44 protein-coding genes are annotated in these 51848 nt (G+C 73.2%); 29 read left to right on the top strand and 15 right to left on the bottom strand.

Annotated features, from left to right (window positions below):
- Positions 1-207: 207 nt before the first annotated feature.
- Positions 208-768 carry a dihydrofolate reductase family protein gene (locus tag ACIA5A_RS24430; RefSeq protein WP_396766602.1) on the top strand — a complete coding sequence of 187 codons (561 nt, stop codon included), beginning with the start codon at positions 208-210 and terminating at the stop codon, positions 766-768.
- A gap of 19 nt (positions 769-787) precedes the next feature.
- On the opposite strand, the gene ACIA5A_RS24425 is transcribed toward ACIA5A_RS24430, so the two are convergent.
- Positions 788-2626 carry a thiamine pyrophosphate-requiring protein gene (locus ACIA5A_RS24425; RefSeq protein WP_396766599.1) on the bottom strand — a complete coding sequence of 613 codons (1839 nt, stop codon included), beginning with the start codon at positions 2624-2626 and terminating at the stop codon, positions 788-790.
- Positions 2627-2735: 109 nt separating this feature from the next.
- On the opposite strand from ACIA5A_RS24425, the gene ACIA5A_RS24420 reads away from it, so the two are divergent.
- The 3 genes from ACIA5A_RS24420 to ACIA5A_RS24410 are packed head-to-tail and all read left to right on the top strand — an operon-like array spanning position 2736 to position 6816.
- Positions 2736-3548 carry a TrmH family RNA methyltransferase gene (locus ACIA5A_RS24420; protein ID WP_396766597.1) on the top strand — a complete coding sequence of 271 codons (813 nt, stop codon included), beginning with the start codon at positions 2736-2738 and terminating at the stop codon, positions 3546-3548.
- Positions 3549-3575: 27 nt separating this feature from the next.
- Positions 3576-5027, top strand: a complete 1452-nt coding sequence (gene argG / locus ACIA5A_RS24415) for an argininosuccinate synthase (protein ID WP_396766595.1) — start codon at positions 3576-3578, stop codon at positions 5025-5027.
- A gap of 52 nt (positions 5028-5079) precedes the next feature.
- Complete coding sequence (locus tag ACIA5A_RS24410; RefSeq protein ID WP_396766593.1) at positions 5080-6816, top strand: PucR family transcriptional regulator; 1737 nt, start codon at positions 5080-5082, stop codon at positions 6814-6816.
- Between the two features lie 258 nt (positions 6817-7074).
- Here the strand turns inward: ACIA5A_RS24410 and ACIA5A_RS24405 are convergent, their stop codons facing one another.
- Positions 7075-8424: a hypothetical protein gene (locus ACIA5A_RS24405; RefSeq protein ID WP_396766590.1), complete on the bottom strand. Its 1350-nt coding sequence runs from the start codon at positions 8422-8424 to the stop codon at positions 7075-7077.
- 77 nt (positions 8425-8501) lie between these two features.
- On the opposite strand from ACIA5A_RS24405, the gene murD reads away from it, so the two are divergent.
- Positions 8502-9848: a UDP-N-acetylmuramoyl-L-alanine--D-glutamate ligase gene (gene murD / locus ACIA5A_RS24400; protein ID WP_396766587.1), complete on the top strand. Its 1347-nt coding sequence runs from the start codon at positions 8502-8504 to the stop codon at positions 9846-9848.
- Between the two features lie 3 nt (positions 9849-9851).
- Here the strand turns inward: murD and ACIA5A_RS24395 are convergent, their stop codons facing one another.
- From ACIA5A_RS24395 to ACIA5A_RS24385, 3 genes are all read right to left on the bottom strand, one after another.
- On the bottom strand, positions 9852-10346 hold the full coding sequence (locus tag ACIA5A_RS24395; RefSeq protein ID WP_396766584.1) for a DUF6114 domain-containing protein: 495 nt from the start codon (positions 10344-10346) through the stop codon (positions 9852-9854).
- A 1-nt stretch (position 10347) separates the two neighbouring features.
- The gene (locus ACIA5A_RS24390) at positions 10348-10977 is read right to left on the bottom strand and encodes a DUF6230 family protein (RefSeq protein ID WP_396766582.1); all 630 of its coding nucleotides are present in this window, start codon (positions 10975-10977) and stop codon (positions 10348-10350) included.
- 145 nt (positions 10978-11122) lie between these two features.
- Positions 11123-11863 (bottom strand): TetR/AcrR family transcriptional regulator, encoded by a 741-nt coding sequence (locus tag ACIA5A_RS24385; RefSeq protein WP_396766615.1) that lies wholly within the window; start codon positions 11861-11863, stop codon positions 11123-11125.
- Between the two features lie 165 nt (positions 11864-12028).
- Between ACIA5A_RS24385 and ACIA5A_RS24380 the strand changes: the two genes are divergently transcribed.
- From ACIA5A_RS24380 to ACIA5A_RS24370, 3 genes are all read left to right on the top strand, one after another.
- The gene (locus ACIA5A_RS24380) at positions 12029-12715 is read left to right on the top strand and encodes a Tat pathway signal sequence domain protein (RefSeq protein WP_396766580.1); all 687 of its coding nucleotides are present in this window, start codon (positions 12029-12031) and stop codon (positions 12713-12715) included.
- A gap of 182 nt (positions 12716-12897) precedes the next feature.
- Positions 12898-14199 (top strand): aspartate aminotransferase family protein, encoded by a 1302-nt coding sequence (locus ACIA5A_RS24375; protein WP_396766578.1) that lies wholly within the window; start codon positions 12898-12900, stop codon positions 14197-14199.
- On the top strand, positions 14196-15686 hold the full coding sequence (locus ACIA5A_RS24370; protein ID WP_396766575.1) for a CoA-acylating methylmalonate-semialdehyde dehydrogenase: 1491 nt from the start codon (positions 14196-14198) through the stop codon (positions 15684-15686). Before ACIA5A_RS24375 ends, ACIA5A_RS24370 begins: the two co-directional genes overlap by 4 nt.
- Here the strand turns inward: ACIA5A_RS24370 and ACIA5A_RS24365 are convergent.
- Positions 15658-17064: an acyltransferase gene (locus ACIA5A_RS24365; RefSeq protein WP_396766572.1), complete on the bottom strand. Its 1407-nt coding sequence runs from the start codon at positions 17062-17064 to the stop codon at positions 15658-15660. The two genes, ACIA5A_RS24370 and ACIA5A_RS24365, sit on opposite strands and share 29 nt — an antisense overlap.
- Before the next feature lie 145 nt (positions 17065-17209).
- On the opposite strand from ACIA5A_RS24365, the gene ngcE (ACIA5A_RS24360) reads away from it, so the two are divergent.
- The 4 genes from ngcE (ACIA5A_RS24360) to ACIA5A_RS24345 are packed head-to-tail and all read left to right on the top strand — an operon-like array spanning position 17210 to position 21068.
- Positions 17210-18625, top strand: coding sequence for an N-acetylglucosamine/diacetylchitobiose ABC transporter substrate-binding protein (ngcE, locus tag ACIA5A_RS24360; protein WP_396766569.1), 1416 nt, complete (start codon positions 17210-17212; stop codon positions 18623-18625).
- Between the two features lie 7 nt (positions 18626-18632).
- The gene (locus tag ACIA5A_RS24355) at positions 18633-19544 is read left to right on the top strand and encodes a carbohydrate ABC transporter permease (RefSeq protein WP_396766566.1); all 912 of its coding nucleotides are present in this window, start codon (positions 18633-18635) and stop codon (positions 19542-19544) included.
- On the top strand, positions 19541-20446 hold the full coding sequence (locus tag ACIA5A_RS24350) for a carbohydrate ABC transporter permease (RefSeq protein WP_396766563.1): 906 nt from the start codon (positions 19541-19543) through the stop codon (positions 20444-20446). Before ACIA5A_RS24355 ends, ACIA5A_RS24350 begins: the two co-directional genes overlap by 4 nt.
- A gap of 52 nt (positions 20447-20498) precedes the next feature.
- Complete coding sequence (locus tag ACIA5A_RS24345; protein ID WP_396766560.1) at positions 20499-21068, top strand: hypothetical protein; 570 nt, start codon at positions 20499-20501, stop codon at positions 21066-21068.
- A gap of 580 nt (positions 21069-21648) precedes the next feature.
- Here ACIA5A_RS24345 and ACIA5A_RS24340 read toward each other — a convergent pair.
- Positions 21649-22638 carry an N-acetylglucosamine kinase gene (locus tag ACIA5A_RS24340; protein ID WP_396766558.1) on the bottom strand — a complete coding sequence of 330 codons (990 nt, stop codon included), beginning with the start codon at positions 22636-22638 and terminating at the stop codon, positions 21649-21651.
- A 158-nt stretch (positions 22639-22796) separates the two neighbouring features.
- On the opposite strand from ACIA5A_RS24340, the gene ACIA5A_RS24335 reads away from it, so the two are divergent.
- From ACIA5A_RS24335 to ACIA5A_RS24295, 9 genes are all read left to right on the top strand, one after another.
- Positions 22797-23744, top strand: coding sequence for a MurR/RpiR family transcriptional regulator (locus ACIA5A_RS24335; RefSeq protein ID WP_396766555.1), 948 nt, complete (start codon positions 22797-22799; stop codon positions 23742-23744).
- Complete coding sequence (locus tag ACIA5A_RS24330; RefSeq protein WP_181569292.1) at positions 23741-24490, top strand: SIS domain-containing protein; 750 nt, start codon at positions 23741-23743, stop codon at positions 24488-24490. Before ACIA5A_RS24335 ends, ACIA5A_RS24330 begins: the two co-directional genes overlap by 4 nt.
- 24 nt (positions 24491-24514) lie before the next feature.
- Entirely contained in the window at positions 24515-25927 is a 1413-nt protein-coding gene (gene ngcE / locus ACIA5A_RS24325) for an N-acetylglucosamine/diacetylchitobiose ABC transporter substrate-binding protein (RefSeq protein WP_396766552.1), read from the top strand.
- A gap of 22 nt (positions 25928-25949) precedes the next feature.
- Complete coding sequence (locus ACIA5A_RS24320; RefSeq protein ID WP_396766549.1) at positions 25950-26891, top strand: carbohydrate ABC transporter permease; 942 nt, start codon at positions 25950-25952, stop codon at positions 26889-26891.
- Between the two features lie 13 nt (positions 26892-26904).
- Positions 26905-27861 carry a carbohydrate ABC transporter permease gene (locus ACIA5A_RS24315; protein ID WP_396766547.1) on the top strand — a complete coding sequence of 319 codons (957 nt, stop codon included), beginning with the start codon at positions 26905-26907 and terminating at the stop codon, positions 27859-27861.
- 109 nt (positions 27862-27970) lie between these two features.
- On the top strand, positions 27971-29674 hold the full coding sequence (locus ACIA5A_RS24310; RefSeq protein WP_396766545.1) for a bifunctional 3'-5' exonuclease/DNA polymerase: 1704 nt from the start codon (positions 27971-27973) through the stop codon (positions 29672-29674).
- Positions 29675-29817: 143 nt separating this feature from the next.
- A complete protein-coding gene (locus ACIA5A_RS24305) occupies positions 29818-30411 on the top strand; it encodes an NTP transferase domain-containing protein (RefSeq protein WP_396766543.1) in 594 nt (197 codons plus the stop codon).
- 40 nt (positions 30412-30451) lie between these two features.
- Complete coding sequence (locus ACIA5A_RS24300) at positions 30452-30784, top strand: TfoX/Sxy family protein (RefSeq protein WP_396766540.1); 333 nt, start codon at positions 30452-30454, stop codon at positions 30782-30784.
- Between the two features lie 134 nt (positions 30785-30918).
- The gene (locus tag ACIA5A_RS24295; RefSeq protein WP_396766613.1) at positions 30919-31641 is read left to right on the top strand and encodes a VOC family protein; all 723 of its coding nucleotides are present in this window, start codon (positions 30919-30921) and stop codon (positions 31639-31641) included.
- Between the two features lie 15 nt (positions 31642-31656).
- Here ACIA5A_RS24295 and ACIA5A_RS24290 read toward each other — a convergent pair whose 3' ends face one another.
- The 4 genes from ACIA5A_RS24290 to ACIA5A_RS24275 form a co-directional block, all read right to left on the bottom strand.
- On the bottom strand, positions 31657-32466 hold the full coding sequence (locus tag ACIA5A_RS24290) for a metal-dependent hydrolase (RefSeq protein ID WP_396766538.1): 810 nt from the start codon (positions 32464-32466) through the stop codon (positions 31657-31659).
- A 141-nt stretch (positions 32467-32607) separates the two neighbouring features.
- Entirely contained in the window at positions 32608-35289 is a 2682-nt protein-coding gene (locus ACIA5A_RS24285; protein WP_396766535.1) for a protein kinase, read from the bottom strand.
- A 74-nt stretch (positions 35290-35363) separates the two neighbouring features.
- On the bottom strand, positions 35364-36686 hold the full coding sequence (locus tag ACIA5A_RS24280; RefSeq protein WP_396766532.1) for a glycosyltransferase family 4 protein: 1323 nt from the start codon (positions 36684-36686) through the stop codon (positions 35364-35366).
- Positions 36687-36816: 130 nt separating this feature from the next.
- A complete protein-coding gene (locus tag ACIA5A_RS24275; RefSeq protein ID WP_396766529.1) occupies positions 36817-38760 on the bottom strand; it encodes an amylo-alpha-1,6-glucosidase in 1944 nt (647 codons plus the stop codon).
- A gap of 42 nt (positions 38761-38802) precedes the next feature.
- Between ACIA5A_RS24275 and ACIA5A_RS24270 the strand changes: the two genes are divergently transcribed.
- On the top strand, positions 38803-41505 hold the full coding sequence (locus ACIA5A_RS24270; RefSeq protein ID WP_396766526.1) for an MGH1-like glycoside hydrolase domain-containing protein: 2703 nt from the start codon (positions 38803-38805) through the stop codon (positions 41503-41505).
- A gap of 15 nt (positions 41506-41520) precedes the next feature.
- Here the strand turns inward: ACIA5A_RS24270 and ACIA5A_RS24265 are convergent, their stop codons facing one another.
- Positions 41521-42837: a hypothetical protein gene (locus ACIA5A_RS24265; RefSeq protein ID WP_396766523.1), complete on the bottom strand. Its 1317-nt coding sequence runs from the start codon at positions 42835-42837 to the stop codon at positions 41521-41523.
- Positions 42838-43030: 193 nt separating this feature from the next.
- On the opposite strand from ACIA5A_RS24265, the gene ACIA5A_RS24260 reads away from it, so the two are divergent.
- The 3 genes from ACIA5A_RS24260 (at position 43031) to ACIA5A_RS24250 (ending at position 45604) form a co-directional block, all read left to right on the top strand.
- Positions 43031-43729 (top strand): HAD family hydrolase, encoded by a 699-nt coding sequence (locus ACIA5A_RS24260; protein WP_396766520.1) that lies wholly within the window; start codon positions 43031-43033, stop codon positions 43727-43729.
- 22 nt (positions 43730-43751) lie between these two features.
- The gene (locus ACIA5A_RS24255; protein WP_396766517.1) at positions 43752-44537 is read left to right on the top strand and encodes a DUF4184 family protein; all 786 of its coding nucleotides are present in this window, start codon (positions 43752-43754) and stop codon (positions 44535-44537) included.
- Positions 44538-44908: 371 nt separating this feature from the next.
- On the top strand, positions 44909-45604 hold the full coding sequence (locus ACIA5A_RS24250; RefSeq protein WP_396766514.1) for a hypothetical protein: 696 nt from the start codon (positions 44909-44911) through the stop codon (positions 45602-45604).
- A 22-nt stretch (positions 45605-45626) separates the two neighbouring features.
- Here ACIA5A_RS24250 and ACIA5A_RS24245 read toward each other — a convergent pair whose 3' ends face one another.
- From ACIA5A_RS24245 to ACIA5A_RS24235, 3 genes are all read right to left on the bottom strand, one after another.
- Positions 45627-45902 carry a hypothetical protein gene (locus ACIA5A_RS24245; RefSeq protein ID WP_396766511.1) on the bottom strand — a complete coding sequence of 92 codons (276 nt, stop codon included), beginning with the start codon at positions 45900-45902 and terminating at the stop codon, positions 45627-45629.
- A gap of 47 nt (positions 45903-45949) precedes the next feature.
- On the bottom strand, positions 45950-46381 hold the full coding sequence (locus ACIA5A_RS24240) for a hypothetical protein (protein ID WP_396766509.1): 432 nt from the start codon (positions 46379-46381) through the stop codon (positions 45950-45952).
- 217 nt (positions 46382-46598) lie between these two features.
- Complete coding sequence (locus tag ACIA5A_RS24235; protein ID WP_396766506.1) at positions 46599-47177, bottom strand: DsbA family protein; 579 nt, start codon at positions 47175-47177, stop codon at positions 46599-46601.
- Between the two features lie 207 nt (positions 47178-47384).
- On the opposite strand from ACIA5A_RS24235, the gene ACIA5A_RS24230 reads away from it, so the two are divergent.
- The 4 genes from ACIA5A_RS24230 to ACIA5A_RS24215 are packed head-to-tail and all read left to right on the top strand — an operon-like array spanning position 47385 to position 51716.
- The gene (locus tag ACIA5A_RS24230; protein WP_396766504.1) at positions 47385-48668 is read left to right on the top strand and encodes an ABC transporter substrate-binding protein; all 1284 of its coding nucleotides are present in this window, start codon (positions 47385-47387) and stop codon (positions 48666-48668) included.
- Complete coding sequence (locus tag ACIA5A_RS24225) at positions 48665-49660, top strand: carbohydrate ABC transporter permease (protein ID WP_396766501.1); 996 nt, start codon at positions 48665-48667, stop codon at positions 49658-49660. The genes ACIA5A_RS24230 and ACIA5A_RS24225 overlap by 4 nt, the downstream gene beginning before the upstream one ends.
- Position 49661: 1 nt before the next feature.
- Positions 49662-50498: a carbohydrate ABC transporter permease gene (locus ACIA5A_RS24220; protein ID WP_396766498.1), complete on the top strand. Its 837-nt coding sequence runs from the start codon at positions 49662-49664 to the stop codon at positions 50496-50498.
- 9 nt (positions 50499-50507) lie between these two features.
- Positions 50508-51716: an ABC transporter ATP-binding protein gene (locus ACIA5A_RS24215; protein ID WP_396766495.1), complete on the top strand. Its 1209-nt coding sequence runs from the start codon at positions 50508-50510 to the stop codon at positions 51714-51716.
- Positions 51717-51848: the final 132 nt, after the last annotated feature.

The raw sequence follows: 51848 nt of genomic DNA, 5'->3' as shown, positions 1-51848 counted from the left end.
GACATCCACGAAGCCTTCCTCAGCCTCGCCTGCTCCCTCATCTGCTGGCGCCAACTCCAACGCAACCAGAGTTAGGAGTTTTAAGAAGGGGCCCCTCCAAACACCCCACGGAAAACCCGGCGCGCGGTGTCGGATCCGGCGCGGCGGCTCCGACCCACCGGTGAGCGCGCCCGACAATGGGCGCGCCGGTGAGCGGAGGAACGCGCCATGAGCAAGGTCATCTACTGGGTGCACCAGTCGGTCGACGGCTTCATCGAGGGGCCGAACGGTGAGTTCGACTGGCCGGCCATGGGCGACGAGCTGTCCGCGTACTCCATCGGGTTGACCGAGCGGGCCGGCGCGTTCGTCTACGGGCGGCGGGTGTGGGAGATGATGTCCTCCTACTGGCCGCAGGTCGAGTCGATCTCCGACCATCCGCACGACCTGGCGTTCGCGCCGATCTGGCGGCGTACCCCGAAGGTCGTGGTCTCCCGCACGCTCGCCGAGGCCGACCACGGCGCCCGGGTGGTCGGTGGCGGCGACCTGGCGGCGGAGTGGGCCGCCCTGCGGGCGGAGACCGACGGGGACCTGCTGGTCACCGGCGGGACCGGCGCGGCGACCGCGCTGGCCGCGCTCGGGCTGGTCGACGAGTACCAGGTGGTGGTGCACCCGGTCCTGCTCGGCGGCGGCAGGCAGGTGCTGCCCGAGCTGGCCCGGAAGGACCTGCGGCTGGTCGAGACGCGTGCGTTCGACGGCCGCGCGGTGCTGCTGCGCTACCGGCAGGCGTGACGGACGGGCCCCCGACCGGTCAGCGGCCCCGGCGTCGGGGCCGGTACGCGGCCAGCGCGGCGGGCACGCCACGCCGGATGATGCCGGCCCGGTCGCTGTCCCCGCGCAGCATCGCGGCGGCGGTCTTGCGGGCCTGCTCGGCGGTGAAGTGCGGCGGCAGCATCAGCTCGGCCGGGTCGACCACCGCGTTGACCACTGTCGGCCGGTCCGCGTCGAGCACCCGTCGCCACAGGTCGGGCACCTGCCCGGGGGCGTCGACCAGCTCGCCGCGCAGCCCCAGCACCTCCGCCCACCTGTGGTAGGCCACGTCCGGCAGGTCCTGGCTGTCCGGGAACATCGGCGTGCCCTCGCCGGAGCGCTGCTCCCAGCTCACGAACGCCAGCTCCCGGTTGTTGAGCACCAGCACCACGAACCGGGGGTCGGCCCACTCCCGCCAGTACTTCGCCACCGTGATCAGCTCGTTGACGCCGTTCATCTGCATCGCCCCGTCGCCGAGCAGCGCGATCACCGGGCGGTCCGGGTGGGCGAACTTCGCCGCCAGCGCGTACGGCATGCCGCCGCCCATGGACAGCAGCGTGCCGGACAGGCTGGCCAGCATGCCGGGGCGGACCCGCAGGTGCCGGGCGTACCAGGCGGTGGCGGTGCCGCAGTCGACCGCGAGCATGGCGTCGTCGGGCAGCGCGTCGTCGAGCGCGGCGAACAGCGACTGCGGGTTCACCGGGTCGGCCGGCTGCCCGGCCAGCTCGCGCTGCGCGGCCCGCCACTTGCCGGTGGCGTCGGCGACGGTGGCCCGCCAGGCGGTCGGCGCCGGGCCGGGGCCCAGCTCGTCGAGGAGCGCCCGCAGCGTCGCGCCGGCGTCGCCGGTCAGGTTCACCTCGGTCGGGTAGCGCAGCCCCATCCGGCTGCCGTCCAGGTCGATCTGCACCGCCCGGGCCTGCCCCTCCGGCGGATAGAACTCGGAGTAGGGCATCTGGCTGCCGACGATGAGCAGGCGGTCGCACTCGCGCATGAGCTGCCAGCTCGGGCGGGTGCCGAGCAGGCCGATCGCGCCGGTGACCCAGGGCTGCCGGTGGTCGACGGCGGCGAAGCCGAGCAGCGCGGTGGCCACCCCGGCGCCGAGCCGGTCGGCGATCCGGCGTACCTCGTCCTCGGCGCCGAGCGCGCCCTGCCCGACAAGCATGGCCACCCGCTCGCCGCCGCGCAGCACCTCCGCGGCCCGCCGGACGTCGGCCGCCGGCGGCGCGGCCGGCGGGCTGCTCGGCGCCGCGCTGGTGTGGTAGTAGCCGTGGGCGTGCGGCGGGTGCGGCACCGCCGGTTCGTCCTGCACGTCGGCGGGGAGGACCAGAGCGGTCACGGTACGCCGGGCCAGCGCGGTGCGGCAGGCCCGGTCCACCAGGTGCCGGGTCTGCGACGGGTCGTCGAGCTGGACCAGGAACGCCGACGCCACGTCCTTGTAGAGCGCCAGGAGGTCCACCTCCTGGTAGTAGCCGCCGCCCTCGGCCGGCAGCGCGGTGTGCCCGAGCAGGGCCACCACCGGCTGGTGGTCGAGCTTGGCGTCGTAGAGGCCGTTGAGCGCGTGGATCGCGCCCGGGCCGCTGGTCACCACCACGCAGCCGAGGGGGCCGCCGCCGTACTTGACGTGCGCGCCGGCGGCGAAGCCGGCGGTCTCCTCGTGGCGGACCTGGATGAACCGGGCGCGGCCCTCGGCCCGTTGCAGCGCCGAGGTCATGCCGTTGATCCCGTCCCCGGGATAGCCGTAGTAGCGGTGCACGCCCCACTCGGCGAGCCGGGCCACGATCTGGTCGGCGACGGTGGCGTCGCGGGGCAGCGCGCCGTCGTCGGAGTGGTCCGCACCCATCGTGGTGGTCCCTTCGTCGGTGTCCGCCTTCCCGCTCCGTTCCCCGCCCCGGGCGACGGAAACCCGGCCCGCGCCGGGGCCGCCCGGGGCGCCAGGGGAGAATCGGCCGGTGCCCGTCCTGGAGATCACCGACCCCGACGACGACCGGATCGCCGACTACCGCGCGCTCACCGACGTGGAGCTGCGGACCCGGTGGGAGCCGCCGCACGGCCTGTTCATCGCCGAGGGGGAGCTGGTGCTGCGGCGGGCGCTACGGGCCGGCTACCCGGCCCGGTCCTACCTGGTGGAGGCGAAGCGGGCGGACCAGCTCGCCGACCTCGACACCGGCGACGCCCCGGTCTACGCGGCCAGCGCCGAGGTGCTCCAGCGGGCCACCGGGTTTCACGTGCACCGGGGCGTGCTGGCCTCGTTCCACCGCCGGGCGCTGCCGTCGGCCGCCGAGGTGCTTGCCGACGCCCGCCGGGTGGTGATCCTGGAGGACGTCAACAACCACACCAACCTGGGCGCGATCTTCCGGGCCGTGGCGGCGCTCGGGGTGGACGCCGTGCTGCTGTCGCCGACCTGCGCCGACCCGCTCTACCGGCGCAGCGTCCGGGTCAGCATGGGCGAGGTGTTCGCGGTGCCGTACGCGAAGCTGGAGAGCTGGCCGGCGGGCCTGGCGGAGGTGCGGGCGGCGGGTTTCACGGTGCTCGCGTTGACGCCGGCGGAGGACGCGGTGCCGATCCAGCGGCTCACCGGCGAGCAGCGGGCGCGGGCGGCGCTGCTGCTGGGCGCGGAGGGCGCCGGACTGACCCGGGCGGCGATGGCGGCCAGCGACGTGCGGGTGGTGATCCCGATGCGCCGGGGCGTGGACTCGCTGAACGTGGCCGCGGCGACGGCGGTGGCCTGCTGGGAACTGGGGCGCGACGATCCGCTTGCATGACCATGCGCCTTGATGCATAATCTTCCTGTGTCCAAGGTTCTCACCTCCCTGCCCATCGGCGAACGCGTCGGCATCGCCTTCTCCGGCGGCCTCGACACCTCGGTCGCGGTCGCCTGGATGCGCGACAAGGGTGCCGTGCCCTGCGCCTACACCGCCGACATCGGCCAGTACGACGAGCCCGACATCGCCTCCGTGCCGGGCCGCGCGCTCAGCTACGGCGCCGAGGTGGCCCGGCTGGTCGACTGCCGCGCCGCCCTGGTCGAGGAAGGGCTCGCGGCGCTCACCTGCGGCGCCTTCCACATCCGCTCCGGCGGGCGGGCCTACTTCAACACCACGCCGCTGGGCCGGGCCGTCACCGGCACCCTGCTGGTCCGGGCGATGATCTCCGACGACGTCCAGATCTGGGGCGACGGCTCGACCTTCAAGGGCAACGACATCGAGCGGTTCTACCGCTACGGCCTGCTGGCCAACCCCCAGCTGCGCATCTACAAGCCGTGGCTGGACACCGCCTTCGTCACCGAGCTGGGCGGGCGCACGGAGATGTCCCAGTGGCTGCTCGACCGGGACCTGCCCTACCGGGACAGCACCGAGAAGGCCTACTCCACCGACGCCAACATCTGGGGCGCCACGCACGAGGCGAAGACGCTCGAACACCTGGACACCGGCATCGAGACGGTCGACCCGATCATGGGCGTCCGGTTCTGGGACCCGACGGTGGAGATCCCCACCGAGGACGTCACCATCGGCTTCGACCAGGGCCGGCCGGTCACCATCAACGGCAAGGAGTTCGGCAGCGCGGTCGACCTGGTGCTGGAGGCCAACGCCATCGGCGGGCGGCACGGCCTCGGCATGTCCGACCAGATCGAGAACCGGATCATCGAGGCCAAGAGCCGGGGCATCTACGAGGCGCCCGGCATGGCGCTGCTGCACGCCGCGTACGAGCGGCTGGTCAACGCCATCCACAACGAGGACACCCTGGCGAACTACCACACCGAGGGCCGCCGCCTCGGCCGGCTGATGTACGAGGGCCGCTGGCTCGACCCGCAGGCCCTGATGCTGCGCGAGTCGTTGCAGCGCTGGGTGGGCACCGCGGTCACCGGCGAGGTGACGCTGCGGCTGCGCCGCGGCGAGGACTACTCGATCCTGGACACCACCGGCCCGGCGTTCAGCTACCACCCGGACAAGCTGTCCATGGAGCGCACCGAGGACTCGGCGTTCGGCCCGTCCGACCGGATCGGCCAGCTCACCATGCGCAACCTCGACATCGCCGACTCGCGGGCCAAGCTGGAGCAGTACGCCTCGCTCGGCATGGTCGGCGGCACCGCACCGCAGCGCATGGTCGGCGCCGCCCAGGCGGCCTCGACCGGGCTGATCGGCGCGATGCCGCAGGGCGGCGCGGAGGCCATCGCCTCCCGCGGGGTGCCCTCGGCCGAGGACGAGTGGCTCGACCGGGCCGCGATGGAGTTCGGCGTCGACTGAGCCGGGCGTCCGCGCGGACGGGCCTTCGGCAGCGGCCGTGACGCAGGGTAGCGTGTCGCCCGTGTTCCCTACGGTGCGTGAGGTGCTCGCCCTGGTGCCGGTCCGCCACGGCGCGCCCCGCCTGGTCGCCGGCGACGCCGGGCTGGACCGCCCGGTGCGCTGGGTGCACGTCGCCGAGGTGCCCGACATCGCCACCCTGCTCGGCGGCGGGGAACTGGTGCTCACCACGGGCATCGGGCTGCCCGCCGACGACGCCGGGCTGCGCGCGTTCATCGGCGACCTCGCCGACGTCGGCGTCTCCGGGCTGGTCGTCGAACTGGGTCGCCGCTACGTCGGCGGCGTGCCCCGGGTGATGGCCGCCGCCGCCGAACGGCGCGGGCTGCCGCTCGTCGAGCTGCGCCGGGCCACCCCGTTCGTCCGCGTCACCGAGGCGGTGCACGCGCTGATCGTGGACGCCCAGCTCACCGAGCTGCGTGCCACCGAGGAGATCCACCAGCGGTTCACCGAGCTGTCCGTCGAGGGCGCCGAGCCGGCCGAGGTGCTGCGACAGGCCGCCGAACTGGCCGGCTGCCCGGTGGTGCTGGAGAACCTGTCCCGGCAGGTGCTCGCGTACGACCCGGCGGGGGAGAGCGCGGAACTGCTGCTGGACGGCTGGGAACAGCACTCCCGGCGGATCCGCCCGGCCGGGCGCACCGCGTACGACCCGGACAGCGGCTGGCTCGTCACCACCGTCGGCGCGCGCGGGCAGGACTGGGGACGGCTGCTGCTGCGCTGGCCGGCCACCGAGGCCGCCCCGCCCACCCGGTTCACCATCTTGATCGAGCGGGCCGCCTCCACGCTCGCCCTGGGCCGGCTGATCCGCCGCGACGCCGAGGGCCTGGAACGGCAGATCCACCGCACCCTGCTGACCGCGTTGATCGACCACTCCCGCCCGGTGGACGAGGTGGCGCTGCGCGCCAAGGCGCTCGGCGTCACCCTGGACCGCCGGCACCTGGTCGGCGTGGTGGTCCGGCACCGCGGCGACGACCCCGCCGCGCCCGGGGCCGACACCGGCCCCGAAGCCGGCCCGGCCCGGCTGCGCGACCTCGCCGAGGCGGTCGGCCAGGCGGTCCGCGAGGCCAAGCTCACGGCGTTGACCAGCGCCGTCGACGACCACGCGGTGGGCGCGCTGCTGGCGCTGCCCGACCCGGCCGACGAGGAGAGGGCACTCGCCGCGTTCGCCGCGGCGTTGCATCGGGTACGCCTCGACGCCACCCCCGTCCGCCCCGCTCGCCCGGTCGACGGTGCCGGCCGTGGTGGACCGGCCGGCGGCGGGCGCTCGGGTGACGGTCCGGTCCGGCCGGCGGTCGTGGTGGCTGCCGGGTCCGGGGTGGGCAGCCTGCGGGAGGCGCGCCGGTCACTCGTCGAGGCGCGGCAGATCGCCGAGGCGGCCCGGCGGGACCCGCGCGACCTGCCCTGCTTCCGGCTGCCGCACGTCGGCCTGGCCGGTCTGCTGCACCTGCTGCGCGACGAGCCCCGGTTGCAGACGTTCGTCGAGCGGGAACTGGGCGCCCTGCTGGCCTACGACGCGCAGCACCCCCGGGAGCAGCTGCTCGGCACCCTACGGGCGTACCTGGAGCAGGGGCGGAACAAGTCGGCGGCGGCGGTGGCCGCACACCTGTCCCGGCCGGCGTTCTACGAGCGGCTGGCCCGGATCGGCCGCATCCTCGACGCCGACCTCGACTCCGTCGACCAGTGCCTCTCCCTGCACGTGGCGCTGCTGGCCCTGGACGCCGTCCGCACCCCCTGACGCCTGCGCGTCTCCGGCACCGCCCGTGCCGCTCCGGCACCGCCCCGGCTTCCCGCCGTCCCGCCTCGGGATGCGGGGAGCTGCCGCGAGCGTCTCGCGGGCGCTAGTCACGGAGCGTGACTTCGGCGGGGAGATGGTGCGCTTTTCTGCGGTATACCTCACAGGCATAAATATGACTGTGAGGTATACCGCGCTCAACAGCTTCCTCGTGTTCCCGGCGACACGCCGAGGCGACGACACCGGGGCGCGGAAGCGCGGTCAGGTCAGAGCAGTGAGCGCCTTGGCGTAGGGGGCGGGGACGAAGTTCGGACCGCCGGGGGTGAAGACGTCGGAGGTCGACGCCGCCTGCCACGCGGTGTCGGGTAGCGCCGCCACCAGGGCCTTGACCACCGGGGCGTCCCGCCACTGGTCCTGCTGCGCGAGCAGGCTCAGCGCGACCACCGACTCCTCCACCTCGCCGACGCACTCGAACGGCTTGTGCCCGTCGACGCCGAGCAGTTCCCGGTAGCCGGCGGTCTGCGACTCGTCGGCAAGCAGGTCGCCGCCGAAGATGCCGGTGAGCCGCTCGCGGGACATGAACGGGGCCATGGCCAGGAAGACGAACCGGCACTTCGGGCAGTTGCGGCACCAGCGCTCGCTCGCGTCGCGGAGCTTGAACGCGGCGTTGCAACTGGTCACCACCGCGTCGTAGCGGTCGATCTCGGCGAACAGTCGGGCGATGTGCAGCTCGGACAGGGAGCGCAGGAGCGAGAAGTACGGCTCGGTGAGCCCGGCGTGCTCGGCCAGCGCCGCGCGCAGCAGCCCTTCCGCCTCGACGCCCTTGGACCACTGGTGGTTGATCTCGTGGCCCTGCCAGACCAGGTTCGGGTCGGAGGCGGAGCGCTCGTTGGACATCACCACCGGGCCGAGCCCGTGCAGCACGGCGGTGGCGACCGCGATCAGCGAGTTGATCGCGGTGACCGGGATGTGCCCGTTGCGCGCGCCGGCCGCGTTCAGCTCGAACAGCACCGGGTCGAGCCGACGCCGGGCGGCCAGCGGCACCAGGTCGGACGCCTCGTTGACCGAGACGATCACGTGGTTCGGGTTGACCGAGAACGGCACCGGGTCGAGACCGGCCCGGCGCAGCGCCTCCAGCGTGACGATGGAGTCCTTGCCGCCGCCGACGGCTGACAGGGGGCGCCGGTCGGAGTTGTCCAGCGGGGTGGCCGGGTCCACCGAGCCGGCCGGCACCTCCGGCCGCAGGGCCAGCACGTGCGGCAACTGGTTGCGGTACGCGTACTCGGCGAGGCCCTTGGTGTAGACGGCGGTGACCAGCTCGACGGCGGCGGCGCCCAGCGGCGCCGGCAGCACCAGCCGGGGCGGCGCGGCGGCCTTGTAGTAGCTGACGCCGGCCACCACGTGCAGCAGCTCCAGCACCCGGCCGAGGGTGGCCGCGGTGGCGTCGGAGACCGGCTCGGCCGGCAGCGGGAGCGTGATCACCTCGGTGAACCGCTGCTCGCCGTCGGGACCGGTGAGGGCGTAGTCGAACAGGACCTCGCCCGTGGCGAAGTCGATCGAGTAGGACGGGAAGGTGAAGGCGTCCATCCGCCGCAGCTGCTCGTTGGGCACACGCCATACTAGGCCCTGGTTCGTCCACCCGTGTCCGGCTGGGCCGGACCCCTGCCCACCGAGCCCGAGGAGAGCCTGTGCGCCTGTCTGATCTGCGCGGACGTCATGTCGCCGTCTGGGGTGCCGGCCGTGAGGGCCGGGCCGCGGTGACCGCGATCGCCGCGCACGGCCCGGCCGACCTGGTCGCCGTCGACGACAGCGCGAACTTCCTCAGCCTGCCCTGGGAGGGCCCGCTCGCGGCGGCGGCGCCGCTGGTCACCGGCGAGGAGGGCTTCGACCGGCTGGCCGCCGCCGACGTGGTGGTCCGCTCGCCGGGCGTGCCCAACACCCACCCGTGGATGGTGGAGCTGCGCCGTCGTGGGGTGCCGGTCACCCAGGGCAGCGCGCTGTGGATGGCCGACCACGCGGACCGGACCGTCGGGGTGACCGGCAGCAAGGGCAAGAGCACCACCTCCAGCCTGATCAGCCACCTGCTCACCGCGATGGACCTGCCGAACGTGTTCGGCGGCAACATCGGCGTGCCGCTGCTCGACCTGCCCGAGGCGGAGCGGTACGTGCTGGAGCTGTCCAGCTACCAGTGCGCCGACCTGACCGACTCGCCGCGGGTGGCGGTGGTGACCGCGCTCTTCCCGGAGCACCTGGACGCGCACGGCGGCGAGCGGGAGTACTACCGGGACAAGCTGAACCTGATCGCGCACGGGCCGCACACGGTGGTGGTCAACGGCGCCGACCCGCGGTTGGCCGTCGAGCTGGGCGACCGGGCGGCGGTGCGGGCCGGCTCGCCGGACACCACCCACGTGGCCACCGGCCCGGACGGCGCGCCGTGGTTCCACCTGGGCGACGCGCCGCTGTTCCCGCGTGCCGTGCTGCCGCTGGTCGGCCGGCACAACGAGGGCAACCTGTGTGTCGCGTTGGCCGTGCTGGACGCGTTGGGCGTGGACGTGGTGGCGCGGCGGGACAGCCTGGCCGTGGCGGTGGCCGAGTTCCAGGGCCTGGCCCACCGGCTGACCGAGATCGCCGACCCGTCCGGGCTCACCTTCGTCGACGACACGCTGGCGACCAGCCCGTACGCGGCGATGCACGCGATCGACGCGTACGAGGGGCGGCCGTTGACGGTGATCGTCGGCGGCACCGACCGGGGGCTCGACTACGCGCCGCTGCGCGAGCACCTGGCCGAGCGGGAGATCACCGTGATCGGCATCCCGGACAGCGGCGCGCGGATCGTCGAGGCGCTCGCCGGGCTGGCGGCGGTGCGCACCGAGTTGGCCGACGACCTGGTCGCCGCCGTCGGGCTGGCCCGCAAGCTCACCCCGGCCGGCGGGGTGGTGCTGCTGTCCCCGGCCGCGCCGAGCTACGGCCGGTTCCGCAACTTCGAGCACCGCTCCGAGGTGTTCGCGCAGGCGGTGGCGGACACGGCTCGCTGAGGTTCAGTCCCGGCCGGCAGGCGACGTGTCGTGGGTCGGCGGCGCGTCGAGCGCCGCCGGTTCCGGCGCCGCGGTGTCGTCGGCCGGCTCGCCGGTGGCCGGGGCGTCGGGTGCGGCCCGGTGCTTGTGCGGGGTCCAGGCGAACGCGAGCGCGCCGCCGACCAGGGCGAGCAGCATGCCGACCAGGAACCCGCCCAGGTTCGAGGTGAGCCAGGAGACCAGCCCGAGCAGCAGCGACAGCAGCGCGTAGAAGACCCGCTGCTGCGGGGTCGCGACAAGCAGCACCCCGCAGAGCACGAGGATCGCCGGGACCAGATATGCCGCCAGGCCCTGTGGCCCGACGTGCAGCAGCACGCCGAGCGGCGCGCGCAGCGTCACCAGCATCTCGGCGCCGCCGAGCGCGACGAGCACCCCGGCGGTGAGGGGGCGGGCCCGCCGCCAGCGGCGCCAGCGCCCGGCGGGGCGGGCGGCCGGCGCCGCGTGTTGTCCGGCGGTCACGTCAGCACCCGTCGGAGCTGAAGCCCATGCGCAGGTTGGGCAGCGTGAAGATCGCGGCGGTGGTGGCGTAGTTGTTCTGCCGCAGATTGGTGATGGTCACCGTGTCGGCCTGCTGGGCGAAGACGCCCGCGTTGCCCTTGACGCCGGGGACCTGGTCGACGGTGCTGGCGTCCTGCCCGACGTTGATCTTCTTGAACGAGGCGTTGCCGGCGATCTCGTCGCCGTCGACGACGAGCGTGCGGGCGCTGACCGGCTTGCCGGCGCCGCCGGCGGTGATCCGCAGGTTGGTCCCGCCCAGGTTGATGCTCTGGCAGAGGTTGGTCAGCTCGGCCTTGTCGATGGCCGAGACGATGACGAGCACCTGGCCGCCGGTGTCGCCCTGGTTGGGGCTGTCCGGGATCATCTGGTCGAGCGTGGCGAACTGCTCGAATCCGGTGCCCTCGAGTTTGTCGGCGGTGACGGTGAACGGCATTCCGGAGATGGCGAACTGCGCGCCGAGCACGCCCTGGGCGGTCAGCACGACCATGCCGGCCGCGCCGGCCGCGACGGCGCCGAGCGTGACGGCGAACCGGCGCCAGCGCACGCCGCTGCTCGGTTGGCCGGGCTCGATCGGTGCGGTCTGCTCCGACATGGCGACTCTCCCTTTCGAGATCAATTCATCCACGACGATGTGCAGGCCGAAGTTACCGCTGAGTAAAGGAGGGGTCAACAGATCGTTAGTCGGTATCTGCCAATTGTGGCCAAAGTGAAAAACCGCTGCGGTTTTCCACCCCTTCTCAGGGCGCGCAGGGCGCGACCGCGGCCGGCCCGTCGTCCGGCCGGGCCGCCCGGGTCGCCCGGCGGGCGTCCTCCGGGCCGAGGAAGGGCGCGGTGGCCGCGTACGTGAGCACCGGCAGCAGGAGCGGCAGTTCCTCGGCCCGCCCCCGCGCCACCCGGGCGCGGATGGTGGCGTAGATGCCGCCGACCACGGTGGACACCAGCACGTCGCGGTCCACCCCGTCGACCGCCGGTCCCGGGCCGGCGTCGGCGAAGAACCGGCGGAAGCTGTGCAGCAGCGCGTCGCGCTCCCGTCGGGCGTCCGGGCCGGCGGCGTCCACCTCGACAAGCGCCATCCGGGCGAAGGCGGGCACGCTGGCCAGCACGTCGAGCAGGGTGCGCAGCGCCGCCCGGGCGGCGTCCGGCCAGGCCGGACCGGCGTCGGCGTAGGCGGCCGCCATCAACTGCGAGACCACCGCGACGCCGTGCCGGTAGGTGGCGAGGAACGCGTCCTGCTTGCCGCTGAACAGGGCGTAGAACGCCGGCCGGGTGACCCCGGCGGCGTGGCAGATGTCGCTGACCCGGGCGTTGTCGTACCCCCGGTTGGCGACCTCCCGCACCAGGCCGTCGAAGAGCCGGTCGCGCTGGGTGGCCGCCACCTCCTCGGCCGGCACCCGCCGCGGGCCGCGCTTGATCGCGCGGTCGGGATCGCGGCCGTGCCGCGCACCCGGCAGGGGCGCGGGCGGGGGTGGGCCCTGCATGGTCAAGATATCGGCCTTCCTTGATGCGTTGACTTTACGACCCTCTGAGGTTTATAACTTTCGACACGCTCAGTTGACAGCCGGTAACCGAATGTGATCTCTCCGAGCGGTTCGACGGCTGTCATTATCGCCGCCCGTCTCCACCCACCGCCGGAAGGAACCACCATGCCCAGGTACGGACGTATCGGCGCGGGCCTCGCCGCCCTGGCGCTGCTGACCGGTCTGGTCGGCGCCGCCCCCGCCACCGCCGCCCCCGCCACCGCACTGGCCAGCGCCGTGCTGACCTACCCGGCCCCGGCCGGCACCGCGGTCTCGGTGGGCGACGTCATCCAGGCCAGCCTGAAGACCGGCACCAACGCCACGTTCTACAACTCGGCCAGCGGCACCACAGGCATCAAGTGCGCCGCGTCAAGCTTCAGCGCCAAGGTGCTGACCAACCCGACCGCCCCCGGCACCGCCACCGAGAGCCTCACCGCGCAGACGTTCACCAGTTGCACCACGAACGTCCTCGGCACCACAGGCGTGCAGAGCGTGACCGTCAACAACCTGCCGTACTCCACCAAGGTCACCAGCGCCGGCGTGGTCACCATCTCCGGCACCGCGACCGCGCCGATCCAGAGCACCGTCGTGCTGAACTCGCTGCTCGGCCCGATCACCTGCGTCTACCGGACCGGCACCAACACGCTCACCGGCACGGCGGCCAACGCCACCAACTCGATCGCGTTCACCAACCAGACCCTGACCAAGTTCTCCGGCCCGTCGCTCTGCTTCGGCACCGCCTACTTCACCGCGACGTACTCGCCGGTGAAGGACACCAGCAAGACCGGCAGCCCGGGCGTCTACGTCAACTGATCCACCCCGGCTCGCGGGCCGGTGCGCGGCGGTTCGCCGGGCACCGGCCCCGCCGTGCGCCGACCCGCACCGGGGTACGTGGTGTCAGGTGCGCGGGGCCGTCGCGCGACACAGTGACAGTTGTCCCTGCCCGCGCGCGGTGGGAGCGTGCGGGGACCAATTGCCGCCGAAAGGGTGCGCCGATGACCACCGACGACCTGCTGGCCCGGCACCGGGCCGTGCTCCCGTCCTGGATGCCGCTCTACTACGCCGAACCCCTCGAACTGGTCGCCGGCTCCGGCCGCCGGGTCACCGACGCGGCGGGACGTAGCTACCTGGACTTCTTCGGCGGCGTGCTGACCAACATGATCGGTTACGACATCCCGGAGATCAGTGAGGCGGTGCGGCGGCAACTGTCCACCGGCCTGGTGCACAGCTCCACGCTCTACCTGATCCGCCAGCAGGTCGAGCTGGCCGAGAAGGTCGCCCGGGTCTCCGGCATCCCCGACGCGCGCGTCTTCTTCACCAATTCCGGCACCGAGGCGAACGAGGCCGCGCTGCTCGTCGCCACCAACCACCGGCGGTCGCACCAGATCCTCGCCGTGCGCAACAGCTACCACGGCCGGTCGTACGCGACGATGGGCGTCACCGGCAACCGCGGCTGGTCGGCCAGCGCGCTCAACCCGCTCCAGGTGGCCTGGCTGCACTCCGGCGAGCGGCTGCGCGGGCTGCTGTCCCGGCTCGACGCCGACGACCGGGTCGACGCCGCGGCCGAGGACCTGCGCGAGGTGCTGGCCACCCAGACCGCCGGCGACGTGGCCTGCCTGATCGCCGAGCCGATCCAGGGCGTCGGCGGCTTCACCCACGGCCCGGACGGGCTCTTCGCCGCCTGGAAGAAGGTGCTCGACGAGCACGGAATCCTGCTGATCAGTGACGAGGTGCAGACCGGCTGGGGGCGCACCGGCGAGCACTTCTGGGGTTACCAGGCGCACGGCGTCACCCCGGACCTGCTCACCTTCGCCAAGGGCATCGGCAACGGCTTCGCCCTGGCCGGGGTGGTCGGCCGGGCCGAGGTGCTGGAGGCGGTGCCGGCGATCAGCTTCTCCACGTTCGGCGGCAACCCGGTCTCCACCGCCGCCGGCAACGCGGTCCTCGACTACCTGCTCGACCATGACCTGCAGGCCAACGCGGCACGGGTCGGCGCGATCCTCGGCGACGGCCTGCGCGCCGCCGTCGCCGGCCTTGACGAGGTCGCCGAGGTGCGCGGCAAGGGCCTCATGCTGGCCGTCGAGTTCGTCCGCCCCGGCTCCGTCGAGCCGGACCCGGAGCTGACCACCCGGGTCTTCGAGGCGTGCCGCGCCGGCGGACTGCTTGTCGGCAAGGGCGGCCTGTACGGCAACGTGGTGCGGATGGGCCCACCGCTGACGCTCACCGAGGACGAGGCCCGCGAGGGCCTGGCCATCCTGGTCGACGCGATCCGCGCCTCGATCGGAGCGGCGGCGTGAACCTCGTCGGGCACTACGTGGACGGCAAGCGGACCACCGGGGAGTCCGAGCGGCGCGGCGACGTCTTCGACCCGGCCACCGGCCGGCGTACCGGGCAGGTGGCGCTGGCCTGCGCCGCCGACGTGGCCGGCGCGGTGGAGGCCGCCGAGCGGGCCGCCCGCGACTGGCGGGACGCCTCGCTGGCCCGGCGCACGGCGGTGATGTTCGCCGTGCGGGAGCTGGTGCACGCCCGCCGGGACCGGCTCGCCGAGGCGATCACCGCCGAGCACGGCAAGGTCCTCGCCGACGCCGCCGGCGAGGTGCAGCGCGGCCTGGAGGTGATCGAGTACGCCTGCGGCATCGCCTCCGCGCTGCGCGGCGGGTTCAGCGAGAACGTGTCCACCGAGGTCGACTCGTACAGCCTGCGGCAGCCGCTGGGCGTGGTCGCGGTGATCTCCCCGTTCAACTTCCCGGTCATGGTGCCGCTGTGGTTCGTGCCGGTGGCGATCGCCTGCGGCAACGCGGTCGTGCTCAAGCCGAGCGAGAAGGACCCGAGCGCGGCGCTGCTGCTGGCCGAGTGGTTCACCGAGGCGGGCCTGCCCGACGGGGTGCTCAACGTGGTCAACGGCGACAAGGAGGCGGTCGACGCGCTGCTCGACCACCCCGGCGTGAAGGCCGTGTCGTTCGTCGGCTCGACCCCGGTGGCCCGGTACGTGCACCAGCGCGGCGCGCTGGCCGGCAAGCGGGTGCAGGCGCTCGGCGGGGCGAAGAACCACATGGTGGTGCTGCCCGACGCCGATCTGGACCTGGCCGCCGACGCCGCGGTCAACGCCGGGTTCGGCTCGGCGGGGGAGCGGTGCATGGCGATCTCCGCGCTGGTCGCGGTGGAGCCGGTGGCCGACGCGCTGGTCCCGCGGATCGCCGAGCGGATGGCCCGGCTGCGCACCGGGGACGGCCGGCGCGGCTGCGACATGGGGCCGCTGGTCACCGCCGCGCACGCCCGGCGGGTCCGGTCGTACGTCGAGTCCGGGGTGTCCGCCGGCGCGGTGCCGGTGGTGGACGGGCGCACCGTCACACCGGACGGCGAGCCGGGCGGCTTCTGGCTCGGTCCCACCCTCTTCGACCACGTCCGGCCGGAGATGTCGATCTACACCGACGAGATCTTCGGTCCGGTGCTGAGCGTGCTGCGCGTCGACTCGTACGACGAGGCGGTGGAACTGGTCAACGCCAGCCCGTACGGCAACGGCACGGCGATCTTCACCAACGACGGCGGCGCCGCCCGGCGCTACCAGTACGAGGTGGAGGTCGGCATGGTCGGCGTCAACGTGCCGATCCCGGTGCCGATGGCCTACTACTCGTTCGGCGGGTGGAAGGCGTCGCTCTTCGGTGACCTGCACGCGCACGGCGCCGACGGGATCGCGTTCTTCACCAGGGGCAAGGTGGTCACCAGCCGCTGGCTCGACCCGCGCCACGGCGGGGTCAACCTCGGCTTCCCCACCCAGACCTGAGCAGCCGCAGCAGTCCCGCCCCGGCCAGGTACGCCACCAGCGCCGGGGCGGGCAGCCCGAGCGGCTCCGGCGCGCTCTTGGGCGCGAGGCTGTTCAGCAGCAACCCGGCGACCAGCGCGGCGTACCCGGTGACGGCCAGCGGGGTCGCGGCCCGCCCGCGCCGGGCGACTCGGCCACGGTCGCCGGCTCCGGCGGCGGGCGCGCGGCCGGGCGGGCGGTCGGGCGGGCCGGCCGGGCCGGCGGGGCGGCGGGTGCGGGCCTCGATCGGGCCGAAGACGGCGACCAGCGCGGCCAGCACGACGGCCAGGGCGGCCAGCCACGGGATCCGCCAGGCCCACCAGATGGCCGAGCCGACCGGGGGAGTGGGCAGCACGCCGAGCGCGTCGAGCAGGCCGACCAGCAGGATCGCGGCGGTCAGGTGCCAGAGGAAGACGGTCAGCACCACCGCGTTGACCGCGATCACCGCCTGCCACGGGCCGGGCCGGCGCAGCAGCCGCCCGGCCGGGCCGCGCAGCAGCAGGATCAGCCCGAGCTGGGTGGTGGCCGCGGCGAGCAGCGCCACGCTGGGCGGGGCGGCGTTGTCCAGCCGCTCGCCGGCCACGTGCAGCATCGCCACCGGGTAGGGCCCTACGGTGGCCAGCAGCACCAGCGCGACCAGCCCGACCGCCAGCAGCGTAGCGCCGGCCCGCCGGGACAGCGGCAGCCGTCGACGCCGGGGCAGCTCGGGTGACCGGGCGTCGTACCAGGCGAAGCCGAGCTGGTGCACGGCCAGCCAGGCGAACAGGTAGTTGCCGTCGGCCAGGGCGGTCGGGCCGAGGAGCCGGCCGAGGTCGCCGAGCGCGACCAGACCGGCCAGGGCCGCCGGGACGGCGAGTCCGAGGCGGCGGTGCAGCGCGTACATCGGCGGGGTCAGCGCCACCACCGCGAAGTAGGCGACCAGGAACCACAGCGGGATGGTGGCGAACCAGACCACGGTGCGGACCTGCGCCGGGTCGGCCCCGCGCAGGGTGGCGACCGCGGCGCCGGCGGCCAGCACCAGCAGCAGCGCGGTGGTCGGCCGGACCAGCCGGGCGCTGCGGTCCACCAGCCAGCCGGTGGCGGTGCCGCCCCGGGCCCGGCGGGCGGCCAGCGAGGCGGCGTTGGCATAGCCGCCGACCAGGAAGAACACCGGCATCACCTGGGCCACCCAGGTCAGCGGCCAGGCCCACGGCAGGTCGGGCAGCGCCGAGTGGCCGGACGGGCGACCGTGCTCGTAGCCGATCACGGTCACGCCCCAGTGGCCGAGGACGACCATGGCGATGGCCAGCGCCCGGAGCAGGTCGACGTAGCGATCCCGCCCCGGCGGCGTGCGCTCGGCGAGCTGCCGCAGGCGGCGCATGAGCCCAGGCTATGCCAGCGCCCGCCGACCGGTACGGATAACGGTTCGGCCCTGAGGTCTTGTGGTCCGCGTCTCGTCGGCGTAGAAATTCTTCAACGAAAACGTGTTTGGTGAAGAGAAGCGACAGAGTCACCGAGGAGATGCGATGAACAGGCGTGAGATCCTTCGCCGCAGCGCCGCCGCCGGTCTGCTGGCCACCCCCGCCGCCGGCCTGCTCGGCGGCTGTGCCACGTCCGGCGGCGACGACAAGGGTGACGCCGGGGCCTACAAGGGCACCAAGAGCGAGCAGAACCCGCTCGGCGTGAAGGAGGACGCCCCGCTCGAGGTGGTCATCTTCAACGGCGGCTTCGGCGAGGACTACGCCAAGGCCCACGAGGCCATGTACAAGGAGAAGTACCCGAAGGCGGAGATCAAGCACTCGGCCACGCAGGAGATCAGCAAGACCCTCCAGCCCCGTTTCGTCGACGGCAGCCCGCCGGACGTGGTGAACAACTCCGGCGCCGGCCAGATCGACTTCAACGGCCTGGTCTCGCAGAACGCGCTGGCCGACCTGAGCGACCTGCTCGCCGCGCCGAGCCTCGACGTGCCCGGCAAGACGGTCAAGGACACGCTGCTGCCCGGCACCGTCGAGGTCGGCTCCTACGACGGCAAGTTCCTGGTGCTGAACTACACCTACACCGTGTACGGCATCTGGCACTCCACCAAGCTCTTCGCCGACCGAGGGTGGACCTACGCCAAGACCTGGGACGAGCACATCGCGCTCTGCCGGCAGATCAAGGCCGCCGGCATCGCCCCCTGGACGTACGCCGGCCTGCACCCCCGCTACATGAGCTGGCCGCTGATCTCCACCGCGATCAAGCTGGGCGGACCCTCGGTCGCGCTGGCCATCGACAACCTGGAGCCCAACGCCTGGAAGTCGGACGCGATGAAGACCGCCGCCGACGCCTGGCACCAGATCGTCAAGGACAAGTTCATCCTCGCCGGCTCCCCGGGCCTGGACCACAAGCAGTCGCAGACCGCCTGGTGCCAGGGCAAGGCCGCGTTCATCTCGTGCGGCTCCTGGCTGGAGAGCGAGCAGAAGGACGTCACCCCGGCCGGGTTCGACATGACCGTCGCGCCGACGCCGAGCCTGGGCAGCGGCGACAAGCTGCCGTTCGAGGCGATCCGGGGCACCGCGGGCGAGCCGTTCATGGTGCCGGCGAAGGCGAAGAACACCGCCGGTGGCCTCGAATACTTCCGGACCATGCTGTCCCGCAAGGGTGCGCAGGACTTCACGAGGAAGGTCGCCAGCCTGCCCGTGGTCGCCGGCGCCACCGAGGGCGTCGAGCTGCCGTTCGGGCTGGCCACGGTGGTCAAGGCGCTCGACGCGTCCGGGTCGAACGGCTTCAACTGGGTCTACAACAACTACTACCGCAAGCTGGAGCGCAACCTGGTCGACGCCGCCTGCGGCGAGTTCTTCAGCGGGCGGATCTCCCCGGCCGAGTTCCTCGACCAGTGCCAGAAGGGCGCCGACTCGATCGCGCAGGACACCTCGGTCAAGAAGTACAAGCGGGCCGCGTGACGATCGGATGCGACACGGTCGACTCCCGCTGATCCTCTGCTTCCTGCTGCCACCGCTGGCGGTCTACGGCATCTTCGTGCTCTCGCCGTACCTCCAGGCGTTTCAGATCTCCACCACCGACTGGCTGGGCTACTCCGCGCAGGCCGACCAGGTCGGCCTGGCGAACTTCCGCACCCTGCTGCACGACGGGTACGTCTGGAACGCGTTGAAGAACAACGCGATCCTGCTCGCGGTGGTGCCGGTGGTGACCATCGCGCTGGGTCTCTTCTTCGCCAGCATGCTGACCATGGGGGGCCGCAAGGGCCGCGCCGGCGTGACCGGGGTACGCGGCACGGCGGTCTACCGGCTGGTCTACTTCTTCCCGCAGGTGCTCTCCGTGGTGATCATCGCATTGCTGTGGAAGGAGATCTACAGCCCGACCAGCGGCCTGCTCAACGGCGCGCTGCGCGCGGTCGGGCTGGCCGAACCGCCGGCCTGGCTCGGCGACCCGCGGTTCGCGTTCTGGTGCGTGCTGGCCGTGATGGTGTGGAGCAACGTCGGCTTCTACGTGGTGCTGTTCGGCGCCGCCATGCAGGCCATCCCGCGTGACATCTACGAGGCGGTGCTGCTCGACGGCGCGTCCCGGGCCACCATGCTGCGGAGGATCACCATCCCGCTGCTCTGGGACACCATCCAGGTCGCCTGGATCTACCTGGCCATCGCGGCACTGGACGGCTTCATCCTGGTGCAGCTCATGACCAACGGCGGGCCGAACTTCTCCTCCGACGTGATCGGCCTGCGGATGTACGACACCTCGTTCGGCAGCGAGAACAAGTTCGGGTACGCCTCGGCGATCGGCGTGGCCATGTTCTTCCTGACCCTCTCGGTGGCGGTGCTGGCGCTGCGGACCGCCCGGCGTGATCGGATCGAGTACTCGTGACCACAGTCGACACCGGCGCGCCGACCGCCGCCGTGCCACGTGACACCGCCCCGGCGGACCGCCCGCCTCGTCGCGAGACGGGCGTGGCGAACGTCTTCTCGCACGGCTTCCTGCTGCTCTGGGCGGCGATGACCATCCTGCCGCTGGCCTGGATGCTGCTCAGCTCGCTGAAGAGCAACGGCGAGATCATCGCCGACCCGTGGGGGCTGCCCGAGGCGTTGCGGTTCGACAACTGGGCGCGGGCCTGGACCAACGCCCACATCGGCCGCTTCTTCTTCAACAGCCTGGTGGTGGTGACCGGCTCGCTGACCCTGACCATGCTGCTCGGGGCCACCGCCGCGTACGTCTTCGCCCGCTACGAGTTCCGCGGCCGCCAGGTGGTCTACTACCTGTTCGTCGGCGGCATGATGTTCCCGGTGTTCCTGGCCCTGGTGCCGCTCTTCTTCGTGGTGCGCAGCGTGGGCCTGCTCGGCACCTGGCCGGGGTTGATCCTGGTGTACACCGCGTACTCGCTGCCGTTCACGGTGTTCTTCCTGACCGCGTTCTTCCGCACGCTGCCGACCTCGGTGGCGGAGGCCGCGATGATCGACGGGTGCGGCCACTTCCGGCTCTTCTTCCGGGTGATGCTGCCGATGGCGCGACCGGGACTGATCAGTGTGGGAATCTTCAACTTCCTCAGCCACTGGAACCAGTTCCTGCTGCCCCAGGTGCTCATCCCCGGCGACGGGCCGAACCGGATGCTCGCCCAGGGACTCAGCTCGCTCGCGGTCAGTCAGGGCTACGCCGGTGACTACGCCCAGCTCTTCGCCGGGTTGACCATCGCGGTGCTGCCGGTGCTGGTGGTCTACGTGGCCTTCCAGCGCCAGATCCAGGCCGGCCTGACCGCCGGGCAGCTCAAGTGAGGTCGTTCCAATAAGGTGAGCCGGCACACTCATCTTATTGACAGGAAACTCCATGTTCTTTCTCATCTACACGTTGCTGTTGCTGCTCGGCGGCATCGCGATGGTCGCCGTCGGCGTCGCCATCAAGGAGCAGGGGACCGGCTCGCGCATCCTCAACGTGGTCGTCGGCCTGGCCTTCTTCGCCTACGGCTTCTACCTGCTGTTCCTCTTCGACGGCGGTGACTACCGGATCTTCTTCTACGTCTTCATCCTGCCGATCCTGCTGATCGTGCGCGCGGTGAAGGCCCGCAAGGAGGCCCGCGAGCGCGCCTCGGTGCACCAGTTCGCCGGCGCGCCCCAGCAGGGCATGTTCCCGCCGTCCGGGCACGGCCAGCCGGCCCCCGGCTTCCCGCCGGCCCAGGGTCAGCCCGCGCCCCACGGCGCGCCCCAGCAGGGCCAGCCGGCACCCTACGGTGCGCCGCAGCAGGGTCAGGCCGCGCACTACGGCGCGCCGCAGCAGGGCCAGCCGGCACCCTACGGTGCGCCGCAGCAGGGCGGGGCGTACCCGCCGCACGCCGGGCAGCCGGGCCAGGCGGCTCCGCAGGGGTGGCACCCGGAGCAGCAGGGCAACCCGAACGCCTGAACCGACCCCGAGGGCCGGCCGATCCTGTCGGCCGGCCCTCGTCGCGCCCGGCCGGAGGGACGCCACCGACGGTGGCGCCGACCGAGGCGCGAGGGGCGTTCGCTGACCGAATCTGATCGGAACGGCCGAACGGTTCCGTCGAACGACCTCCGGCCGGCGCTCGGGCGCCCTGACGCACGTTTCCGGGCCGTCCGGCCCGTTACCGGCGTCGGATGGGCCGGGGAGTGGGCGGGAAAGGTGGGCGGTCCGCGCCTACAAACTTGATGACGCGGACGACTCGCGGCGGCCGACCGCTGCCGAATCACCTGCGTCATCAGGTTTGCAGGCGCCGCGCGGGCTGCGCGCCCGTGGCTCGGACGGCGACTTCCGGAGGCCTTTCGAGCTGAGAGCGGGAACGACTCACCCGCCGCTACTGCCCTTCGACCGTGGTGAGTCGTACCTGCTCTCAGCTCCAAAGGGAGGCGGAGAGCTACCATCCGTCGGCGCGGGGCGCGGGGCGCGGGGCGCGGGGCGCGGGGCGCGGGGCGCGGGGCGCGGGGCGCGGGGCGCGGGGCGCGGGGCGCGGGGCGCGGGGCGCGGGTCAGGCGGGCGGCGGGACGAGCCGGGCGTGCAGCGCGGTCGGGTCGGTCACCTCGGGCAGGTCGTGGGCGGCGAGCCAGGCCGCCGCGGCGGCGCCGTCCCCGGCACTGTGCAGCGGGGCGTCCGGCCAGCGGCGGGCCAGTTCGGCCCGGACGGCGTCGGCCAGCGGGGTGTCGCCGGTGAGCAGGCCGCCGCCGAGCACCACGGGGTCGGCCGCGCCGGCGTGCCGGATCCGGGACACGCTCTCGGCCAGCAGCGCGGCGGCGTCGGCGACCAGGGCGGTGCCGGTCGGCTCGCCCGCGCGGGCCGCCGCGACGACAAGTGGCGCGAAGCGGGCCAGTTCCACCGGGGGACACCGGGTGACCGCCTGCACCACGGCGTCGACCGTCGCCCGGGGGCGGGCGGCCACCTCGGTGGTGCCGGTCAGCTCCGCCAGCACCTGGCGGCCCAGTTCGCCGGGGGTGTCGGCGCGGTCCAGGTCGGCGAGCAGCCGGCGGACCGCCTCCCGGCCGAGCCAGAAGCCGGAGCCGGCGTCGCCGAGCAGCCAGCCGTGGCCGTCGGCGGTGCGGTCCAGGCGCAGGTCGCGGACCTGGGCGGCGATCGCGCCGGTGCCGGCGACGAGCACGGTGCCGTCCGGGGCGGCGGTGCCGGAGGCGTAGGCGACCAGGGCGTCGCCGTGCACCGTGTACGGGCAGCGCAGTCCCGCCTCGGCCCAGGCCCGGTCGAACGCGGCGCGCCCCTGCGGGTCGGCCAGGAGGCGGCCGGCACCCGCGAGGCCGATCGTGCCGGCGCGTACCCGGGTCGGGTCGACGTCGGCGAGCGCCGCGCGCAGGGCGGCGAGCAGTTCGGCGGCGGCCCGCTCGGCGCCGTGGCTGGTCGGGTTGCCGCCGCCGGCGCGGCCGGCGCCCAGGCGGGCCCCGTCGAGGCCCAGGGCGGTGGCGCGGGTGGACGTGCCCCCGACGTCGAGGCCGACCACGACGGTGTCCGACATGGTCCTCATGCTGGCCGCCCAGGTGGGTCCGGCGCAAGATCGCGCTGGTGTGCCAGGTAACAGTTTGAAAACTTCGCCCACGCTCTTGACACGGAGGGCCCTTCAGTAAGAACTTTTACCACTAACAGTTAACACTCTTTTCCGAAAGGTTCCCGCCGATGGCCGAGCACGACGCCGAGACCTCCGCGGCGACCGCGGTGGTCGATGCCGCTCCGGTCGACCGGCGGGGCGTCGACGGGGTGCTGGCCAGGGTTCGGGCCGGCGTGGGTGAGCTGACCGGGGCGTTGCGCCGGGTCGCCGAGCACGTGCTCAGCGACCCGGAGGCGGCGGCCCGGGCGACAATCGTGGAGCTGGCCGAGCGGAGTGGCACCTCGCCGGCGACCATCACCCGGTTCTGCCGGGCGATGGGCTTCGAAGGCTACGCCGACCTGCGGCTCGGCATCGCCGCCGAGACCGGCCGGGCCCGCTCCGCCGGCTGGACCGTGGACATCGGCCGGGAGATCCAGCCCGGTGACCCGCTGTCCCGGGTGCTCGACCAGATCATGGCCGCCGACACCCGCGCCATGCACGACACCGCCGCGCTGCTCGACCTGACCGAGGTGGAACGGGCGGCGGTGGCCATCGCCGGCGCCAACCGGGTGAACATCTTCGGCGCCAGCGGCAGCGCCCTGGTCGGCGAGGAGATGCAGTTCAGCCTGCACCGCATCGGGGTCGCGGCCTGGGCCTGGAGCGACGTGCACGAGGGGCTGGCCAGCGCCGCGCTGCTCGGTGCCGGCGACGTCGCGCTCGGCATCTCGCACACCGGCCAGACCCGGGAGACCATCGAGCTGCTCGCCGAGGCCGGCAGTCGCGGGGCGACCACCGTCGCGCTGACCGGCTTCCCCCGCTCGCCGCTGGCCGAGCTCGCCGACATCGTCCTGGTCACCGCCAGCCAGGCGACGACCTTCCGACCGGACGCGCTCTCCGCCCGGCACCCGCAGCTCGTGGTGCTCGACCTGCTCTACATCGCAGTGGCGCAGCGCACCCACGACCGCGCCCACGCGGCCTTCCGGCGTACCGCCCAGGCCGTCGACGGGCACAAGGCCGCGAAGGGGTCCCTCTCATGATCAGTGCCCAGCGGTACGCGGACGCCGTCCGCCCGGTGCTCGACCGCCTGGTGGACAGCCAGGCCGTCGCGGTGGACCGGGCGGCGGACCTGATCGCCGGCGGCCTGCGTGCCGGCGGCGTCCTCCAGGCGTTCGGCGCCGGTCACTCCGAGGCGTTCGCCGCCGAGCTGGTGGCGCGCGCCGGCGGTCTGGTCCCCACCAACCGACTCTCCCTGCACGACCTCGTGCTGCACGGCGACGCGCCCCGCGACGTGCTCGCCGACCCCAAGCTGGAACGCGACCCGGAGGTGGCGCACCGGCTCTACGCCCTCGCGGCGCCGCAGCCGGAGGACGTGTTCGTGGTCGCCTCGCAGTCCGGCATCAACGGCTCGGTGGTCGAGCTGGCGACGCTCGTCAAGCGCGGCGGTCATCCGTTGATCGCGGTCACCTCGGTCGAGCACACCGCCCGGGTCGCCCCTCGGCACCCCTCCGGGCACCGGCTCGCCGACCTCGCCGACGTCGTGCTGGACAACGGCGCGCCGTACGGCGACGCACTGCTGCCGCTCGAGGGCGGCGGCGCGGTCTGTGCGGTCTCCTCGGTCACCGCGGCGCTGCTGGCGCAGTTGCTGACCGCCGAGGTCGTACGACGGTTCCACCAGGCCGGAGAGGTACCCCCTATCTACCTCTCCGCCAACGTCCCCGGTGGGGACGAGCACAACCTCGCCCTCGAGTCGCGGTACGCCGGGCGCCTCCGGCGGACCGCCTGACCCGACACCACAAGGAGAGACACCATGTCGGTTACCCCCGAGAAGTCCGACCTCAGCCGTCGGACCCTGCTGCAGCGCGCCGGCGCGGCGGGCCTGCTGGCCGTTCCGGCGGCCGGTCTGCTCAGCGCCTGCGCCGGCAGTGAGCCGAGCAAGTCCGACAGCGGCGGCGGCGCGGCCAAGAGCAAGGACAACCCGTTCGGCGTCAAGGACGACAGCGCCGTCAAGGTGGTGGTCTTCAACGGTGGGCTGGGCGACCAGTGGGCCAAGGAGGACACCGTCGTCTTCAACGCCAAGCACCCCAAGGTCACGGTCAACATGTCTTCGACCCAGAAGATCAAGACCGAAGAGCAGCCGAAGATGGCGACCCAGCCGAGCGACCTGGTGATGAACTCGGGCGCCGACATGATGGACCGCAGCACGCTGATCAACGAGGGCGCCATCGAGCCGCTCGACGACCTGCTCACCGCGCCCGCCTGGGACGGTGAGGGGACGGTCGGCGACTCGCTGCTGCCGGGCACGGTCGGCGACGGCACCCAGAACGGCAAGTTCTACGTGGTGAACGTGGCCTACACGGTCTGGGGCAACTGGTACAACGCCGCCCTGTTCAAGAAGGAGGGCTGGACGGCGCCGACGACCTGGGACGAGTTCTTCGCCCTGGCGCCGAAGATCAAGGCCAAGGGCATGGCGCCGTACGTGCACGACGCCATCCACGGCTACTACCCGCGCTGGGGCCTGTTCGCCAGCATCTGGAAGGCGGTCGGCAAGCAGGCCGTCATCGACATCGACAACCTGAAGGACGGCGCCTGGAAGGCCGACGGCATCGTCGCCGCGCTCCAGCCCTGGGAGAAGCTGGTCAAGGACAAGCTGCTGCTGCCGGGCAAGCTCAACCACACCCAGTCGCAGCAGGCGTGGCTGGACGGCAAGGCCGCGTTCATCCAGGTCGGCACGTGGCTGAAGAACGAGATGGCGGCGACCATCCCGCCGGGCTTCGAGCTGACCATCTCGGACTACTGGAGCAACAGCGGCGACAAGGCCGCCAAGGACGTCTTCGCCTCCTCCGGCGAGGGCTTCGTGGTGCCCAGCAAGGCGCCGAACAAGGCGGCCGCCAAGGAGTTCCTGCGGGCCATCCTGTCCAAGGAGGGCTCGGCGAAGTTCGCCGAGCTGACCAAGTCGCTGGCCTCGACCAAGGGCTCCGGCGACAAGGTCCAGGACAGCGCGCTCGCCTCGGCCAACGCCCTGGTGAAGGGTGGCAGCTCGGACCTGATCTCGGTCAAGTTCCCGGACTTCTACGCCGACCTGGACAAGGAGAGCCAGAACCTCTCCGAGGAGCTCTTCGCCGGCCGGCTCACCGCCCAGCAGTTCGTCGACAAGATGCAGGCGGCCGCCGACAAGGTCGCCAAGGACTCGTCGATCAAGAAGCAGACCCGCACCGCCTGATCTCGTCGAGGAAGTGAGTCAAATGCGGCACGGAGTCGCGCGTTTCGTCACGGGCTTCCTGGCCCTGCCCGTCGCGCTGTACCTGTTCTACGTGGTGTGGCCGTTCGCGCAGGCGGCCGGGTACTCGTTGACCGACTGGGGTGGGTACTCGGACTCCCAGCGCTTCGTCGGGCTGGACAACTACGTCCGGCTGTTCTCCGACGAACTGATCCGGAAGGCGTTCTGGCACAACGTTTTCTTCCTGGTCACCGTGCCGCTGTTCACCATCGGGCTGGCCCTGCTCCTCGCGTTCCTGCTCAACGTGGGCGGGCGCGAGGACAGGGCCGGCATCCGCGGGGTGTTCGGAAGCGGCCTCTACAAGGTCATCTTCTTCTTCCCACAGGTGCTCTCGCTGGTCGTGGTCGCGGTGATGTGGCAGCAGATCTACCGCAGCGACGAGCAGGGGCTGATCAACGGGCTGCTGATCAAGGTCGGCCTGGTGGACGCGGACAACCCGATCGCGTTCACCGCCGACCCGGAGCCGTTCCTCGGCATCCCGGCGGTGCTCTGGTGGCTGCTGCTCATCGCGGTGTGGAGCGGCGCGGGTTTCTACATGGTGCTCTTCTCCGCGGCCATGCAGTCCATCCCGAAGGACATCTACGAGGCCGCCATCCTCGACGGCGCGGGGCGGTTCCACACGTTCTTCAAGGTGACCCTGCCGCTGCTGCGCGACACCATCTCGGTCGCCTGGGTCTACCTCGGCTTCATCGCGCTGGACATGTACGCGCTGGTCTTCGTCATGACGCCGAGCCAGGGCGGGCCGAACCACGCCAGCGAGATCTTCGCGTCGGTGCTCAACTTCACCGCGTTCCAGAAGGGCCAGTTCGGCTACGCCTGCGCGATGGGTGTCGCGCTGGCCATCTTCACGATCCTGCTCGCCGCGCTGCAGCTGAGGATCACCCGTCGTGACCGTATCGAGTACTGAAGGAGGCGCGGCGATGAGCACGGCGACGCACCGTCTCGACCGGGCCGACAAGGCCGCCACCGGGTCCGCCCCGGCCCCCGTACGCCGGGGGGAGCGGCACCGCGGCGGTGTCGGCTCCCGGATCTTCAACGGCTTCTCCCACGTGTTCCTCGTGGTGTGGACGCTGATGGTCATCTACCCGCTGCTGTGGGTGGTGATGTCGTCGTTCAAGGACGACTCCGAGGTGATTCGGAAGCCGCTCTCGCTGATCCCGGACAAGCTGCACTGGGAGAACTTCGGGCGGGCCTGGACCGAGGGGCACCTCGGCGCGTTCTTCCTGAACACGGTGCTGGTGCTGGTCGGCAGCGTCACGCTGACCATGCTGCTCGGCTCGATGGCCGCGTACGCGCTGGCGCGGTTCGAGTTCCGGGGCAACCGGTTGATCTACTACATGTTCCTGTCCGGGCTGACCCTGCCGATCTATCTGGCGGCGGTGCCGCTGTTCAAGGGCGTCTACAACACCGGGATCAGCTTCCCGCTGCTCGGCCCGAACAAGCACCTGATGCTGATCCTGGTCTACGTGGCCTGGTCGCTGTCGTTCACGATCTTCTTCATGCACTCGTTCTTCCGGACGCTGCCCGACTCGATCGCCGAGGCGGCCCAGGTCGACGGGGCGTCGCACACCCGGACGTTCTTCAGCGTGATGCTGCCGATGGCCAAGCCGGGCCTGATCAGCATCGGCATCTTCAACGTGCTCGGCCAGTGGAACCAGTGGTACCTGCCGACGCTGCTCATGCAGTCGGTGGCCGGTGAGCCGAAGCACCAGGTGATCGCGCAGGGGCTGATCGAGCTGTCGGTCAACCAGGGCTACAAGTCCGACTGGTCCGGATTGTTCGCCGGGGTCACGATGGCGATGCTGCCGGTGCTGATCGTGTACATCGTCTTCCAGCGTCAGGTGCAGTCCGGCCTCACCGCCGGCGTCGGCAAGTAGCCGCGCGCGGTTGCGGGTAAGGAGGGGCCCCCTTTTAACACGTCGTGGTGAGAAGGTGCCCCTTCTCTACCGCAGGCGTTAACAAGGGGCCCCTCCTTACCCGCGCAGCGTGTCGGTGGAGGGAGGCAGAATCGCGTTTGTGGTGGTGGCGGTGGTGGCGGACGAGCGGGGCGGCGGCGTGCTGCAACCGCTGCACGCCGACGGCCGCCCGGCCGGTCCGGCCGAGGAGGTGGTCGACCTGGCCGCCGCGGTCGCCGCGCGTGAGGCCGCCGAGTGGCCCCGCTGGGTGTGGGCGGCCGGGGCGGGCGTCTACCCGGCGCTGCTGCGCGCCGGGGTCCGGCTCGACCGCTGCCACGACGTCGAGCTGACCGAGGCGTTGCTGCTCGGGCACGCCGGCCGCTGGGGCGAGCCGCGCGGGTTGCCCGCCGCCTGGGCCCGGCTGACCGGCGCGCCGGTCCCGCCGGACCCGGCGCCCCGGGCGCCGGAGCCGCCGGGCCACGGCCAGGTCGCGCTCTTCGACGCGCCGTCCGGCCCGCCGGGTCCGGGCATCGCGGCGTTGACCCGGGTGTACGCCGACCAGCTCGCCCGGATCGCCGCGACCGCACAGCCCGGCCGGTTCCGCCTGCTGGTGGCCGCCGAGTCGGCCGGCGCGCTGGTCGCCGCCGAGATGGGCGCCGCCGGCCTGCCGTGGCGGGTCGACGTGCACGACGCGATCCTGGCCGAGCTGCTCGGCGAGGCGTCCCCGGTGGGCGGGCCGCCGCGCCGGCTGGCCGATCTCCAGGCTCGGATCGCCGCCGCGTTCGGCGTACGCCGGTTGCACGCCGACTCGCCGGCGGAGCTGTTGCGGGCGTTCGCCCGGGCGGGCGTGGAGCTGCCGAACACCCGGGCCTGGGTGCTGCGCGGGGTGGAGCACCCGGCGGTGCCGCTGGTCCTGGAATACAAGGAGCTCTACCGGATCTGGACGGCGCACGGCTGGGCCTGGCGCGACGCCTGGGTGTCCGGCGGCCGGTTCCACCCGGAGTACGTGCCCGGCGGCGTGGTCTCCGGTCGGTGGGCGACGCGGGGCGGCGGCGCGTTGCAGATCCCGAAGGTGATCCGGCGGGCGGTGGTGGCGGACCCGGGGTGGACGTTCGTGGTGGCCGACGCGGGTCAGCTCGAACCGCGGGTGCTCGCCGCGGTCTCCGGGGACGAGCGGCTGGCCGCCGCCGGTGGCGCCGGCGACCTCTACGCGGCGCTGGCCCGGGACGCCTTCGGCGGTGACCGGGCGCGGGCCAAGGTGGCGCTGCTCGGCGCGATGTACGGCCAGACCGGCGGCGCTGCGGTGCCGGCGCTGGCGGTGCTGCGGAGGAGCTACCCGACGGCGTTCGGCTACGTCGAGGCGGCGGCGCGCACCGGTGAGGCGGGCGGGTTGGTCCGGTCGTGGTTGGGTCGCACCTGCCCGCCGGGCGCGGTGGGGTTCGCCGACGGGGACGAGCCGGCACCGGACGGCGAGGCGGAACCGCACAGCCCGTCGGCGCGCGCGGCCCGCTCCCGGGGGCGGTTCACCCGCAACTTCGTCATCCAGGCCACCGCCGCCGAGTGGGCCTCGACGCTGCTGGCCACGCTCCGCACCGAGTTGGCCGGCACCGCAGGTGAGCTGGTCTTCTTCCAGCACGACGAGGTGATGGTGCACTGCCCGGTCGAGGAGGCGGCGGCGGTCACCGAGGCGGTCGCCGCCGCCGGCGCGCGGGCCACCCGGCTGCTGTTCGGCGACACCCCGGTACGGTTCCCGCTCGACCTGTCCACCGTGGACTGTTACGCCGACGCGGCATAGTCACACAATTTCCCGTTTTGCCCCGCTACCCGCTCCCGCGCGCGCTCGTTGGGCCCCATGTGCGTACGACGGGACGGACCGGGCGCTGCTGTGCCCGGTCCGTCCCCCTGGTCGAGGGGGCACCGCTGAACCGGATCGCTGCAATGATCATCGCCGCTGGTGGCGGACGCCGCATCGGCGGACCCGAGGCGCTGCTGCACCAGGGCGAGAAGCCGCTGGTCAGCCGGATGGTCGACACCATGGCCGAGGCCGGCTGCGCGCAGGTCGTGGTCGTGCTCGGCGCGGCGGCCGAGCAGGTGCGGCGGACCACCGACCTGACCGGCGCCACGGTCGTGGTCAACCGGGCCTGGGGGACCGGCGTCGGCTCCTCCATCCGGGCCGGGCTCGCCGCGTTGACCGACGACGACATCGAGGCGGTCGTCGTGGTGCCGGTGGACATGCCCGGGCTCACCGCCGCGGCGGTGCGGCGGGTGACCGCCCTGCCCTACCCGGACGCGCTGGTCTGCGCCACCTACGAGGGACTGCGCAACTACCCGATGCTCTTCGGCCGCCGGCACTGGCCCGGCATCGCCACGCTGGCCAGCGCCGACGTCGGCGCCCGGCCCTACCTGCTGGCGCACAAGGACCAGATCGTCGACATCGCCTGCGACACGGTGGCCGACGGTAGCCGGATCGACAGCCCCGAGCTGATGGCGCTCTACGGCCTGTCGGTGCCCGAGCAGCGCATCGGCGCCTGACCGACCGCTCGGTGTCGGACCCGGCTGTCAGGATGCCCCTGTGGCGTACGACGAGGATCTGGCGGACCGGGTGCGGGAGCTGGTCGGGCGGGAGCCCGGCGTCGACGAACGACGCATGTTCGGCGGCCTGGCGATGATGCTGCGCGGCAACATGGCCGTGGTGATCCGGGGCGCGGGCGGGCTGATGGTGCGCGTCGACCCGGGCGAGTCCGCGGTCGCGCTCGCCGAGCCCGGCGCCGAGGCGACCGTGATGCGCGGGCGGCCGATGCGCGGCTGGGTCACCGTCGATCCGTCGGCCTGCGCGCGCGACGCCGACCTGGCCCGGTGGGTCGACCGGGGGGTCCGCGCGGCCGCCGGCCTGCCCGCGAAGTGACCCGCCCGCCCGGTTAATCGGCTGCGCCGCCGGCCCTCGCGTCCTACGCTCGGCGCCCAGCCGGCCGGGTCGCTGCCCGCGTGGCCGGCCGGGCCGCCGTCGGTCCGGGCAGCGGATCGGAGATGAACGCCGCGATGACGAGTCACCTCTTCGCGATCAGTGTCGACGCGCGGGAGCCGCTGCGGCTCGCCGGCTTCTGGGCCGGGCTGCTCGGCCGGGACCTGGCCGACGACCCGCGTGACGGGCTCGCGCTGCGGCCCGACGGCGACGCCGGTCTCCGCATCCGGTTCCTGCCGGCGGACACGCCGAAGGTCGGGCAGAACCGCATCCACTTCGACCTGACCAGCGCCTCGCCGCAGGGCCAGCGGGAGACGGTGACCCGGGCGATCGGGCTGGGCGGGCGCCACGCCGACGTCGGCCAGCGAGGCGACGAGGGGCACGTGGTGCTCGCCGACGGCGAGGGCAACGAGTTCTGCGTCGTCGAGGCGGGCAACAGCTTCCTCGCCGGCTGCGGATTCGTCGGCGCGGTCAACTGCGACGGCTCCCAGGCGGTCGGCTACTTCTGGCACGAGGCGCTGGGCTGGCCGCTGGTCTGGGACCAGGACGAGGAGACCGCGATCCAGTCGCCTCGGGGCGGCGCGAAGATCACCTGGAGCGGTCCGCCGCTGCTGCCCCGGCACGGCCGCGACCGCATCCACCTGGACCTCGCGCCGCCGGTCGGCGACGACCGGGAGGCGGAGGTCGCCCGGCTGCTCGCGCTCGGGGCGACCCGGGTCGGCGTCGGCCGGCACACCGCCGACGACGTGGTGCTGGCCGATCCCGACGGCAACGAGTTCTGCGTGCTCACGCCCCGCTGACGCGGGCCGGGCGCGTCACACCTGGATGTCGAAGCGTTGCAGCACCGAGGGTGCGACCAGGCCCAGCGCGGCGAGCACGGCCAGCACGGTCAACGCCCCCCGCAGCACCACCGTCTCGGCCTTGCTGCCGGTGCGCAACGCGATGCTGTTGGGCAGCCCGATCATCGTCCACATCCGCCGTCTGATCGGGATGGGCCAGAGGATCGGCACGCCCGCCCGGGTGATCATGTCGCCGAGGATGTGCACGAAGCAGCCCACCCCGACGGCCAGACCGATCATCGGATAGCCCCGGTCGCCGGGCAGGTTGGCGAAGGTGAACCAGGCCGTGGCGGCCGACACCAGCGTGACCACCACCCAGCCGGCCCGCTCGGCCCACTCGTCGAACAGGCCGCGCAGCGCCAGACCGATCATGAAGAACAGGATGCTGACCACCGCCCACTTGCCGTAGTGGGCGCAGAGCGCGGTGGTGCCCCAGCCGACCAGCACCGTGAACGGCACGGTGTGGGTCAGCGTGCGGTGCCCGTTGTTGCGGCGCGGGTCCTTGCTCAGCTTCGTCGCGTAGTAGACGCCGAGCGAGATCTTCTCCATCACCTCGGCGACGAAGAGGCTGAACACGCCGAACGTCCGGGCCACGGTGGCGCCGCCCTGGTTGCGGGTGACCTTGCCGGAGAGGTCGAGGTCGGGAAAGAGCGCCCCGCCCGCGCAGACCGCGGTCCCCACCGCCAGCGCCAGCGGCGTCTGGTGATAGTCGGCGAACTGGTCCAGCGCCCAGGAGCCGGTCAGCCACACCGCCGCGCCGGACAGCGCGTGGGACGGTCCCATCATCTCGGCTCGCCCTCCCCAGAGATCTTGATCGACAGAAACTACGCCACTGTAGTCAGTCGGTGCGACGGCGGGGCATCACGAAGTATGTCGGCACAGGTGGGCGTGGTGGTGCCGACTGTCGGCGATGGGACGCGCCCCCGGTCACCCCGCCGTGCGGGTGGGCCGGATCGGCCGGATGCTGTCGCGGATCAGCGCGAACTGCTCGTCGGCGGCGGCCCAGTCGGCGTCCGAGGTGGTCAGGCCCAGCGTCCAACCGGCCTCCTCGCCGGGCAGCACCCGCAGCGCGTGCATGCGCTCCCCGTACGGCGCGGTCCAGCGGCACTCCCACACCGCGCCGTCGCCGTCGGCGGTGAGCCGGACCTTCTCGTATCGCAGGAGACGCCCGGCGGAGGTGAGGTCCCGCTCGGCCGAGCGCAGCCGACCGACCGGGTCCCCGCCCGGGTAGGGCTCGACACCCAGGATGCGCCGGGTGACCGGGTCCTGGAAGCAGGTGGTGTCGCCGGAGCGGAGCTGGAGCCAGCCGGCCGGCAGGGCGATGTGGAACCCGCCGGTGTCGGCGGGCCACACCCAACCGGCGGGCACGGTCACCGCCGGGTCGGCCGGCGGCGGGCCCTTCTGCACCGGGGTGCCCGCCACGTCCGGCCGGATGCACGGGAACGGTGGTGGCGGTGGCCCGCCCGGACCGCCGCCGGGCGGCCCGCCCGGGTGCTCCCAGGGCTGACCGACGGGCTCGCCGTGCCGCTCAGGGTCGGACGGGTGGTCGCGGTCCACGGCGAACGCGGCGCCGACGCCGGCCAGCACGGCCAGCAGCACCGCGCCCGCGGTGAAGCCCCAGCGCCGGGTGGTCCTCCGGCCGCGGTCGTCGCGGTCGGCGGGTGGGGCGCCGTCGTCGCCCCCCTCCCGGCCGGCGTCCTCGTGCGGCGCGCGCACGCCGGGCGTCGGCCCACCGTGCGGCGGGCGCACCCCCGGGACCGGAGCGCCGGGCCCGGGTACGCCACGTCGCGCCCCGCCTCGTGCCGGGTCGTCGCCGAGCGCGCCGCTGCCCGCCGCGTCGCGCAGCCGACCGCCGTCGGACGGGCGTCCGGTGGCGACCGGGGGCGGAGTCGGCGGGGGGACGCCCCCCGGTGAGGGGGTGTGCACCGGGCTGGCGGCGTCGGCCCGCGCCGCCGGACCCTCCGGTCCGGCGGGGTTGCCCGGGTCCACGAAGCTGGTGAGGACCGTGGGGCCCAGCCCACCGACCGGCCGCTGGGGCGTGTCCCGGGGCGTCCCGCCGCCGGCCGGTCGGTCGGGCCCGTCGGCGCGGTGATCCTCCGCGCCGTCGGACGGGCCCGGGTCGGCCTCGTCCGGTCGTTCCCACTCGCTGCGCCGGGCCGCCCGGCTCCAGGCGCGGGCGGCGGCGGCCGGTGGCATCAGGTCCGGATAGCCGACTGTCGGGCGTTCGGCTGCGTCCGGGGCATCCCCGTCGTCCGGGCCGCCCCAGCCGGTGGTCCGGTCCCAGCCGCCGTCGGTTCCGTCCCAGCCGGTCGTGTGATCCCAGGCGTCCCAGCCGTCCGGTTCGAGGCGGCCCGGACCCGCCGGGGCCGCCGGCCCGCCGCGCGCCGGACCGGCGGCCCCGGAGCGGTCCGTCCCCGGACCGGCGTGTCCGGGACGGTCCGTCTCCGGATCGCCGGTCCCGGGCCCGGCGGCCGACCGCCCGGCCACCGGGGAGCCGGGTGATCCGACCGCGCGCCCCGGCGCAACGGCGCGTCCGACAGCCGTCCCGGAGGCGGCGGGCGCGGTCGGCTCCGGGGGCGGGACCGTCGATGCGGACCGCGACACCGGTGGCACGGCGATGCTGGAGCCGCTCAGCGGCGGGACCGCCGATCCGGACCGGGGCACCGGTGGAATGCCGATGCGGGAGCCGCTCAGCGGCGGAACGGCCGGCCCGGTCACGCGCGGCCCGGACGCCGCGCCCGCGTCGGCCCGGTCCGGCTCGGCGTGGGCGCCAGGCCGGTCCGGCGTGACGGCCGGCGGTTCGGCGGCGCCGGCGAGCAGCCGGGCGATGTCGTCGTGGCCGAGCCGGTTGCGCGGGTCCCGGCGGAGCAGCCCCACCAGCACCGGCATCAGCGGTCCGGCGTGCGGCGCCGGGTCCGGGGGTTGGCTGGCCAGCGCCGCCAGCGTGGCCATCGCGGTGCTGCGGGCGTACGGGGAGCGGCCCTCCACGGCGGCGTGCAGGGTGGCGCCCAGCGACCACAGGTCCGCCTCGACGCTTGACACGCTCTCGGCCGCGCGCTCCGGGGCGACGTACTGCGGGGAGCCGAGGACCAGGCCGGGACGGGTCATCGCGCCGTCGCCGCCCTCGAACACGGCCAGTCCGAAGTCGGTGAGCAGCACCCGCCCGTCCAGGGCCAGCAGCACGTTCGCGGGTTTCACGTCGCGGTGCAGCACCCCGGCCCGGTGGGCGGCGCGCAGCGCGGCGTGCACCGCCACCCCGATCTCGGCGGCCCGGCGGGGCGGCAGCGGGCCGTCGGTCTCGATGATCTCCTGCAACGATCGCGACGGGACGTACTCCATGATCAGCCACGGGTCGCCGTTGACCCGGACCACGTCGTAGACCCGGACCACGTTGGGGTGGTTGAGGCGGGCGGCCGTGCGGGCCTCGCGCAGCGTGCGGGCCCGAAGCTCGTCGCGCTCGCTCTCGGCGAGCCAGTTCGGCGGCAGGACCTGCTTCACCGCGACCTCGCGCTGAAGCTCCTCGTCCCGGGCTCGCCAGACCTGGCCCATCCCGCCGCGGCCGACCAGATCGATCAGGCGGTACCGTCCGGCGATCACCACTTCCCGCACCGCACTCCTCACCGCTGGTTGGTCCACAATAGCCAACGGATCGGGTCGGACCTATCCCATCAGGGCGGCGGGCCTCAGCTCGCCGCGCCGGCCAGCAGGTTTCCGTCCGGAATGGCGATCGCCGGACGGCCGCCGGCCAGCAACGCGGCGGCCCGGCGGGCCTGGAACGGGTGGTGCTCCCGGCGGGCGGCGGCATAACTGACGGCGGTGCGGGCCGCGATGGCCGACCAGGCGTAGTGCCGGCTGACCATCTGGCGCGCCCTGCGCGCCACCCGACGGGCGAAGACCTCGTCGCCGAGCAGCCGGTCGACGGCGCCGGCCAGCGCCTCGGCGTCGCCGTGCGGGAACGTCACCCCGGTCACCCCCGGCTCGACGATCTCGGCCAGCCCGCCGGTGCGGGCCACCGCCAGCGGCGCGCCGGCCGCAGCCGCCTCCAGGGCGATCATGCCGAACGGCTCGTAGAGGCTCGGGACCACTGTGGCGTCGGTGGCGGCGAGCACCGCGGGGAGCTGGCCGGCGTCCAGGAAACCGGCGAAGCGGACCGTGTCGCCCAGGCGCAGCCGGTGCGCCCGGGCGACCAGCTCGTCCCGGTACGGGCCGTCTCCGGCGATCACCACCCGCAGCCCCGGGTGCCGGTCGGCCAGCCGCGGCACGGCGTCCACCAGGTGCTGCACGCCCTTCTCGTAGACCAGCCGGCCGGCGTACCCGACCAGCGGCCCGCGCCCGGCGAAGCGCGCCCGGGCCGAGGCGACCGCGTGCGGGCGGGCCCGCCAGGCCCGGTCGTCCACGCCGTTGGCCACCACGTCGACCCGCCCGACCGGCACGTCGAACAGCCGCGACACCTGGTCGCGCATGTAGCCGGAGCAGGCGATCACCCGGGCCGAGGCGTTGCTCAGCCAGTGCTCGACGCCGTGGATGGTGCGGTTCATCTCCCCGGGCAGCCAGCCCTGGTGCCGGCCGGCCTCGGTGGCGTGGATGGTGGTGACCAGCGGCACGTCCAGGTGCTCGGCCAGGGTGACGGCGGTGTGCGCGACAAGCCAGTCGTGGGCGTGGATCACGTCGTACCCGCCGCCGGCGGCCCGCAGGGCGGTCCGGGTGAGCGTGTGGTTGAACGCCATGGCCCAGGCCAGCAGCGAGTCGGTGGCGAGCGGGAACCGGACCGGATCCTCGGCGGCCCGCAGCACCCGCACGCCGTCGGCGTACTCCTCCAGCGGCGCGCCCTCGGCGTGCCGGGTGACGACGGTGACCTCGTGCCCGGCGGCGGCCAGGGCGACGGAGAGCGCGTGCACGTGCCGGCCGAGGCCGCCGACCAGCACGGGCGGGTATTCCCAGGAGAGCAGCAGCACCCGCAGGCGCCGGGCGGGCTGGATGTCGATCACTTCGGCGTCAGCGGACACGCGGCCCCCTTGGAGTTGTGGTCGTCCCCGCCCGAGGCGGCACCGCTGCGGGTGTCCGGCGGGGTCGCGTCCCATCCTGCCGAGGGGTCGATAACCGGCGGCGACGCGCCGGTTGCCGGTCTGTAACGCGTTACCGGCGGCCCCGCCGCGCGCGCAGCAGCTCCGCCACCGACCACGCCTGGAACGGGCAGCCGGTGGCCGCGTGCGGCGCGGCGCCGTCGGCGGTCTCGCTGACCGAGCCCAGGCCGTCCTCGACCAGGTGCCCCTCCAGACCGACCAGCAGGTCCGCGGTGGGCAGGCCCGCCTTGCGGTACGCGTCGAGCAGCGGCCCGGTCAGCCACGGCCAGACCGTGCCCTGGTGGTAGGCGGAGTCCCGCTCGGCCGGGCCGCCCCGGTGCCGGCCGGTGAAGGCGGGGGAGTCGGGGGCGAGGCTGCGCGGGCCGAGCGGGGTGAACAGCGCCTCGGTGAGCCGGCGCAGCGTGCCCTCGTCCGGCTCCAGCGGCGCGTACGGCAGGGACCAGGCGAGCAACTGGTTGGGGCGCAGCAGGTCGTCGTCGTGGTGCGGGGCGCCGCCGAGCGGGTACGCGGGCGCCGGGGCGTCCACCACGTCGTGCAGCCAGCCGGCCGGCGCGGGGAACCGGTCCCGGAACGCGCCGGTCGCCCGGCCGTGCAGGTCCCACAGGGCGGTGGCGTCGCGCCCGGCCAGCTCGGTCAGCTCGGCGAGCCCGGCCAGCCCGTTGATCCACAACGCGTTGACCTCGACCGGCTTGCCGGTACGCGGGGTCACCGGCACCCCGTACACCCGGGCGTCCATCCAGGTCAGCGCCACGTCCGGCGGGCCACCCTGGGTGAGCAGGCCGTCGGCCGGGTCGACGCCGATGCCGTAGCGGGTGCCCGTCACGTGGGCCTCGACCACCCCGTGCAGCGCGGGCAGCAGCTCGTCGCCGAGGTCCGTGTCGCCGGTGACCGTGACGTGCCGGCTCACCGCGTGCAGGAACCAGAGCGTGGCGTCGACCGTGTTGTGCTCGACCCGGCCGGTGTCGGCGGTGTTCGCCAGCATGCCCGCCGACAGCGTGCCCGCGTACGCCCGCAGCAGCTCCCGGCCCTCGTCCGCGCGGTTGGTGCAGAGGAACAGCCCCTCGTAGGAGATCATCGTGTCCCGGGACCAGGCGCCGAACCAGGGGTAGCCGGCCACCACGTCCGGGCCGGTCGCGCCGCGGACCACGAACGCGTCGGCGGCCAGCGCCAGCGTCGCGGAGACCGCGTCGTCGGGCTTGGCGGCGGCCACCACCGCGCGGTTGCGCCGCCGGGTCGCCTCCACCACGGCGGTCGCCGGCGGCGGCTCCTCGGCCAGGTCGTTTGCCCAGGCCAGCACCGTCACTGTCGCGCCGGGGGTGTCCAGCGCGCCGGAGAACCGGCCCGTGTACCAGAGGTCCTCGTCCGGGTTCAGGCCGCGGGCGGCCTCGGCCCGGTGCCGGACGCCGAGCCACCACTGCCCCTCCGGGGTCCAGTCCGGGCCGGCGAGCCGGAACGCGCCCTCGACGATCGCGCCGCCGGCGACCGGTTCCAGCCGGGGCGCGGGGCCGTCGGCCCGCCGCTCGCCGTGCGCGTCGCGCCAGGTGCAGGCCGCGGCCAGGTCCAGCCGGACCGGGCCGCCGGAGACCAGCCGGTGGACCACGGCGACGCAGGACCGGCCGTACGCCATGGCGATCTCCCGCTCGATCACGGTGTCGCCGATCCGCCACCGCCAGCGCGGCACCCCGTCGGTCAGGTCGAAGCGCTCCAGCAGTTCGAAGCCGCGCGGGTCGACCACCCCGGAGGACCACTCGTGCGCGCCCAGCCGGACCTGTCGCCCCGACGGCAGGGTGACCGCCGGGTCGAGGCTCACGAGTCCCACCTTGCGGGACGCCGGCGTCTCGCCCGGGACCACGAGCAACCCGTGGTAGCGGCGGGTGCGCAGCCCGGCCACGGTGCCCATGGCGTAGCCACCGAGCCCGTCCGTGACCAGCCATTCCCGCCCGGCGGCGGCGGACAGCTCCCCGCAGACCTGCGGGCCGAACCGGATGTCGATCAACTTTCCTCCACCGGCAGCGAGGTGTGACATGCCACGACGACAATGGCCGCTGTGGAGAAGTACCCCGGCGGCGTCGAAGATGTGCGGGTGATCACCGACCGCCCGACCTCCGCGACCCCCGACCCCGAGCGGCACCGGCTCGCCCAGGCCGACGCCGGGGAGCAGGACTGGCGCGCATGGGGCCCCTATCTGTCCGAGCGGGCGTGGGGGACGGTACGGGAGGACTACAGCGAGCACGGCACGGCGTGGGACTACTTCCCCCACGATCACGCGCGGTCCCGAGCCTACCGGTGGAACGACGACGGCATGGCGGGCGTCTGCGACGACCGGCAGACGTTCTGCTTCGCGCTGGCGCTGTGGAACGGGCGGGACCCGATCCTCAAGGAGCGGATGTTCGGCCTCGGCGGCGACGGCGGCAACCACGGCGAGGACGCCAAGGACTACTGGTGGTACGAGGACTCCACGCCCACCCACTCCTGGATGCGCTGGCGCTACCACTACCCGCAGGCCGCGTTCCCCTACGACGAGCTGGTCGCGGTGAACGCGCTGCGCGGCCGGGACGACACCGAGTACGAGCTGGTCGACACCGGCATCTTCGACGACGACAGGTACTGGGCGGTGACCGTCGACTACGCCAAGGCGTCACCGACCGACATGTGCCTGCTCGTCACCGTGGCGAACCGGGGTGACCAGGACGCCACCCTGCACGTGCTGCCCACGCTCTGGTTCCGCAACACCTGGTCCTGGGGGCTGCCCGGCGCCGACCGGGTGCCGACGCTGCACGGCGCCGGTTCCCGGCTGGTCGGCGAGCACTGGGTGCTCGGCCAGTTGCTGCTGGAGGGCGACGGCGACCCGACGCCGCTGCTGTGCGACAACGAGACCAACGCCGAGCGGCTGTGGGGGCTGCCCGGGCGCTCGGCGTACCCGAAGGACGGGATCAACGACCACGTCGTCGCCGGCGCGGCCACCGTCAACCCGGAGCGCGTCGGCACCAAGGGCGCGCTGCACTACGTGCTCGACGTGCCGGCCGGCGGGCGGCGGCAGATCCGGCTGCGGCTGACCCGCACCGCGCCGCCGCCGGTGGCCGGCCCGCCCGCCCCGGCCGACCTCGGCGACGGGTTCGACACCGTGCTCTGGGCCCGCCGGGCGGAGGCGAACCGGTTCTTCGACAGCGTGATCCCGGCCGCGGCCACCGCCGACGAGGCGCTCGTCGCCCGCCAGGCCATCGCCGGGCTGATGTGGGGCAAGCAGTTCTACCACTTCGACGTCAAGCGGTGGCTGGAGGGCGATCCCGGGTCGGCGCCGCCGCCGGCCGGCCGGCGGCACGGGCGCAACAGCGCCTGGTGGCACATGACCAGCTTCGACGTCTTCTCCATGCCGGACCCGTGGGAATATCCCTGGTACGCGGCCTGGGACCTGGCCTTCCACTGCGTGACCATCGCCCGGGTCGACCCGGGCTTCGCCAAGGACCAACTGCTGCTCCTGCTCCGCGAGTGGTACCTGCACCCGAACGGGCAGATCCCGGCGTACGAGTGGGCGTTCGGGGACGTGAACCCGCCGGTGCACGCCTGGGCCGCCCTGAAGGTCTTCGAGATCGACGGCTCCCGCGACCACGAGTTCCTGTCCCGGGTGATGCAGAAGCTGCTGCTCAACTTCACCTGGTGGGTCAACCGCAAGGACACCGGCGGCAACAACGTCTTCGAGGGCGGCTTCCTCGGCCTGGACAACGTGGGACCGTTCGACCGCTCGGCCGCGCTGCCGGTGGCCGGCACGCTGGAGCAGTCCGACGGCACCGGCTGGATGGCCATGTACGCGCTCAACCTGCTCGACATGGCGATCGTGCTCGCCGAGCACGACCACGCGTACGTGGACACCGCCACGAAGTTCTTCGAGCACTTCGCGTACATCGCCGCAGCGGCGTACGAGCAGGGGCTGTGGGACGCCGAGGACGCGTTCTTCTACGACGTGCTGCGGCTGGCCGACGGCACGAAGGTGCCGCTGAAGGTGCGCTCGGTGGTGGGGCTGCTGCCGCTGGCCGCGGTCACCCGGCTGACCACCCGGACCATGCGCCGCCTGCCCGAGCTGGGCGCCCGGCTGCGCTGGTTCCTGACCAACCGACCGGAGTACGCCGACGTGATCGGCGGCCGCCGGCTCGGCTCCGACGGCACCCAGCAGCGGCTGCTGTCCATGGTCGGCCCGGAGCAGATGGTGCGGCTGCTGGCCCGGATGCTCGACACCGACGAGTTCCTCTCCGAGTACGGCCTGCGGACGCTCTCCCGCGCCCACCTGGACAAGCCGTTCACGGTCACGCTCGGCGGGCAGGAGTTCAGCGTCGGCTACGAGCCGGCCGAGTCGACCAGCGGCCTGTTCGGCGGCAACTCCAACTGGCGCGGCCCGATCTGGATGCCGACGAACTTCCTGCTGATCACCGCGTTGCGCGAACACGCCGCGTTCTTCGGCGACGACCTCCAAGTCGAGTATCCGACCCGCTCCGGGGTGAAGCACACGCTCGACGAGATCGCCGACGACCTCTCGGCGCGGCTGATCTCGCTGTTCACCCGGGACGGGTGGGGGCGGCGGCCGATCTACGGCGCGGCGCAACTGTTCCAGACCCACCCGGACTGGCGGGACCTGATCTGCTTCCCGGAGTACTTCCACGGCGACAACGGCGCCGGGCTGGGCGCCTGGCACCAGACCGGCTGGACGGCCCTGGTCGCCGACCTGATCCTCACCCTGCGCCGCTGAGCCCTGCGCCGCGCCTCACGGCAGGGGGAGGAACGCCACCCGCGCGTGGTACTCGCCGGCCACCGTCACGGTGTCGCTGCCGAGCCACAGGCCGCGGTCGGTGGCGTACAGGTCGGCGGTGCCGACCCCGCGGTCCTTGGTCGGGTTCCACGCCAGCGCCTTGCCGGTGGTCGGGTGGATCGCCCCGACGCCGGGCCGGGACACCGCGCCGGGGCCGGCGGAGTTGCGCCCGGACGGGTTGTCGAGCCAGCGCTGGTGCCCGCCGACGTAGACCGCCGCGCCGGTGACCGCCACCGACAGCAGCGTGTCGCCGCCGGTGTAGTTCACCCAGGTCGGCTGTTTGCCGGCGATCTCCGTGCCGAACTCGAAGCGGGCCGCGGCGTCGCACAGCGTCCCCGGGAACGCCGCGCCGGTGGTGACCGCCACGAACCAGGTGCCGTCCGCCGAGATGTCCACCCCGCGCAGGTAGGTCGGCATCGACTTGGCGCACTGCGGCTGGTAGCGGGTCGTCGACCAGCCGGACAGCGTCGCCCCCGTCGCGGTCAGGTTCGCCACCGCGAGCTGGTGCCGGGCCTGCCCGGCGACCGAGCTGAAGTTGCCGACGACGACCAGCCGCCGGCCGTCGGCGGAGACGTCCATCGCCTCGACCTTGACCGAGGCGGTGACCCCGGTGGTGGTGACCCGGGGACCTTCCAGCCGCAGGTTCACCGACGCGTCGGCGGCGCCGGTGGTCGCGTCCAGCGCGGCCAGGGCACGTCGGGTCACCCCGCCCACGGTCTGGAACGCGCCGCCCACGAGCAACCGGGCGCCGACCAGCCGCATGTCGTTGACCTGGTTGTTGAGCGCCGCCGGAGCGAACCCGGCGACCCGGGCGCCGGTGGCCGCGTCGACCCGGGCCACCCGCGGCGCGGCCACACCGTTGACCGTGGTGAACGCGCCGCCGAGATAGAGCGAGCGGCCGTCGGCCGAGGCGGCGAGCGCCTTGACCGTACCGTTGACCACCGGCTTGAACGTGGTGTCGATCCGGCCGGTGTCGGCGTGGAACGCCACCAGCCGGGGCATCGCGAGCTGCGCGGTGGTGTTCGCGTTGCGCACCTTGGTGAACGAGCCGGCCAGGTAGACCCGGTCGCCGATCTGGAGGATCCGGTACACGGTGCCGTCGAGCGCGTGCGGCGTCCAGGCCGCCGGCTTCGTGCCGACCACTGTGGCGTGGGTGGCGTTGACGGCGTGGGCCGGGACCGCCGGGAACGCGCCGCCGGCCACGGCGAGCGCGACCGCCCCGGCGAGGACGGTGCGCCGTCCGGCCCGGGTCGGGGCGGGTGAGGTCGTCATCGCTGAAGCATCCCGCCCGAGCAGGTTTTCCGCAGTCGGGTAGCCGCCTCACCCCACCCCCCGACCGGCCGACCCACCCGGCATGAAAGGAGGGGCCCCCTGTTAACGCCTCGTGTTAAAAAGGGGCCCCGCCTCTACCGCGGGCGTTAAGAAGGGGCCCCTCCTTCGGGCAGGGGCGAGGGGGAGGGGTGCGATGGGAGAGCGCCGGGAGGCCGCCGTGCTGGTCTTCGATGCCGACGACACGCTCTGGGAGAACAACGTCGTCTTCGAGCGGGTGATCGAGGACTTCCTCACCTGGCTCGACCATCCGACCCTGGACCGGACGCAGTTGCGGGCCGTGCTCGACGACGTGGAACGGGCCAACGCCCAGGCCCACGGGTACGGCAGCAAGATCTTCCTGCGCAGCCTCGCCGACTGCCTGGCGAAGCTGCGCGAGCGCCCGGCCACCGACGCCGAACGCGTCGAGATCGAACAGCTCGCGGCCGCGCTGGTCGGGCACCAGGTGGAGCTGATGCCGGGGGTGGCCCGGACGCTCGACGACCTCGCCACCCGCCACGAGTTGCTGCTGCTCACCAAGGGCGAGCGCGAGGAGCAGCAGCGCAAGCTCGACGCGTGCGGGCTGCTGCACCACTTCCGGGCCGCGCACATCGTGCCGGAGAAGGACGTCGACACCTACCGCTGGCTGGCGCGCGAGCACGCGTTCGAGCCGGGCGAGGCGTGGATGATCGGCAACTCGCCGCGCTCGGACATCCTGCCGGCGCGGGCCGCGGGCATGAACGCGGTGTTCATCCCGAACGAGAACACCTGGGTGCTGGAGCACGAGGAACTGGATCCGTCCGACCCGGGGGTGATCCGGCTGGCCGCGTTCCCCGACCTGGTCCGGCACTTCTGACCTGGCCGGTAACGTCCGGGATGTGCCGCTCACGTTCCCCTCGCACCTGGCGCCGGTGCTGCCGCTGAAGTGGTGGCGCCCGCACTGGTTCGACGGGGTGGCGCTGGCCACCGGCGCGGTCGCCCCGGACGTCGGCTACCTGGTCACCGGCACCCGCTTCGATCTCGGGCTGCGCACCCACACGCTGGGCGGGTTGCTCTGGTGGTGCCTGCCGGTCGCGCTCGCGTACGCCTGGATCGTCCGCCGGGTGGTCGCCGGCATCGCCGCGCACCTGCCGCTGCGGAGGCTGTTCGGCTGGCCCCAGTACGCCGCGCTGGCCGGGGTGCGTCACCCCTGGCAGGTCACCGTCTGCTCGGCGCTGATCGGCGCGTTCAGCCACGTCGCGTGGGACCGGGTCAGCCACTCCGAGCGGGCGCCGCGGCTGCTCGGCGTCGCCGACTTCCACGCCCTGACCGGCTGGTACTGGTGGCAGTTCGGGGACGTGGTCGGCAGCCTCGGCGGCGGGCTGCTGGTGGTCGCCGCGGCGGTGTACGCGGCCCGCCGGGGGAGGGTCTTCGACGGCGACCCGCCCCCGCTCCCGGCGACGGACCCGCTCGTCTTCTGGCGGGTTACCCTTGCGGTCACCGCGCTGGGCGCACTGCTGCTGCCCGGACTGCCGGCGGCCGGCGTCGCCGCGCCGGCCGGGGTGCGCGTGCTGCATCTCGGTGCGCTGGCGCTGATCGCCGGCGCCGCGGCGGCCCGCTCGACGCCGTCGGGCGGCGCCGGTCGCAGTCCGCGCCTCGAGCCCGAACAGCGCCCGATCGGCTGACCTTGTTACGTCGACATGCCGCTTTTCGGCATTGACATCAATCACAGCCGGTCGGCCCGGCCGACGCTTGTCCGACCTGGGCTGACCTGCCTAACCTGAGCCGGCGTCCACGCCTCGTCGGGGTGAGTCGGGGGCGTACCGGAGTCCGGTGGTAAGAGCACCGTGGAGCTGAGTGCGGGCGAACCGGTTCGCCGTGTGGAGCCCGGCGTGGGCGTCGTGCCACGCCCGCCGTGTTCCCGCGGCCGGAACCGATACCTTGCCGGACGGCCGGGGTCAGGGCCGGGGAGTTGCGGACCCGGTCCTGACCCGTCCGGCCGACGTCGGGCGGGACGCCCCTGGCGCGCCGGCCCGTGACGGAGCGACACTGAGTCATGACTCTTCGGCGCGTACCGCTGCTCGCCGGCCTGGTCGTGCTGCTCGCGGCGGCCTGCACGACGACCGGTCCCGACGACGCGGATCCGGCGCCCCCGTCCCCGACGGCCGCCGCGCCGGCCACCACCGCCGCCCCGCCTCCCGCCGCCACCCCGCCCGCGTCCGCCGACGCGGCGGCGACCTCCGGTACGTGGCGGCGGACCTGGGGCTGGGCGGTGCCCGCCACGCCCGCCCAGGTGACGCACGCGGTGCGGGCGCCGGTCACCCCGAACCCCGCCGGGCCGCTGCCCGTCCTGGTGGCGGTGCAGGTCGCCGACCATCCGGAGGAGGACTACAGCCGGATCACGTTCGCCTTCCGCGGCCCCACCCCGTCCTACCGGGTCGGCTACGTGCCGCAGGTGGTCACCGAGGGCCGTGGCGCGCCGGTCGAGTTGCCCGGCACCGCCTACCTGTCGGTGCGGTTCTCCCCGGCACAGGGGCACGACGCGCGCGGCGGCGGCACGGCCGACCTGCCGCCGGCCGCGATCGGCTACCCGACGCTGCTGGGCTGGGCCGCGGCCGGCGACTTCGAGGGGCACCTGAGCTTCGGGCTCGGCCTCCGACCGCCGGACGGCGGGCGGGTGCCGGTGCGCCTGGGCGAGTCCACCCGCCCGGACGGCACCCACGTCGTCTCCGTCGACGTCCGGCGGGGCTGACCGCCGACCGGGAGGCGTCGACTCAGTGGATCTCGCCGCGGACGATCGCCACGGCGACCCGGCAGAACTCGTCCATGTCCGGGGTGAAGCCGGCGGCGATGTCGGGGTGCAGGCCGGCCCGGGTCTCGTCGAGCAGCCGGCGGCAGACGTCCTCGACGGGCTCGCCCGCGTAGCCGGCCCGGACCCGTTCGGTGGCCGCCTGCAGGGCCGAGGTCAGCTGATCCTCCAGCGGGCCGCGCAGCTTCTGCTGCACAGGGTCGAGCCCGCTCGGATCGAGCGTGACATGTGGCTCCGACATCGGCGCTCCCTTCGTCGGCGTCCGCGGTACCCCACCGCGGGCGTCGGTCAAACCATCGTCGGTACGGCCGCCACCCGGACCTGGTACGAGAATTCCTCCGCCGGCTCCTCGGCGTACGACAGCCGGCGGATCTGCCGGTCGTCGGTCCAGAGCGCGACGTCGACAAGCACCCCGAGGTGGGCGAGGCCGATGCTGGACGCCCGCTTCTTGTCCTGCAGCACCGCGCACACGCCACCCAGCAGCGTGCTGGCGTCGGAGGTGCGGTGCCCGGGCGGGCACCGCAGGGTCAGGTCCACCTCCACCGGCCCGGCGAGCGGGGTCCACCCGGTGCGCTGGGCCGCCGTGCAGGCGGCCTGGAGCAGCGTGCGGACCCTCGTCGCCTGGCGGTGGCCGGCGGCGAAGATGGACAGGGCCTCGGTCTTGACCGGGGGCAGGCCGCTCACCTCGAACGACAGGGCGAGAGCGCGGGTGTCCTGCACGACGGCACCTCCTCGGGGGCATCCTGCCCAACCGGTACGCGCGCAGGCGGGCGGTTCCCGGAAGAACCAACCGATCGAGCGGGCTGTGGGGGACAGCCGGCGGCGGGTCGACAGCGGCGGCGACGCGCGGGGCCAGGGAGCTAGGGAAACGCTAGTCGAGCCGGCTGACGCTGGGTAGTCTCCCCGTTCACCTGGTGAGACGGCAGGTGCGTTCGGGTCAGCGGCGCGCGCGCTTGAGTTCGTGGAAGGTGTCCAGGCGGATCAGCGGCAGCATCGAGTCCCAGATCGTCAGCGCGTCCTCGACGCCCGGGACCTCGGTGATGATCGGGCCGTGGATGCCTCGGGTCGCGTCCGGCACCATCAGCACCGGCGAGCCGATGTCCGGTCCGGCCGAGCCGTACGCCAGCGCGTGCGACTCGTGCACCGCCGCGTCCCAGCGTTCGTCGTCCAGCGCCGCCGCCGCGTCGGTCAACCCGGCCGCCTCCACCGCCGCCGCGACGCTCCGGTCACCGAGCGGGTCACCGGCGTCGTGGGTGCGCGTGCCCAGCTCGGTGTAGAGGCGTCCCGCGTCGTCGTGCCGGTCCTGCGCGCGCAGCGCCTCCACCATCCGCAGCACCCGGCCGGAGGCCGCCATCGCCTCGGCGAACTCGGGCGGGACCTGCCCGTCGTTGAGGATGGCCAGGCTGAACGCCCGCCACTGCACGCGCAGCCCGCGCGCGTCGGCGACGGTCACGAGCCAGCGGGAGGTCCGCCAGGTCCAGGGGCAGGCCGGGTCGAAGAAGAAGGTGGCGTCCATCCCACCAACCTAGGGGCGGGCACGGCCGGCCGCAGCGCGGCGGTGACCGTCACGTGACCGTGATGTTTCGCTTCGTCGCAGGTCGGGCACGTTCGAGCCCACGAAACGCCCGGGGCTCGGGCGCACGGGCCGGTGCCTCGACCGTCTCGCCGTGCGCCGGGGCACGGGTGACCTCCCCGGTTCTTCGCCGAAGAGAGGGGGAGGGTGATGACGACAGTCCCCGACACGGCCGCACGGCGGCCGGTGAGACGCGCGGCGGCTGCGGCCGCCGCGTTGGCGTTGGTGGCCCCGCTGGCCGCCTGCGGGTCCGGCGGCGACGGCGGCCCGCCGACGATCAACCTGTACTACCCGCCCGAGCAGAACCTGCAGAAGGTGGTCGACGACTGCAACGCGCAGGCCCAGGGGCGCTACCGGATCACCTACCGGGTGCTGCCGCGGGAGGCCGACGAGCAGCGGGTGCAGATGGTGCGGCGGCTGGCGGCGCAGGACAGCGGCATGGACGTGCTCGGCCTGGACGTCACCTGGACGCAGGAGTTCGCCAGCGCCGACTGGGTGCGGGAGTGGACCGGCCAGGACAAGGCCGAGGTCGAGCAGGGCACACTGGCCGGGCCACTGGACACCGCCCGGTACGAGGACAAGCTCTACGCCGCGCCGAAGAACACCAACGTGCAGTTGCTGTGGTACCGCGCCGACCTGGTGTCGGAGCCGCCGAAGAGCTGGGACGAGATGATCTCGGCCGCCCAGCGGCTCAAGGAGCAGAACAAGCCCTACCGGGTGCTCACCATGGGCGCCCAGTACGAGGGCCTGGTGGTGCTCTACAACACGCTCGCCGAGAGCGCCGGCGGCAAGATCCTCAGCGACGACGGCAAGAAGGCCGTGATGGACGCCGGCACCGTGCGCGCGCTGGAGCAGCTCAAGACGTTCGCCACGTCGGGCGTGACCTCGCCGTCGTTCAGCAACGCGACGGAGGACCCGGTGCGGCTGGAGTTCCAGTCCGGCGGCGGCGCGTTCCAGGTGAACTGGCCGTTCGTGTATCCGGCGATGCAGGAGGCCAACCCCGAGCTGGCCAAGGACGTGAAGTGGGCGCGGGTGCCCGGCGTCGACGCGAACACCCCGAGCAAGGTCACCATCGGCGGGGTCAACCTGGCGGTCAGCACGTACTCGAAGCACCCGACCGAGTCGTTCGAGGCCGCCCGGTGCATCCGCAGCGCGGAGCACCAGAAGTTCTCCGCGGTCAACGACGGCGTGCCGCCGACCATCGAGTCGGTCTACGACGACCCGGAGATGGCCAAGGCGTACCCGATGAAGGAGACCATCCTGGAGGAGCTGAAGGAGCCGGCGGTGCGTCCGCTGACCCCCGCCTACCAGAGCATCTCCACGGTGATGTCGGCGATCCTGTCGCCGCCGTCGGGGATCAACCCCGAGAAGACCGCGGACGAGCTGCGCAAGGCCATCGCCGACGCGCTGGAGTCGAAGGGTGTCCTGCCATGAGCGTGAACGCCACTCCGGCCGGCACGGAGGCCGCCGCCGAGGCGGAGCAGTCCACCGGTCGCCACGCCGCGGTGCCCACCCAGCGGGCCCGTCGCGGCTTCGCCGCGCCGCTGAGCGACAACAAGCGCGCCGAGCGGCGTCTGGGCTGGCTGCTCTGCGCGCCGGCCGCGCTGGTCATGGTGCTGGTCACCGCGTACCCGATCCTGTACTCGGTCTGGCTCTCGTTGCAGCGTTTCGACCTGCGGTTCCCCGACGAGCGGCAGTTCGTCGGGCTGGAGAACTACGTCACCGTGCTGACGAACGACTTCTGGTGGACCGCGTTCGGCGTGACCATGCTGATCACGGTGGTCACCGTCGCGATCGAGCTGGTGCTCGGCATGGGCCTGGCGCTGATCATGCACCGGACGCTCGTCGGCCGGGGCATCGTCCGCACCGCGGCGCTGATCCCCTACGGCATCGTCACCGTGGTCGCGGCGTTCTCCTGGCGGTACGCCTGGACGCCCGGCACCGGATACCTGGCGAACCTGTTCGACGGCAGCGCCCCGCTGACCGAGCGGGCCAGCTCGCTGGCGATCATCATGCTGGCGGAGATCTGGAAGACCACCCCGTTCATGGCGCTGCTGCTGATGGCCGGCCTGGCCCTGGTGCCGGAGGACCTGCTCAAGGCGGCGTCCACCGACGGCGCGACGGCCTGGCAGCGGTTCACCAAGGTGATGCTGCCGGTGATGAAGCCGGCGATCCTGGTCGCGCTGCTGTTCCGCACGCTCGACGCGTTCCGGGTCTTCGACAACATCTTCGTGCTCACCAACGGCGGCAACGAGACCTCGTCGGTGTCGATGCTCGCCTACAACAACCTGATCCGGGGCCTGAACCTCGGCATCGGCTCCACGATGTCGGTGCTGATCTTCATCACCGTGGCGATCATCGCGTTCGTCTTCGTGAAGCTGTTCGGCACCGCTGCCCCGGGCAGCGACGATGGGGAGAGGCGCTGACATGGCCGTGGAAACCACCACGCGGGCGAAGCTGCGCTGGGGCGTGCTGGACGTCGTGGTCGTCGTCTTCGCGCTGGTCCCGGTGCTCTGGATCGCCTCGCTGTCGTTCAAGACCCCGGCCACGCTCACCGACGGCAAGTTCTGGCCGCGCGAGTGGACGCTGGACAACTACCGGACGATCTTCGACACCGACCAGTTCGTCCGGGCCCTGGTCAACTCGATCGGCATCGCGCTGATCGCCACCGCGATCGCCGTGGTGCTCGGCACCATGGCCGCGTACGCGATCTCCCGGCTGGACTTCCCCGGCAAGAAGCTGCTGGTCGGGGTGTCCCTGCTGATCGCGATGTTCCCGCAGGTGTCGCTGGTGTCGCCGCTGTTCGAGATCGAGCGGCAGCTCGGCCTCTTCGACACCTGGCCCGGCCTGATCCTGCCGTACATCACGTTCGCGCTGCCACTGGCGATCTACACGCTGTCGGCGTTCTTCAAGCAGATCCCGTGGGACCTGGAGAAGGCGGCGAAGATGGACGGCGCCACCCAGGGCCAGGCGTTCCGGCGGGTGATCGCGCCGCTGGCCGCGCCGGGCGTGTTCACCACGGCCATCCTGGTCTTCATCTTCTGCTGGAACGACTTCCTGTTCGCGATCACGCTCACCTCGACCGAGCGGTCCCGCACGGTCCCGGTGGCCCTGCAGTTCTTCACCGGCGAGTCGCAGTTCGAGGACCCCACCGGGGCGATCTGCGCCGCCGCCGTGGTGATCACCATTCCGATCATCCTGTTCGTGCTCTTCTTCCAGCGCCGCATCGTCTCCGGCCTGACCTCCGGCGCAGTCAAGGGATAGGTGGTAACAGTGGCTGACATCGTGCTGGACAAGGTGAGCAAGCAGTTCCCGGACGGGACCTCCGCGGTGCGGGACGTCGACCTGGAGATCGCCGACGGCGAGTTCGTCATCCTGGTCGGCCCCTCCGGCTGCGGGAAGTCCACCACCCTCAACATGATCGCGGGGCTGGAGGACATCAGCTCCGGCGAGCTGCGCATCGGCGGCGAGCGGGTCAACCACAAGGCGCCCCGGGACCGGGACATCGCCATGGTCTTCCAGTCGTACGCGCTCTACCCGAACATGACGGTGCGGGAGAACATGGCGTTCCCGCTGCGCCTGGCGAAGATGGACAAGGAGACCATCAACCAGAAGGTGGACGAGGCCGCCAAGGTGCTGGAGCTGACCGCGCTGCTGGACCGGAAGCCGGCCAACCTCTCCGGCGGCCAGCGGCAGCGGGTGGCGATGGGCCGGGCGATCGTGCGCCAGCCCAAGGCGTTCCTGATGGACGAGCCGCTGTCCAACCTGGACGCCAAGCTGCGGGTGCAGATGCGCACGGTGGTCTCCCGGCTGCAGAAGCAGCTCGGCACCACCACCGTCTACGTCACCCACGACCAGACCGAGGCGATGACGCTCGGCGACCGGGTGGTCATCATGCGCGGCGGCGCGGTGCAGCAGGTCGGCCCGCCGCAGGAGCTGTACGACCACCCGCGCAACCTGTTCGTGGCCGGGTTCATCGGCTCGCCGTCGATGAACTTCCTGCACGCCAAGGTGGAGGAGGGGCGGCTGCGTACGGCGTTGGGTGACGTGCCGATCGGCGAGCGGGTCCGCCGCGAGCTGGAGGCCGGCGACGCGCCGCGCGAGCTGATCCTGGGCGTCCGGCCGGAGCACTTCGAGGACGCGGCGCTGATCGACGACGAGACCCGCGCCCGGGGCGTGGAGTTCGAGGCGCCTGTCGACATCGTCGAGTCGATGGGTTCGGACAAGTACGTCTACTTCACCGTCGAGGGGGAGCGGGCCACCGCCGCGGAGCTGGAGGAGTTGGCCGCCGACGCCGGCGCCGCCGACTTCGCCGGCGCGGGTTCCAGCCTGGTCACCCGGCTGTCGGCGGAGTCGCCGGTGCGCGAGGGCGAGTCGCGCCGGGTCTGGTTCAACCTGGAGAAGATCCACCTGTTCGACCCGGGCAGCGGTCGCAACCTGACCCTGCACGAGGGGCGGTCGGCCGGCGCGCTTGCCGACTGAGCGTACGTCCGCGCGCGGAAGGGGGGGGGGGGGGGGGCGGCCCCCCCCCCCCCACACCCCGGGGGCGGGGGGGGGGCAAACGTTTGTTGGTGTTTGGTGGCCAGCAAGGCAGAGAAACCCCCCCCCGCCCGG

The sequence above is a fragment of the Micromonospora sp. NPDC051300 genome (genome assembly GCF_044455315.1).
In the GTDB taxonomy this organism is placed as follows: domain Bacteria; phylum Actinomycetota; class Actinomycetes; order Mycobacteriales; family Micromonosporaceae; genus Micromonospora; species Micromonospora robiginosa.
Note: the sequence above shows the minus strand (reverse complement) of the source record. Positions and strands in the feature narration are given on the sequence as shown.

Excerpts from the sequence above, each read along its gene's own strand:
- ACIA5A_RS24430 (WP_396766602.1), top strand. The coding sequence starts at position 208 with ATGAGCAAGGTCATCTACTGGGTGCACCAGTCGGTCGACGGCTTCATC.
- ACIA5A_RS24425 (WP_396766599.1), bottom strand. The coding sequence starts at position 2,626 with ATGGGTGCGGACCACTCCGACGACGGCGCGCTGCCCCGCGACGCCACC.
- ACIA5A_RS24390 (WP_396766582.1), bottom strand. The coding sequence starts at position 10,977 with ATGTCGGAGCAGACCGCACCGATCGAGCCCGGCCAACCGAGCAGCGGC.
- ACIA5A_RS24385 (WP_396766615.1), bottom strand. The coding sequence starts at position 11,863 with ATGCAGGGCCCACCCCCGCCCGCGCCCCTGCCGGGTGCGCGGCACGGC.
- ACIA5A_RS24380 (WP_396766580.1), top strand. The coding sequence starts at position 12,029 with ATGCCCAGGTACGGACGTATCGGCGCGGGCCTCGCCGCCCTGGCGCTG.
- ACIA5A_RS24375 (WP_396766578.1), top strand. The coding sequence starts at position 12,898 with ATGACCACCGACGACCTGCTGGCCCGGCACCGGGCCGTGCTCCCGTCC.
- ACIA5A_RS24365 (WP_396766572.1), bottom strand. The coding sequence starts at position 17,064 with ATGCGCCGCCTGCGGCAGCTCGCCGAGCGCACGCCGCCGGGGCGGGAT.
- ngcE (WP_396766569.1), top strand. The coding sequence starts at position 17,210 with ATGAACAGGCGTGAGATCCTTCGCCGCAGCGCCGCCGCCGGTCTGCTG.
- ACIA5A_RS24355 (WP_396766566.1), top strand. The coding sequence starts at position 18,633 with ATGCGACACGGTCGACTCCCGCTGATCCTCTGCTTCCTGCTGCCACCG.
- ACIA5A_RS24345 (WP_396766560.1), top strand. The coding sequence starts at position 20,499 with ATGTTCTTTCTCATCTACACGTTGCTGTTGCTGCTCGGCGGCATCGCG.
- ACIA5A_RS24340 (WP_396766558.1), bottom strand. The coding sequence starts at position 22,638 with ATGTCGGACACCGTCGTGGTCGGCCTCGACGTCGGGGGCACGTCCACC.
- ACIA5A_RS24335 (WP_396766555.1), top strand. The coding sequence starts at position 22,797 with ATGGCCGAGCACGACGCCGAGACCTCCGCGGCGACCGCGGTGGTCGAT.
- ACIA5A_RS24330 (WP_181569292.1), top strand. The coding sequence starts at position 23,741 with ATGATCAGTGCCCAGCGGTACGCGGACGCCGTCCGCCCGGTGCTCGAC.
- ngcE (WP_396766552.1), top strand. The coding sequence starts at position 24,515 with ATGTCGGTTACCCCCGAGAAGTCCGACCTCAGCCGTCGGACCCTGCTG.
- ACIA5A_RS24320 (WP_396766549.1), top strand. The coding sequence starts at position 25,950 with ATGCGGCACGGAGTCGCGCGTTTCGTCACGGGCTTCCTGGCCCTGCCC.
- ACIA5A_RS24315 (WP_396766547.1), top strand. The coding sequence starts at position 26,905 with ATGAGCACGGCGACGCACCGTCTCGACCGGGCCGACAAGGCCGCCACC.
- ACIA5A_RS24305 (WP_396766543.1), top strand. The coding sequence starts at position 29,818 with ATGATCATCGCCGCTGGTGGCGGACGCCGCATCGGCGGACCCGAGGCG.
- ACIA5A_RS24295 (WP_396766613.1), top strand. The coding sequence starts at position 30,919 with ATGACGAGTCACCTCTTCGCGATCAGTGTCGACGCGCGGGAGCCGCTG.
- ACIA5A_RS24290 (WP_396766538.1), bottom strand. The coding sequence starts at position 32,466 with ATGATGGGACCGTCCCACGCGCTGTCCGGCGCGGCGGTGTGGCTGACC.
- ACIA5A_RS24270 (WP_396766526.1), top strand. The coding sequence starts at position 38,803 with ATGGCCGCTGTGGAGAAGTACCCCGGCGGCGTCGAAGATGTGCGGGTG.
- ACIA5A_RS24265 (WP_396766523.1), bottom strand. The coding sequence starts at position 42,837 with ATGACGACCTCACCCGCCCCGACCCGGGCCGGACGGCGCACCGTCCTC.
- ACIA5A_RS24260 (WP_396766520.1), top strand. The coding sequence starts at position 43,031 with ATGGGAGAGCGCCGGGAGGCCGCCGTGCTGGTCTTCGATGCCGACGAC.
- ACIA5A_RS24250 (WP_396766514.1), top strand. The coding sequence starts at position 44,909 with ATGACTCTTCGGCGCGTACCGCTGCTCGCCGGCCTGGTCGTGCTGCTC.
- ACIA5A_RS24245 (WP_396766511.1), bottom strand. The coding sequence starts at position 45,902 with ATGTCGGAGCCACATGTCACGCTCGATCCGAGCGGGCTCGACCCTGTG.
- ACIA5A_RS24235 (WP_396766506.1), bottom strand. The coding sequence starts at position 47,177 with ATGGACGCCACCTTCTTCTTCGACCCGGCCTGCCCCTGGACCTGGCGG.
- ACIA5A_RS24230 (WP_396766504.1), top strand. The coding sequence starts at position 47,385 with ATGACGACAGTCCCCGACACGGCCGCACGGCGGCCGGTGAGACGCGCG.
- ACIA5A_RS24225 (WP_396766501.1), top strand. The coding sequence starts at position 48,665 with ATGAGCGTGAACGCCACTCCGGCCGGCACGGAGGCCGCCGCCGAGGCG.
- ACIA5A_RS24220 (WP_396766498.1), top strand. The coding sequence starts at position 49,662 with ATGGCCGTGGAAACCACCACGCGGGCGAAGCTGCGCTGGGGCGTGCTG.